The following is a 57,671-nucleotide window of genomic DNA, read 5'->3' on the forward strand; positions in this document are numbered from 1 at the left end:
GGCCCTGGTGCTGCTCCTCGGCTGCCTGGCCGGGACCGTCACGGGGGTCGTGATCGGCGCGGCCATGGCACTGCGGCCGACGCTGCGCGCCGCCTTCGAGCCGTACTTCGCGTTCTTCAACGCGGTTCCCCGCCTGGTCTTCTATCCGATGTTCGCGATCGTCCTCGGCTTCGGTCTGTCGGCGAAGGTCATCTACGTGGCGTTCGTCGTGGTGTTCCTGGTCGCGGCGAACACGGCGGCCGGGCTCGCCGCGCTCGACGGCGGCCTCGCCGACCACGTCCGGATGCTGGGCGCGGACGGACGGCAGCTCGCGATCCATCTGTACGGCCCCTCGCTGCTGGTCTGGCTGCTCGCGACGAGCCGCACCAGCGTGGGGCTGGCGCTCCAGGGCGTCATCGTCGCCGAACTGATCGGCACGGCCGCCGGACTCGGCCATCTCGCCGCCGAAGGACAGAGCCTCTTCGACATCGACGTCGTCTGGGCGTCGATCGTGGTCATGGTCGTCGTGGCGGTGACGCTGGACGGCCTGCTCGCGTTCGTGGAGCGCAGGACGGAGCACTGGCAGGCCGTCTGAGAACGCGGAAAACGGCGCGGGGCCCGGTGGCGATCCGGGCCCCGCGCCTTTCCATGTGTCCTCAGGCCGCGGTCTTGGCGACGAGGGTCAGCACGTCGTAGGTGGCGACGGGCTCGCCCTCGGCGTTCGCGACGACCGCGTCCCAGCGGACCTCGCCGTAGTCGGCGCTCCGGCGCGGGGTGATCTGCTTGACGGTCAGGGTCACCTCGATCGTGTCGCCCGCCTTGACGGGGGCGAGGAAACGCAGCCGGTCGACGCCGAAGTTCGCCAGGACGGGCCCGGGCGCCGGGTCCACGAACAGCCCGGCCGCGAGCGAGACCACCAGGTAGCCGTGGGCGACGATGCCGCCGAACAGCGGATTGGCGGCCGCGGCCTGCGGGTCGGTGTGGGCGTAGAACGTATCGCCGGTGAAGTCGGCGAAGTGCTCGATGTCGGCCAGCGTCACGGTGCGCTTGGCCGAGCGGATCGTGTCGCCGACACGCAGGTCGGCGAGGCTCTTGCGGAACGGGTGCACGTCGTCGACCGTCCGCGCCGAGCCTGTCGTCCACCGGCCGGTGATCGCGGTGAGCATGTCGGGCGAGCCCTGGATCGCGGTGCGCTGCATGTGGTGCAGCACGCCGCGGACGCCGCCCAGCTCCTCGCCGCCGCCCGCGCGTCCCGGCCCTCCGTGCACCAGCACCGGGAGGGGCGACCCGTGGCCGGTGGACTCGGGTGCGGCGACCCGGTCGAGTACGAGCAGCCGACCGTGCCAGGGCGCGAGACCGAGCGTCACCCGACGGGCCACGTCGGGGTCGTGGGTGACGAGCGAGCCCGCGAGACTGCCCTGACCCCGCGCGGCCAGGGCGACCGCCTCCTCCAGCGAACCGTAGGCGAGCACCGTGCCGACCGGTCCGAACGGTTCGATGTCGTGCGGCTCGGCGGCGCCGGGCCGGGCGCGCAGCAGCAGCGGCCCGAGAAACGCCCCCGAGCCGGCGTCGGCTCCGGCGACCTCGACGGTGTCCGGGGCTCCGAAGACGACGTCCGCCGACGCGCGCAGGGCTTGCACGGCCTTGCGCACTTCCTCGCGCTGGCCGAGACTCGCGAGGGGGCCCATCCGCACGCCCTCCTCGCGCGGGTCCCCGACCGTGATCGCGGCCAGCCGGGCGCCGATCGCTTCGATGACGGCGTCGGCCATGGCGTCCGGGACGATCACACGCCGGATCGCGGTGCACTTCTGCCCTGCCTTCACAGTCATCTCGGTCACGACGCCCTTGACGAAGAGGTCGAACTCGGGGTCGTCGCGGCCGACGTCCGGCCCGAGGACCGAGCAGTTGAGCGAGTCGGCCTCGACCCCGAGCCGCACGCCCCGGTGCAGGACGGCCGGGTGCTGCCGCAGGGCCGTCGCCGTGGCGGCCGAGCCGGTGAACGCGACCGAGTCCTGCGGCCCCAGCTCGTCGAGCAGCCCGCCGGGACCGCCGCACAGGAGCTGCAGCGCCCCCTCCGGCAGGAGTCCCGACCCGATGATGTGCCGGACGGCCCGCTCGGTGAGGTAGGCGGTCTGGCTCGCGGGCTTGACGATCGACGGCAGCCCGGCGAGGAAGGCGGGCGCGAGCTTCTCCAACATCCCCCACACGGGGAAGTTGAAGGCGTTGATCTGCACGGCGACGCCCAGCCGGGAGGTGTAGACGTGCTGACCGGCGAACACCCCGGACCGGCCCAGCCGTTCGGTGTCGCCGTCCAGGACCACCGTGTCGTTCGGCAGTTCGCGCGTCCCCCGGCTGGCATAGCTGAACAGCGTGCCGATGCCGCCGTCGATGTCGACCTGGGAGTCGCGCAGTGTCGCGCCGGTGCACGCGGACACGGCGTAAAGCTCGTCCTTCACACCCGAGAGGTGCTTGGCGAGAGCCTTCAGGATCGCGGCCCGCTCATGGAACGTCAGGCGGCGGACCGCGGGCCCGCCCACGTCGCGGGCGTGGCCGACCATCGCGGCGAGATCGAGACCAGTGGCGGAGATCCTGGCGACTTCCGCACCGGTCGCGGCGTCCAGGAGGGGGCGCCCCCCGTCGGATGCCTGGAACCACTGTCCGCTCGCGTAGCTCTCCAGAAGTGCGCTCATCCGGCCGGTGTCCTTCCGCTGATGGGTCATGGCCAGGTCACAGTATTACAAACCGATCGGTCAGTAAATGTCCGCACCCGTCTTGCGTGACGTCGGGTCCGCATGTCACCCTCTTTACAAACCGATCGGTCAGTAAATCGGTCGGCCTGTCTTCCGTGGAGGGACCATGACGATCCAGGACGTTGACGAGGATGAGCTGCGGGCGCGCTTCGACGCGACGATCGAGAACCACGACCGCGTCGAGGCGCGCGACTGGATGCCGCAGGGCTACCGCGCGACCCTGGTGCGCCAGATCGCCCAGCACGCCCACTCGGAGATCATCGGTATGCAGCCCGAGGGCAACTGGCTCACCCGCGCCCCGTCGCTGCGCCGCAAGGCGATCCTGCTCGCCAAGGTCCAGGACGAGGCCGGGCACGGCCTCTACCTCTACTCCGCGTGCGAGACGCTCGGCGTCACCCGCGACGAGTTGACCGCGCGGCTTCTCGCCGGCGCCCAGAAGTACTCATCGATCTTCAACTACCCGACGCTGACCTACGCCGACGTGGGGGCCATCGGCTGGCTCGTCGACGGCGCCGCGATCTGCAACCAGGTCCCACTGTGCCGGACGTCCTACGGACCGTACGGCCGGGCGATGATCCGCATCTGCAAGGAGGAGTCGTTCCATCAGCGCCAGGGTTATGAGCTGCTTGCCGCGATGATGCGCGGAACCGACGAGCAGCGGGCCATGGTGCAGGAGTCGGTCGACCGGTTCTGGTGGCCGGCCCTGATGATGTTCGGTCCTCCGGACGACGACTCCCCGAACACGGCCCAGTCGATGGCGTGGGGCATCAAGCGTCACACCAACGACGAGCTGCGCCAGCGCATGGTCGACATGACCGTCCCCCAGGCCGAGGCTCTCGGCGTGACGCTGCCCGACCCGGAGCTGAGGTGGAACGAGGAGCGCGGGTCCTACGACTTCGGCAGCCCTGACTGGGACGAGTTCTGGGCCGTGTTGAAGGGCGACGGTCCGTGCAACGCCCAGCGCCTCGCCCATCGCCGCAGGGCGTGGGAGGACGGCGCCTGGGTGCGCGAGGCCGCCATGGCGTTCGCGGCCGCCCAGTCCGAGGAGGCCCAGTACGAGGAGGCGTGGTGACCCGGCGGGTCGAACCCGAATGGCCGCTGTATGAGGTGTTCGTGCGCGGCAAACGCGGACTGAACCACGTGCATGTGGGGTCGCTGCACGCCGTCGACCACCAGATGGCCGTGCGGCACGCCCGCGACGTCTACACCCGGCGCAACGAGGGCGTGAGCATCTGGGTGGTGCGCTCGGACGCGGTCGTCGCGTCGAGCCCCGACGAAAAGGACCCGCTGTTCGCGCCGAGCGGCGACAAAGTCTACCGCCACCCCACCTTTTATGACATCCCCGACAACGTCCCCCACATGTGAGGCGGCCGCGATGACCGACCATGCGAATGCCTACGCGGGCCTCCAAGGCGACGACTCCCAGTGGGCCTTCGGCACCGACTTCGAGGACCCGCTCGCGGGCGTCGACACCACGCTGCCCAGCGGCGTCAACCGGTCCGACCTGGCGGCGTACTGCCTGATGCTCGCCGACGACGCCCTGGTGATGTCGCACCGGCTCGCGCAGTGGTGCAGCAACGCGCCCGACCTCGAAGACGACATCGCTCTGGCCAACATCGCGCTCGACCTGCTCGGGCAGGCCCGGCTGCTGCTGGCGCGCGGGGCGGCGGCGGACCCGGGCGTCGTCCCGGCGCTTCCGGTCGGCTCGCCGGTCCCGCCGGAGGACGCCCTCGCGTTCTTCCGCGGCGCCACCGAATACCGCTGTGTGCGGCTGGTCGAGGCCGAGAACGGCGACTTCGGCCGGACGATCGCCCGGTTGGCGCTGTTCGCCGCCTGGCGGTTGGAGATCGTCCGGCGGCTCGCCTCCAGCCGGGACCCGGTGCTCGCCGCGGTCGCGGCCAAGGGCATAAAGGAGCTGGCGTACCACCGCGACTACGCCGGGCGCTGGTTCCTGATCCTCGCCCGTGGCACTGCGGAATCGCGTCGCCGGGTCGTCGCTGGCCTGGCGGCGGTCTGGCCGCTGCACGCGGAACTCTTCACGGCCCATCCGGTCGAACGACGGCTCGCCCGCGCGGGCGTGGGCGTCGACCCCGGCGCGGTGGCCGGAGAGGTTGGTGCCCTGCTCGATCAGATGTTCTCGGCGAGCGGGGTGGAACGCCCCGACGCGCGCCCGCTCGCCGGACCGAGCGGCCGGACCGGGCGCGACGGCCTCCACACCGAGGCCTTGAGCCGCATGCTCGCCGAGATGCAGGTGGTGGCCAGGGAGCACCCGAGGGGGTCGTGGTGAGCACGCAGACGTGCGCCCGGCGGGTCGCGGCCTCGGTCGCCGATCCGGAGCTGCCGATGCTCACGCTCCACGACCTCGGCGTCCTGCGCGACGTGGAGGTGGCGGACGGGCGCGTGACCGTCACGATCACTCCGACCTACTCGGGCTGCCCGGCGATGGCCACCATGCGCGATGACCTCGTCCACCGCCTCACCGACGCCGGTTTCACGGACGTCGAGGTCCGCGTCAGGCTGCATCCGGCCTGGTCGAGCGACTGGATCACCGACCGGGGCCGGGCCGCCCTGGCCGACCACGGTCTGTCGCCCCCCGGCCCGGCCCCCGAACGGAGCGGGCCGGTTCCCCTGACGCTGCTGCCGCGGCGCCGCGCGCTCACCTGCCCCCGGTGCGGCTCGTCCGGCACCGAGCTGACCTCGGAGTTCGGGTCCACCGCCTGCAAGGCCCTGTACCGGTGCGCGGCGTGCCTGGAGCCGTTCGAGCACGTGAAGGAGATCTGATGACGACGGTCGACCACACCGTGGCCCCCGTCCGCGCGGCCTTCCACCGGCTGGCGGTCGCGGACGTCGAACGGCTCACCGACGACTCGGCGGCCATCACCTTCGATGTTCCGTCCGACCTGCGCGGCGCGTTCGACTTCACGGCCGGTCAGTCGCTCACCCTGCGCCGGACGGTCGACGGAGCGGAGCACCGCCGCTCGTACTCGATCTGCGCGCCCGCCGGGGCGCCGCCGCGGATCGGCGTCCGCGAGATCCCGGGCGGGCTGTTCTCCCCGTGGCTCGTCCACGAGGTGCGGCCCGGAGACATCATCGAGGCGCAGCGCCCGTCCGGCGGGTTCCGCGCCGACCCGGGCTCTGGCGGCCGCCACCTGTGCGTGGCCGCCGGCTCGGGGATCACGCCGATGCTGTCGATCGCCTCCACCGTGCTGGCCGATCCCGGCGCGGAGGTGACGCTGCTCTACGGCAACCGGACCAGCGGCACCGTCATGTTCGCCGAGGAACTCGCCGACCTCAAGGACCGCTATGGCCCCCGGTTCCAGCTCGTGCACGTCCTGTCGCGCGAGCCGCGTGGCGTGGCGCTGTTCTCCGGACGTCTGGACGCCGACCGGCTGCGCCGCCTCATCGCCGCCTTCGTGCCCGTCGCCGCTCTGGACCACGTCTGGCTGTGCGGACCGTTCGGCATGATCGCGGGCACCCGGGAGGTTCTCGCGGACGCCGGGGTCGACGCCTCCCGCGTCCACGTCGAGCTGTTCCACGTCGACGAGCCGCCCCCTGAGGTCCGGCGCGCCGACGACACCGTGAGCGGGGAGATGAGCGACGTCACCATCGTGCTCGACGGCCGTGCCGCGACCTCCGCCCTGCCCCGCGACCGCACCCTGCTTGACGGCGCCGCCGCTACCCGCAACGACCTGCCGTTCGCGTGCAAGGGCGGCGTGTGCGGCACCTGCCGGGCGAAGGTGCGCCTTGGCGAGGTCGACATGCGCCGCAACTACGCCCTCGAACCGGACGAGGTCGACGCCGGTTTCGTCCTCACCTGCCAGTCCTTCGCCCTCAGCGACGCCGTGACCGTCGACTTCGACGCCTGACCCCGGAGAGATCCATGATGGAAGCCTTCATCGTCGATGGCGCCCGCACGCCCATCGGCCGCTACGGCGGCGCGCTCGCCCAAGCGCGCCCCGATGATCTCGCGGCACTCGTGGTCGGCGAGGCCGTCCGGCGCGCCCGCGTCGACCTCGCCGAGGTGGACGAGGTCGTGCTGGGCGCCGCCAACCAGGCGGGGGAGGACAACCGCAACGTCGCCCGGATGGCCGCGCTGCTCGCCGGGTTCCCGGACAGCGTCCCGGGCTTCACCGTCAACCGGCTGTGCGCCTCCGGCCTGACCGCCGTCGCCACGGCCCGGCAGATGATCGCGGCCGGTGACGCGGACGTGGTCGTCGCGGGCGGCGTGGAGTCGATGACCCGGGCGCCGTGGGTGCAGGAGAAGCCCTCCAGGGCGTTCGCCAAGCCCGGCCCCGCGTTCGACACCTCGATCGGCTGGCGCTTCACCAACCCCCGCCACGGCGCTGACACCACGCTCTCCATGCCGCAGACCGCCGAGCGCGTCGCCGAGCAGTGGGGACTGACCCGCGAGGAACTGGACGCGTTCGCGGTGCGCTCGCACGAGCGCGCCCTCGACGCGATCAAGGACGGCCGGTTCGCGGACGAGATCGTCCCGGTCCCCGTCCGGGACGATCTGGTCGACACCGACGAGGGACCCCGTCCCGGCACGACGCTGGAGGTGTTGGCAAGATTGCGTCCCGTCAACGGTCCTGGCGGCCTCGTGACCGCGGGCAACGCCAGCTCCCTCAACGACGGCGCCGCCGCGGTCGTGGTGGTGAGCGAGAGGTACGCCGAACGACGAGGGCTCCAACCCCGCGCCCGCGTCGTCGCGGCGGCGAACGCGGGCGTCCCGCCCCAGATCATGGGAATCGGCCCGGTGCCCGCCACGCGCAAGGTCCTCGAACGCGGGGGGTGGACCCTGAACGACGTCGAAGCGGTCGAACTCAACGAGGCGTTCGCCTCCCAGTCCATCGCCTGCGTGCGCGACCTCGGGCTCGACCTCGACATCGTCAACGCCGACGGCGGCGCCATCGCCTTGGGCCACCCGCTCGGCTGCTCTGGCACCCGCCTGGTCGTGACGCTCCTCGGCCGCCTCGAACGCGCGGGCGCCCGGCGCGGCCTGGCCACCATGTGCGTGGGCGTCGGCCAGGGCGCCGCGCTTCTCCTGGAGCGGCCGTGACGGCGGTCCGGGTCGAGCAGTTCGACGACCGGGTCTTGCTCCGCCTCGACCGCCCCCACGTCCGCAACGCCATCGACCAGCGGATGGTCGACGAACTGCACACCGCCTGCGCCCTCCTCGAAAGCGACCCCCGCATCGCGCTGATCATAGGGAAGGGCGGCACCTTCGCCGCAGGAGCCGACATTGCCCAATTGCGGGAGCGCCGCCGCGACGACGCCCTGCGCGGGGTCAACTCCGGGATCTTCGACCGGATCCACCGCCTGCCGATGCCCACGATCGCCCTGATCGACGGCCACGCGCTGGGCGGCGGCGCCGAACTCGCCTACGCCTGCGACTTCCGCATCGGCACTCCCACGGCGCGCATCGGCAACCCCGAACCGGGTCTCGGCATCCTCGCCGCCGCAGGCGCCTGCTGGCGCCTGGCGGAACTCGTCGGTGAACCCGTCGCGAAGGAGATCCTGCTCGCGGGCCGCGTCCTCGACGCCGACGAGGCCCTCGCGCTGCACCTTCTCAACGAACGGGTGCCCGCCGACGAACTGGAGGCGGCCGGACACCGCTGGGCGGACCGCATCCTCGCCCAGGCCCCACTGGCGGTTCGCCTGACCAAGAAACTGTTCCACGCCCCCCGCGCCGCCCACCCACTCATCGACGACATCGCGCAGGCCGTCCTGTTCGAGACAGAGGACAAACACCACCGCATGACCGCGTTCCTCGAACGCAAGAAGAAGGGCAGCTCATGAGGGTTCCGCATCGCGTCGGCGTATTCGGCGGCGGGCGCATGGGGGCGGGTATCGCTCACCTGTTCGTCACGGCCGGATCCGCCGTGACCGTCGTCGAGTCGCACGATGCCGCGTCGTGCGCGGCCCGCGACCGCGTCGCGACCAGCTTGACCCGCGCCGCGGAACGCGACCTGCTCGACGAGGACCCGGCGTCCGTTCTCGCCCGCCTTACAACGACGACGGACCCCGCCGCCCTCGCCGGGTCCGAACTCGTCGTGGAGGCGGTCCCCGAGGACGCCGGCCTGAAATGCAGCGTGCTCGCCACTGCGGCCTCCCACGCTCCGCGGGCCGCATTGGCGACCAACACCAGCTCGCTGTCGATCGATCGTCTCGCCCTCGACCTGCCCGACCCGACGCGGCTGATCGGCCTGCACTTCTTCAACCCGGTGCCCGCCAGCGACCTCATCGAGGTGGTGGTCGGTGCCGCGACCTCGCCCGCGCTCGTCACCGACGCGCGGGCCTGGGCCGCGGCACTCGGCAAGACCGCGATCACCGTGACCGACTCGCCGGGCTTTGCCAGCAGCCGCCTCGGCGTGGCGCTCGCCCTGGAGGCGATGCGCATGCTCGACGAGGGCGTCGCGTCGGCCGAGGACATCGACACGGCCATGACCCTCGGCTACCGGCACCCGGTCGGACCGCTGCGCACGACCGACCTCGTCGGACTCGACGTGCGCCTCGCCATCGCCGAGCACCTCGAACGAGAACTGGGACCGCGCTTCGCGCCCCCGACCGTTCTGCGCGACAAGGTCGCGGCGGGTCATCTCGGCCGCAAGAGCGGCAAGGGCTTCTACACGTGGTGACGCCTGAGGAGATCGCGCGGCGCAGCGCCGAACGGATGTGGTCCGGCGACGCCGCGAGCCGTTCCCTCGGCATGGAGCTCGTGCGCGTCGGGCCGGGGACGGCGACAGTCGCCATGGTCGTCCGGGCAGACATGATCAACGGCTGGGACATCTGCCACGGCGGGTTCGTCACGAGCCTCGCCGACTCGGCCTTCGCCCTCGCCTGCAACTCCTACGGCGAGGTGACGGTGGCCGCGAGCCTCGACATCACGTTCCTGGAGCCCGCCCGCCTGGACGACGCCCTCCTCGCCGACGCGTCGGAGCGAGCACGCCGAGGCCGCAGCGGCGTCTACGACGTGACCGTCACCCGGGTCTCCGCCGGGACGCCCGTGGTCATCGCGGAACTGCGCGGTAGAAGCCGATCACTCCGCCGCCCCATCTGAGCCAGGTGCCGCACGGACGACGATCCCAGCGAACGCCGTCTCGGTGACGGCGTCGGCGAGGGTCTCGGCGTCCAGCGTGCCGTCCGGCCGGTACCACTCGACCAACGAGTTCACCATGCCGAACAAGAGACGACTGATGAGCTCGGGGGCGATGTCGTCCCGCACCACGCCCTCGGCGGCGGCCTCGGCCACCAGCCGGGCGAAGACCTCGTCGATGCGGCGCCGCCGTCGCAGGGCGTCGAGTTCGAGTTCGCTGTTGCCCCGGACCCGCAGCAGAAGGGTGACCGCGGGCAGATGCGCCACGAGGATCAGGACGCTCTCCCGCACCGTGGCGCGTAGCCGCGAGTAGGCGTCGCCGCCGGCCTCGGCGGCGCCCGCCCGCTCGACCGCACCGGTCAGCCCGTCCAGCGCCTCGTCGAGCGCGGCGGCGAGCAGATGCTCCTTGCTCGGCACATGATGGTAGATCGCCGACTTCGTCAGACCCAGCTCGCGGGCCAGGTCCCCCATGCTGGTGCCCTCATAGCCCTGCCGGTTGAACAGACCGATCGCCGCGCGGAGCACCGCTTCCTGATCATGGCCCGGACGCCCACGGCGCGGGCGTGAAGCTCTCGTCTCCGCCACCTCAGCCATGGACCCAGCGTTCCATACCCGAGACGTCGTCCTTCCAAAGCCCGGCGCCATCAGAATGCGGGCCCTCGCGGACCGCCGACTCAGGCCCGACGCGTCCCCAGAGTCTGCGCGCGCGGCGCCCGGCGCTGGGTGTCAGGGGCCAGGATACGGCGACGAGGTCACTCGTCCGGGGCCTTTGGGTGGCGCGGTTGCCGTGGGTCTCACCGCCGCCCGACCTGACTACTCAGTCTTGTTTGCCACCTCTGACCGTCCCGGCCAGTCGGCCGCTCCGTACGGAAAGGACACGCGGCCGAAAGCATGATTAGAGGCACGAACGGTGCGGGAGGAAGCGGTGGATGGAGCGCCCTGGCCAGGTGCGCTTCCAGTTGGTCGTGGTGTCTGAACCCGACTCTGAACGGGTCGCTAGGTCCAGGGTTGCTCGATGTCTCCGGCGGCGGTCAGGCCGAAGCGGCGGAGTTGTTGGGCGCCCTCGATGTCATCGACTCTCTCCCACAATTGGATCAGGTAGGGCACTGCATGGAAATTTCCGGCGTTGACGGCTTGGAGCGCGAGTTCTGCGGCGTCCCGACGTACGTGGTCCCGGGCGTTGTGTCGTTGCTGGTACTGGGTGTCGTGTCGTAGTTGATCCCAGGCCATCTCCTCCCGCAGTTTGGCCAGGTACAGCAGCGTGCCGGAACGTCCGGCGTCGGCGGCTTGGAGTGCGAGTCGTTCGGCAGCGTGCTGATGCCCGGCCAGCTCCCGCATTTCGACCAGGCTTGTCAGCGCGTGAGGGTGCCCGGCTTGGGCGGCTTGGAACGCGAGTTGTTCGGTGCCTTGCAGGTCCCACGCTGCTTCCTGCAGTCGGGCCAGTTGGACTAGCGCGTCGAGGTTGCCGACGTCGGCGGCCTGTTGGTAGAGGCGTATGGCGCGTTCCTGGTTCCCGGTCTGCTCCCGCAGCCGGGCCAGGTGTATCAGTGCATCGGAGCGCCCGGCGTCGGCGGCTTGCCGGTAGAGCCGTTCGGCGTCTTGGAGGTCTCCGTTCGCCTCTCGTAATTGGGCCAGGAGTGTCAGTGCGTCGGGGCACCCGGCGTCGGCGGCTTGAAGCGCGAGCCGTTCGGCGCCTTGCCGGTTCCCGATGGCCTCCCGCCATCTGACCAGGAACAAAAGTGTGATGAGGGGCTCGGCGTCGGTGAGGAGTGGGACGACAAGTCGTTCGGCGCCCCGCTGGTCGCCGGCATCCTCCCGCAGCAGGGCTAGATGATCCGGCGATCTGGGGGTCGCGGCGTCGGTGTCTCGCAGGTACCCGGCCTCCCCCCGTAGGTGGGCCAGGTACGGCAGCGCGTCGGGATTTCCGGCATCGGCGGCTTGGAGTGCGAGTCGTTCGGCGTCCTGTAAGTACCCGGCTCTCCGCCGCAGCCCGGCCAACTCCAACAGGGCTTTGGGATCTCCAGCGTCGGCGGCTTCTTGGTAAAGCACTTCGGAGTACAGCGGCTCCCCAGGCTCGCGCGGCATCCAATCCATGTGCTGCAGCACGTCGGGATCTCCGGTGGCGGCGGCCTGCCGGAAGAGCCGTCTGGAGCCCTCTCGGTCCCCGGCCATCTTCCGAAGCCTGCCCAAGCCCAGCAATGCGAAGGGGCCCCGGCGTCTGCGGCCTGCCGGTAGAGATGCGCGGCGTGGCGGTAGCGGCCTCTCTCCTCTGCCCGCCCGGCGAGGGCGGTGAGGTCGTCGAGGGTGTGGGCGTGGCGGGCGGCCGCCTCCCAAAAGGATGCCGGGGGGAAGATGCGGGCGCGTTCGGTGCGGGCGTGCTGCTCGAGGTAGTCGGCGAGCCGGTACAGCGGGTGGGCTGGTTGCGGCTCACCGGGGCGAGCCCGGTGTTCGATCAGCGGGCCGGGCAGCCGCCGGTGCAGCTTGGTGAGCTCGTCAAAGGCAGCGATGTCCCAATCGGTGCCGCCGACCTGGCTCCACTCGTGGTCGTCGAGGTAGCCGGGCGCGGCGTCGCGCAGCAGCGGTTCGGGCAGGTAAAGGCTGTGGCCGAGGCGGCGGGCATCCATCGCGGCCCATAGCACCGCGCGGGCCGCGGGGGTGGCCTGTTGGTAGCGGCGCAGCAGTTCGGGGGCGCCGGCGAGTTCCTGGGTGATCCGTCCGCCGCGCGCTTGCTCGGCTGCGGCGCGCAGCCGCGGGTCGGTGGTGATGGTGGTGGCCAGGCTGGTGAGCTGGGTGTTGGTGAACCCTGGTGGTGCGGTGATGTAGTCGGCCTGGTCGAGTAGCGTCCGCGCGGCGTGGTGCGGATCGGGTGCTGAAGGGTTCTTGGGAACGGCGGTCAGGGCAGCACGGAATCCGGGCCACATCGATCCCAGGACCAGCACCGGCCCGCGCGTCGGGTCGGCCAGCAGGGCCTGCAGTTCGGCCGCGACCGGTTCTCCGTCGGTGGGTTGGAGGTAGAACTGGGCCTCATTCAGCCAGATCACGGTCCGCGGGGCGATCCGCCCGGCGCGGACCGCTTCGGCCAGTGCGAGCGGCCGTTCGGGGGTGAGCGGGTGCCAGACCCGCCAGTGCGGTAGTACGGCGCGGATCGCCTCCCAGCACGCCCGCGTCTTGCCGGTCGAAGAGTCCCCGACCACCGTTACCGTGCGGCTGCCGAGTGTCGCGGCCGCGACGGCGGCGCGCAACCGGTCGTCGAATCCGGGGCGGTGCAGGTACACCGGCAGCACCGGTGCTCGTCCGGACGTGCCCGCCTCGAACGCCTGGTGAACCTCCAGCGCCAGCGCGTCCTGCTCGCCCAGCTCACCGATCACCCGACCCAGCGGCCCTGCGGAGGGCGTCTCGCTCTGCTCACCGAGGTTGATGATGAGGTCCCGGCCTGCGGTGTAGGCATCGCGGGCGGCGGTCACATGCTGGTGGACCCCAGCCTCAGCCTCGGCCCCGGACTCGGGTGGCTCACCAGTTCCCACATCCTGCACGTTACGGACGTCCCCCGCGCGGCACTGCTTCACCGCCCGCAGAGTCGGCCACTCGGCCAAGTCCGGCCACGGGGTGGACGCGTGTTCGTCGTTTTCCTCTGCTGCGCGGATCGCGTCGGCGTAGGTGCCGTCTCTCGGGACGTCCTCGGGACGATCGAGAGGCCATAAGACGTCCCCGCTGGACGCCTTAGGGCGTCCTAGCGTCCGGTGTGCTGGACGTCCTTGCGCTGCTATCTCCCTGAGCACGGTGCAGAAGTCGGCGGAGAGTTCTGCCGGTACCCTGACCTAGCATCGGGGTCGTGGGTGTGGGTAACGCCTGCGCTCCCGTGGCGGTGCTGTGGGAGCCGACCGCCTACCTGGCTGGTAGGGGCCGGTCCCAGCTCAACTCCGTCGGGTTTTAAGGGCCTTCAGGGCGGCTTCCCTGGGGGCCCTTCCGGCATCCGGGGGCCTAACGGCCACGGAACACCAAGACAGCCTGGAGGACCAGCCCCGCCGCCCCGATGATCGTGGAGGGCGAAGGCGGCCACCAGCGTCGCCACGCCGCAACGGTGCGCTCCTGCTCCGAGCTGTCGTCCCCGTCGGATTCCTCTCGCGGGCGTTCAGCCACGAGATCCTCCTCCGTGCGGGCTGGTTGGCGCTCGCCTCTGCGGCGGGACGTCGACCGGGCCCGCCTCCGATCGACCCGCGCGGGTAACCGACCGAAGAAGGCGCCTTGTACGAAGCACTTGCGCCTCTCAAGGGTAGAGGTCGTCACGGACGGCCCCCCGGTGGACTCCGCCGGTCCGGTCAGCCGGGGGGGGGTGGCGTGCTCGGCTCGAAACTGCAGGTCGATACGTCATCGGAGCCCTGCGCGTTGTGCGCTGCGCGGATCTGGGTTGCCCTCGAACTCGCTGAAGATCTGCCCGTTACACGTGCCGACGATGTCGGCGAGCACGGTCGTCACGCCGTGGGCCAGCGCAGTGCGCCGATGAGGTCGCGCAACTTGTGTCGGCTTGTCGCCGAACCCGCCCGCCGCGAACTCGCTCCAGGTCCCACAGGGTGAGGCCGTGCTTGAGGATGTCCAGCCCGGGGGACGGCGCTGCCTGTACTCCAGTGGGTCGGTGGGAGCGATCAGGTAACCACGCCCGCGGTGGCGGGATAAACCTTGACGATCGTGTAAGCGATCAGGCAGGCGAAGGAAACCTTGCCGCCCCGGCCACGCTTCAGATGGTTGTCGATCACGATGCGAGTTGTCGATCAGCGGCTGGCCGAGACAGTTCGCGACGGACGAGCGGTTCCAGACCCCGTCCGCCACCCGGACATCCGTCCGCCCCAACCCGTACATCGCCAATCGCTGCTGTTCCGACGGAAACCCGACGTTCACCTAGGACGTCGAAGCCCACCGGGCGCAGAGCGTCCCCGGACAGGCCTTGGCCCACGGGCTATGTTCATGTCCAGGGTTCCTCGACGTCCCCGGCGGCGGTCAGGCCAAAGCGTCGAAGCCGCTCGGCACCGTGGCGGTCGCCGGCCTGCTCTCGCAGCCGGGCCAGGCCCTCCAGCGCGCGGGTGTCCCCGGCGTCGGCGGCGTGCAGGTAAAGCTGCTCGGCACGCCGATGGTCACCCGCCTGCATCCGCAGCTCCGCCAAATACATCAACGGGTTAGCGCTTGCGGGGGTCGCCTGTCGTGCGAGCCGCTGGGCGCTTTGGTGGTCACTGCCCTCCTCCCGTAGGCGGGCCAGGTCCAGTAACGCGTCGGCGTGCCCGGCGTCGGTGGCCTGTTGGTAGAGCTGTGCGGCGCTTTCGTGGTCACCGGCCCCGTTTCGGCGCTCGGCCAGTAAGAACAGCGCGTAAGCGTCCCCGGCGGCGCTGGCCCGCTGGTAGCAGTGCACGGCGTGGCGGTAGCGGCCTCTGATCTCTGCCTGCTGTCCGAGGGCGGTGAGCTCGTCGGGAGTGTGGGCGTGACGGACGGCTGCGTCCCAGAAGGAGGCCGGGGGACAGACGAGGGTGCGTTCGGTGCGGGCGTGTTGTTCGAGGTAGTCGGCCAGCCGGTACAGCGGGTGGGCACCGGGAGGGGGCCGGTGTCGGACCAGGGGGCCGGGCAGCCGCCGGTGGGGCACCGTGAGCTCGTCCAGCGCGTCGGGGAACCAGGCGGTGCCGCCGATGCGGGCCCGTTCGTTGTTGTCGAGGTAGCCGGGTGCGGCGTCGCGCAGCAGCGGTTCGGGCAGAACAGGCTGTGGCCCAGGCGGCGGGCGTCCATCGCGGCCCACAGCACCGCCCGCGCGGCCGGGCTGGCTTCCTGGTAGCGGCGTAGCAGTTCGGGAGCGCCGGCCAGTTCTTGGGTGATCCGCCCGCCGCGCGCCTGCTCGGCTGCGGCGCGCAGGCGCGGGTCGCTGTCGATGGCGGCGGCTAGGCCGGTGATCTGCGCGGCGGTGAACGGGGGCGGTGTGGTGATGTACTCGGCCCGGTCGAGCAGCGCCCGCGCCGCCCGGTGCGGATCAGGTTTCGCGGGGTCGCCGCCAGCGGTCAGGGTGTGCCGGAATCCAGGCCACATCGACCCCGAAACCAGGACCGGTCCGCGGGCGGGGTCGGCCAGCAGCGCCTGCAGGTCGATCTTCGCCAGCGTGGCCGGCTCACCGAGATCATCAACAACCTCACCGACCGCATCGCGGAGGCGCAGAGCCGCCGATGGCTCGGCGGAAGCACCGGGTTCCGCTCGCCCGAAGACGTGGGGTGCCGGGGGTGAGAGCGGGCGGCGTCCACCTGGGGCGCCGCCCGCTCATGACCTGGCGTTTTCACGGCAGGTCCAGCGCGAGGCCTCAAGGTGATGTCTGAAGTCGCCAGATTCCTCGCGGAAGGAACATACTCGTGGACGCCACGGGATCTCACGCCCACGACCGGTCTGAAGCGGGCGCTGTCGTCGAGTCCGAGCCGGGGACCCCGGCGACGGCCGAGCGGGCCCTCGCACCCTCGACGGAGCCGGACACTCTCCCGGCCACTGTCGGCCGTCCGCGTCCGCAGCATGGCCGCGACGGCGGCAAGGATCCGCAGCAGGCATTCGTCGCCACGCTGCTGGCTGTCGTCACCGCCTACTCCACGACCGGTTCCATCGTGTTGACGGTGTTTGCTGCCGTGATCGCGCTGCTGGTCGTCGTGCTCATCGGCCGCATGTGAGCACGTCCCCGGGCAGGCCGCCCCGGGGCCCGTTTAAAAGATCTTGGTTTGGCCTTTCACGCCCCAGCCCCCTGGTGGCCTCTAGTACTCCAGAGGGCTGGGCGAAAGGTGTTGGTGCTGCTTGAACCGTTTCCGGGCTAAGGAGATGAACGTGACCGAGACCAGCGGACCGGGCGTCAAAGCCGACGCCGTGTCGCTGGAGGCGGCGAAGAAGGTCGACTTCAGTGACTTCTATCAAGAGAGCTATCACCGCCTTGTCAACCTGCTTGTGTTTGTTTTGAAGGCGCCGGTCCACGAGGTTGAGGAGGCCGTCCAGGTCGGCTTCATCGAGGCCTACCGGCGTTGGTCAAAGGTTGAGGCCCCTGAGCCCTACGTTCGCAAGGCCGCGACCAACGCCTTCTTCCGGGAACGCAAGCGCGACGCCCGCCAGGCAGACGCTGAGAAGCGTGCGGTGCTCGCCGGGTTGCTGAACCCCCGCGGCCGGTCCGGCCGAGAGCTTGACGATGCCGATGACTATGCATGGGTGCAGATGGTGATCAAGGACCTGCCGCCCCGTCAGCGGCAGGTGATGTTGGGAATTGCTAAAGGTTTGAGCAACGAAGTAATCGCCAGTTTGCTTGGAATCAACGAGCCGAACGTCCGCTCGAACGCCCGGCACGCCCGCCGCCGGTTGGAGAAGAGCCTGGACCTGAAGAAGATGATCTCCGGCCGGGCGCCGGAACCCGGGAAGGGAGGAAGCGCATGAGCGACCCGAGCGATTACACCAACCCCGACCACCAGCCGAATACCCAGGCGATCAAGCGCGAGATGACCGAGCGCCTGGAACGGATCCAGGGCGCCACCAGCCACATCACTCCGGATTACGTCCGTGCTCGACTGCAACGGATCCTCGACACCGAGGAGATCGACTCCGCGATCAGCGACGAGGACGACCTGAAACTGCCGCCTGCGGCGGAGATCATCTGCGACGAGATTTCATACTCGACGACCAAGGCCGACAAGGCCAGGATCACCTTCTCCGGGCCTGTCTCGCTGGCGGACCCATGGGGGTATGCCCACGACGTGGTGGTCGCAGCCCGCAGCGAAGCGCAAGCGATCATCTCTTCAGCCGAAACCAAAGCCGCCCAGATCCTGGCCGAAGCGGAAGCGCGGGCTGCAGAAACTGAGGACTCCGCCCTCGACCGTGCCAAGCAAATGATCACCGATGCCCAAGAACGCTTCGATGAAGACCGCCGCCTACTCCTTCGGGCTCGTGCGCAGGCGGAGGCAGCGCAGGAGTGGGAGAAGCAGGAGTGGGAGACGGCAGTAAGGGCGGCGGCAGAAAGTGAGAGGGCAGCACGGAACGTCTCCATGACCCTGATCCTCTGGCAGGATCACGGAGGGGTGAGCTGCGATGAAGGTGCTTCAGATCAGCCAGAGCGATCCGATCAGGACCGCGACAACACATGGAACGTCGCGCACTGGAAACTACTCAACGAGCTGGTCCCACGCGAATTCCTCGACCAGCTAGGAAGAAGCCTGAGGCTGGCGCTGCCATTGGGTTCCTTCGCACGATGCACCAAAGCCAACCCCAGCACGTTCCTCTACAAGACCAGCACCCTCTCGGCCACCGACCTGATCGCCATCCACGAGCGCTACAGCTCTCACCTGGCTCTGCTGGATGCCTGCCGCTCGTCCGAGCGGGATCCACAGCCGACTTCCGAACTTGATTTCAAGGAGCGCATGATCAAGTAAGACGCCCTCTAGCAGCCCCCGTCCCTCGAAGACGGGGGCTGCTGCCATGTCGTCACGGCTGCGAGGCTTGGAGCGGGCGGCGACCTCGACGCAGGCGTACGCGTTGCGGTGCCGGATCGTGCTGGCGTGCGCCCAGCCGGGGGCGTTCCATACGCATGTGGCCGCCGAGCTGGGCGTCTCGCCGCCGACGGTGGCCAAGTGGCGCCGCCTGTTCGTCGAGCACGGCCTGGCCGGACTGGCCGATGAGCCCCGCCCCGGACGTCCGCCCTCGATCCTGCTGGACAAGGTCCAGGAAGTGGTCACGCTCACCCTGGAGCAGACCCCGCCGGGCGCCACGCACTGGTCGAGGGCCTCGATGGCCGAACGCACCGGGCTGTCGCGTTCAACGATCGGGCGGATCTGGCGCCGGTTCGATCTCAAGCCGCACCGGGCCGACGCCTTCAAGATCTCCACCGATCCGCTGTTCGTGGAGAAGGTGGTGGACGTGGTAGGGCTGTATCACCATCCGCCCGAGCGGGCCGTGGTGCTGTGCGTGGACGAGAAATCGCAGATGCAGGCCCTGGATCGCTCCCAGCCGGTGCTGCCGATGATGCCGGGCACGCCCGAGCGACGCACCGACGACTACGCCCGGCACGGGACCACCAGCCTGTTCGCCGCGTTCGACATCGCTGACGGCACCGTCATCACCGAACTGCACCGCAAGCACCGTGCAGTGGAGTTCAAGAAGTTTCTCACCTTGATCGACAAGAGGGTGCCGGCCGACCTGCAGGTGCATCTGGTCTGCGACAACCTGGCAACTCACAAGACCCCGCTGGTCAACGCCTGGCTGGCCCGTCAGCCCCGCTTCCATGCGCACTTCACCCCGACCGGATCGTCCTGGCTCAACCAGGTCGAATGCTGGTTCGCCCACCTCACCACCCAGCTCACCAGCCGCGGCGTCCACAAGAGCGTCCAAGCCCTGGAAGCCGACGTGCGCGACTAGCCAGGGCGCCCACTGGAACACCAACCCACGTCCGTTCGTGCGGACCAAGACCGCCGAAGAGATCCTCAACTCCCTCGCCCGATATCTACAACGGATCTCAGGCGCAGAACACTAGTTCCCGCTCACGAACACCTCCGCCTGAAGGGCCACGGAATTCGTCGGCGAACCCATTTCCGACGCGCACGCCGCCCGGTTCGATGACCCACTATCGGCTCCGTCGAGGAGTAGGACTTCTCGCCGATCGTGTGCGCCCGTGAGGACGCGACCACTGTGGCGCAGGTCCATGCTCGCCCTGAGACGCTACTGAACCGGCTGGGAGCACTGCGATGACCGAGCACGTGGGCGAGCGGGAGCCGTCCCGCGGAGGCGCGCGCCGGCGGCGAGCGGTGGGCGAGCCCGGCGTACTGCGAGAGCAACCGTCATGACCTGTGGTGTCCCGTCTCACGGTCCCCGTACGCCAGGTATCGGTCACGTGAGCCATGGCCCTGGGAACAGGCCGTGTCGTTCCTGCTCGCAGAGCATCAGCGGCTCCGAGGCCAATGTCAGGTCCCCTCGGATGTGGAAGATCAGATCTGGGGCGGGTCCGCCAGGGGCCTGAGGCATGCGGTGTTGCCCCTCCGGTTTGTGGCCGTCGTGGTAGCTGACCACGAGCCCTTGGCCGGTATCGGCGAACTCGTACCGCGACGCGTACGCGTAGTTGTGGTTCAACCAGGCCTTCAGTACCACCGGGCGGCGCAGCATCCAGGCGAACCAGTCCGCGGTGAGCCGCGCCAACTCCTCCACGCTGCCGACCGAATCGAGCTCGATTCGGCCGTCGAGGAAGTACGTCTGGTTATGTAGGCGACTACCTCGGATCCGGCCGTTCAGATAGTGGACGCCAAAGTCCAGCAGGCTCAACGCCTCCCCAGACGCCGGAAGATCGTGCAATACCAGCGCGGCGACCAGCCAATCGGTCACGAGATCGTTGTCTGCGGCCGGGATCAGCAGATCCCAGACACCCGGACAGACCAGGTCGGCGGTCGCATCCGACAGGGCGTTGGCAAAGGCCCGCTCCTCACCGGTTATGTCCGACGGATCATCAGGGATAAACCAACGATTTTCAGACACCTTCAGATCTTATCCATTAACGGTGGCCCTCAAGGCCGCCAGGCGAATCGGACGGCCCGCCAGGTGCCTCTACGAACCCCGAGAAAGAAGCTTTGGGAGTCCTGGCCGTAGAAGCCGTCACCTGCCCATGATCTGAACCAACGTCCGCTTACGTGGGAGCGCGCGGAGATGTGCTGAGTGCCGATCGCCGCGGGCCTGACGCCGCCAGCGGCGCGCGCACGGCCTGCGGCACAGCCATCGGTGCACGCTACGGACATCGCCGCGGGTGGTGCTGCCTCGCCGCCCGTAGAGCCAGCCACTCGGCCGCGGTCGGCCATAGGCGGGACCGCGTACGTTGGAATCGGCTGTCAGCGGCGTGTCCGTTGTGCGCGGCGGGGTGGGGACGGGCCGAACCACTGCAGGATCGAGCGTGACCGGATGTCCCGGCCGTCGGCGGTGAAATTAGGTCCACGCTGGTGCTCTTACCAGAGTCTAAGGACCCTCTGAGGTGCGGCCGATGTTCTGGTCAGCAAGGGGTAAGGATGGCTTCTTTTGCGGCTTGCGCGAGTATTGCCTGTGTGGGGCCGGTGATGCCGATTCGGTTCCAGTGGAAGATCACGTGGAGGGTGGTCACAGCGCGGATGCCGCGGGTGAGCTGGCTGCTCTCTCGCAGGGCTTTCAGTTGCCCGCCCGCTCTTTCGAATGCGGTGAGCCAGTCGTTTCCTATGTCGTCTGGCCGGGGTCTGCCGAGAAGGAGCCGACGGACGTCGTCAGTGAAGGCGGCCCAGGTTGCGGGGTCGGGTAGTTCGCCGTGCAGGGCGGAGCGTTGTTCGGCGATGCGGGCCCAGACGTCGCCTTGCTCACCGAATTCCAGGCCTGCGGCCCGCATGAGAGTGGTGAGCAGGATCAGTGACCGTTCTCTGCGGTCGGTGGGGGTGCTGTTGAGGAATGTGAGCAGGTGGTGGCTGTCGGCGTGGAACAGTTCGTGTGCGGTGTCCATGCTGGGGTGGCCGCCGAAGGCGTGGACTTCGGGTTCGTAGATGTCGTTGGTCCAGTCGACGCCTCGGGTGAGCAGGGAACGGACGTAGCGGCCGTCGTCGGCGGTTTCGGTGGGAAGGTAGCGGACGCGCCAGCGGTCCTTACGGATGAAGAACCAGGAGGTGATGAGACCGCTGGCCTCGGCGGTGGGGAGAATCCGGGCCAGATGGGCGGCGGCTTGCCGTTCGCGCTCAGGAGGATCCTGGCCGGGGAAGGCGATGTTCACCTGCGTCCAAGAGCAAGTTTCGTTGGGGGGTCCGTCCATGATCTGGCCCTTCTCGTCAGCACAACAGGAGGCAGGCGTCCCAGGAGGTCGTGATCCCTGTGGCGGTCAGTTGGGCTCCGGCTGTCCCGTCGAGGAAGCCGGGGGGTTCGTCGGGTGCGGCGGCTTGCCGGTGGAGGTCCAGCAGGGGGGCGACGGGGATGGGGGTGAGGGCGTCGGCGGCGATGCGTCGTCCGGCCGCCAGGAGCCCGGCGGTTCCGTGGCAGAGGCCGCGGCAGGTGAGGCGGGCCAGTTGTCCGGGGTCGCTTACGCACGCTGCGAATGCAGTTTCGGCTTTTCGTTGGCGCGCGGTATCGCCGAGGGCGCGGGCGGTGAGCTGCTGGGCGCGGGCGATGCCGGGAGTCCCGTAGCACCACGAGGGCCGCAACGGGCTCTGCTGATCGGTGTCGCCACGGCGTAGCTCGTCCAGTGTGATGATCTGCGGCCACCACGCCTGGCCGCTGTCGGTGTGTCGTTCCCAGCGGTCGAGCCATTGGCAGATGCGGGCGAGTGCCGCTGGTTGCCCGTTGACGTGAATGCCGTCGTTCATCGTCAGCGCCATTAGGGCGAGCGGGCCGGTGATGCCGTGTGCCATCCCGTGGTTGCTGTGGCCTCCGGCGGGGCCGGGCTTGCTGCGGTTGGGGCCGGTTGGGCACCACCAGCCGGGGAGCCCGTCGAGCGGCTCGGTGAGCCGGACCAGGTAGGTCAGCACTTCGCGGAGAAGGTCGAGGGCACCGATGCGGCGTAGGGCGACGCCGAGCCCGGTCAGTCCGCGGATGAGGTCGAACTCGGCGTAGGCGGGGCGCCGACGGCGGTCGATGCGGCGGTGGGCGGCTTCCAAGCGACGGCGCGTCACTGTCGCGGTCCCGGTAGCGACGATGGCTTTGGCGCGGGTGAGATCTGCTCGGTTGGATGAGGCGAGGACGAACGCGAGGGCGGGCGCACCGTAGAAGAGGCTGGCCCCGGCGGCGGTGCTGACGCCGCTGGAGACGGCTTCTTGAAGCGCTGTGTAGGCGGCTTCCCAGGCGCCGGTTTCCAGGTGGAGGAGGGCGATGCCGACGGCTCCCTCGGCGAGGTTCTGCTCCGTGCTCATGACGGCCCGCTCATGGGATCTCGGCCACAGGTGTGTCGGTCGGGGCGTCCGGTGCGCAGGTCGGTGTGGGCGATGGTGCGGGCCAGCCGGAGGCAGTGCTGCTCGGAGCCGGTGTCTACGCCGATCATTCGGGCGTGGTGCAGGTGCAGCAGGTCGGCCAGTACCTGGTCGGTGTCGAGCCCGTCTCGGTCGGCGAGAGCCCGATAGCTGGCCAGCGCCCCCACCAATCCGGCATCGTCTGCGGAGGAGGCGCGGACGCGGGCGAGCTGGGCGGTGTTCAGGCGCGGGCCGCTGCGGTGCGGCACGTGATCGACGAGCCACCGCAGGCCGTCGCCGCCGGTGAACCCGTGAGCGATGGTGATGACCCCGGCGGCTGTGGCGGCCTGCGCGTCACCCTCCAGTCGTGCGAGGACGGCGCGGGAGTCGGCCGCGAAGACCGCTTCGGCCGCGGTCAGGGTCGGGCCGCTTCCGTGGCGGGTCTCTGGCCGGTAGGTTGCCAGGGCGTAGTCGGTGACCAAATCGTCCTCGTGCAGCCGCTCTGCCCACAGGGCGAGGTCATGGGCGGCATCGGCGAACTCGCCCTCACGCAGCGGGACGCGCAGCCGCAGGTGTGGGTTCGGGTCGGGGTAGCGCAGGAACCACCAGCCCGCGGGGAGATCGGGAAGGTGGGCCAGGACGTCGGTGAGGATGGTCTGGGATGGGCCGAATAGGCGGGCGTCCAGCCATCGGGACCGTCCGGGGCGGTGCTGGAGAGTGCTGGCGGGGCGGGCAGGCCGGGCCGGGCGCTGTGGGCGCGATGATGTCGAGGTGAGGGTGAGTAGGAGTTCGGCCGGTCTGCCACCGATCCAACCGGAAGGCTCGTCGGCTTCGGTCAGGGCGGCGCCGCCGTGCCGGTGAAGGTGGCTGCGCAGCACCGCCAGGTGGGCGGGCTCGTCCAGGTCCAGCCGCAGTCGGACATCGTCGAAGCTGCGATTCTGGCTGATCAGTACCTCACGCGGCACCCGGTGCCGTTCGCGGTGCTGCTGCCAGGCGGCCTGCCACTGCGGCCACGGCGCGCCGCGGCCCGGTAGCGCGGTCGCGGAGATGGTCCAGCGAGCCGGGTGCAGGACGGCGCGGCCCCGCTGGATCCTGGGTAGGAAAGGCAGGCCGCTGGCATGGCCCCAATCGAACCGGGCGCACGGGGCGGTCCACGCCGTCCAGATCTCGGTCAGGAACCGGACGAGAGGCTGCTGGGCGGTCGGTAACAGCACGCTGTTGAGCAGCAGCGGTTCGACCGGCCGTCCGGTGGTGGCCGACACCAGCCACAGCCGCTCGCCGTCCCCCGCCACCGCCAACTCTGCGAGCGTCCAGGGCGGGGCGGGGTGGAAGTCTCCGACGGGCAGGACGGGCAGCAGTTCGGGTGCGCGGGCGAGGGTGGCCAGGCGGGCGTGGAGCGGAGGCCCCGACAGCTGCACGATGTCCGCGCCGGGCGTCGCGGCCGGAAGATCGGTGTAGACGCCGCGGAAGTGCTCCAGTTCGCCGGGGGTGAGCAGGTGCAGGAACCGGGCGGCCGTGACGCCCGCGTGGCGGGCGCCGCTGACCACGGTCAGCGTGAACGCGCCCCGGTCCAGGTGCCGTGGTGTCGGGGCGGCGAGGGTGAAGCGCAGTTCGGTGTGCGGGATCGGGGGCCGGTCATCGTCGCCGTGCAGCGCAGCGACCAGATCGTCATCGAGCACGACGTCGGCGCAGCCGTCCAGGGCCGACCGCTGTGCGAGGTCGGCGAGCAGCGCGTCGCGGGAGGTGAATCCCGCCGGATCACGATGGGGTGAGCCCCGGTACCCGGCGGGGAACCCCAGGACGTTCACCACCTCGCGCAGCGGCACGGCGGCGCCCGGGCCCCACCGTTCGATGAACGAGCGATGGTAGGCAGCCCAGCCGGGCAGCCGCGGCGCGACGGCGGCGAGCGTCCCGGCCGCATCCTCAGCGGCGGCGACCACTGCGGGCGGCAACGTCACCGAGCAGCCGACCCGCAGGTCGACCGCGACCTGGTCGCCGGGGGCGGGCAGGTCGATGCGCCCGGTCAGATGGCGGGCCAGGTACGCGGATGGGTCGGTCACGGTCATCGGCGGCCGTACCGCCGACAGCAGCACCCTCGCGTTCACCAGCGCGGTCAGCAGTCGCTCGGCTTCGGCCGTGCCACCGGGAAGCTTGGCAGCCACCGTGGCGGCGAGATCGGCGAACGCGATTGCGGAGGCGGCCTGCTCAACCGCGTCCCGCACCGGATCGGTCAGGTCGATCTCGACATCCCACATCCGGTCGTGCTCGGCGCGGGCGCAGGGCAACACCCACCGCCCGCCACGCGCGTACCCGAGAGGGTTCGTCATCACCGCTACTGTGCGCATGAACGGCAGGTCCCGCTCGGCCCGCGCGGTCTGCTCGGCGGTGAAACGGTCGTCGGGACGGGCCACGGCACGGTTCCGCCCGCTCCAGTACACCGCCGCGTGCGAGCCGAACTCGACCGGCGCCACGCCCGCGAAGCGGCCGAACGGGGTCGCGCGGGTCGTCCACCTCAACAGATACCGGATCGTGGACTCCACCAAGCGCCGTAACCGGCGCGTCTGGACCGGCTGTCCGTCCAGGGCGCGGGTGATCTGGGCGGCCAGGTCGGGCGCGGCGGGCGTGACGGCGGCGGCGAACCCCGGCAGCGTCCACGCCTCTTGCAGCCACTCCAGCCACTGTCCGGGCCGGTCGGCGGTCAGGTCGGGCCAGGCGGGCAGGACCAGATCATCAGGGTAGGCGGCGGCTCTGAGCAGCGCCGCACTCGTCGCGTGGAACATGGGTCGCTCACCGCCCTGGCGGTCGCAGAAGGGGTTCAACGGGGCCGGGCCCAGCCCCTGTTGCGCATGGAGCCGCGCACGGGGCCGGGTCCGGCAGGGGTGAGGCGGGTGTTAGCGCACGCCGACGTCGGCGTTGGTGGTGCAGGCGTCCGAGCCGGTGTTGCCCGAGCCGCAGTCGTCGTCGGTGCTGGTGGCGTGGCCGCTCGCGGCGTCCCCGGAGTCGACCAGGCGGACGTTCAGCTCGTACTGCTCGTCGCGCTCCATCAGGGTTTCCCTTCTATCGAGAGGTGACGGTGGGGAAAGTCAGGACGAAGCGGCTGTGCCGCTTGTCCAGGACGGTCCCGTCCGGCAGGTCGCCGTCGGGAGTGCGCGCTGGCGCGACGTCCAGGGCCGGAGACGGACTACCGGCGTCCAGCCACGCGCGCATGTGCTCGACCATCCGCCCGGCCGCCGCGGCGGCGTCGGGCCCGTGGGCGGATGCGCCGAGATCAAACGTCCTGCCGGTCCAGTTCAGCGCCGACCGGTAGGAGAACGTGCCCTCGACGAGGGCGGCGGGAGCCCCGAACCGCCACGACGGCGCGACGATGCCAGATTTGACGGCCGCCTCCTGCGCCGTCAGCATCATGAACTCGTCCGCCTCCCCCGCGAACCGTGTGGCCAGCCACAGGTCCAGGTCGGCCAGCACGGTGCGGGGCGGCAGGCTCACCCCGGCCCACGCCACCTGGCGAGGCTGGTTGAGCAGGTCGGCAACTGTGCGGGCGATGACGTCGGGATCGGTCTGCGGGTCTTCATCGAGCCGCAGGTGGACACCGTCGGCGACGTCGACGTACCGCAGCGGCCGGCCACCCTCGCCCCGCATCGAGACGAACCCGCACTGGCGGTGGCTGACGCTGGCCAGCCGGTCCCCGGAGCGCCGCAGCGCCCACGATCGGGTCAACCCGAACGTGCGGAGCGGGACGACGAGGACACCGTCGCCGTGGAGCTGCTCGCGCCACGCGGGCGGGATGTCCCAGGCCCCTGCGGTGACGATGATCAGGTCGTAGTGGCGGTCCGGCTCGACCGGGTGCTCGGCGTCCGCGCACATCACGGTGACGTCGTTGTAGCCCGCCTGCTCCAGGCAGGACGCCGCCCGGTCGGTCACCTCGGGGTCGATGTCGATGGTCGTGACCGACCCTGTCGGACCGACGAGCTCGCGCAGCAGCGAGGCGTTGTAGCCGCCGCTTCCGACCTCCAGGACGGCGCGGCCCTTCAAACCGCCGAGCGCCTCGACCGCCTGGCCGAGCATCTCCGCGATCAGGTAAGGCGCCGACACCGAACTGACAGCCTCCTCACCACGCCGGGCAGTGATCACCGCGGTGTTCTCGTATGCCTTCTCCACCGAGACGCCCGGAGTGAACACTTCACGGGGCACCGTCCGCATCGCCCGCTCCACCTCGGCGGGCATCGCCAAGCCCTTGCCGGCGTGGTCACTGATGATCGTGTCGACCAATGCGTTGCGGAGTCTCTCGGCCCCCTCGGCGCGGCTCGCGGTGTCGACGCTCACGACACGCCTCCTGGGAACGGGACGAACCGGTCTGTGAACCGGCCACGGTGCGATGTCATTGCGGGAGAGCCTCCTTGAGGTGTCGGGTTCGTCGGATCAGCCGTCCGGCCGGGATGAGGCAGACGGGCCACGTCAGTCCGGGGATCTGCGCGGTCGCAGCGGTGACGCGATCAGCGACTCTCTCAGCGATCCCTGGTTCACCGCCCGCGACCCGCCGCTGCGCACGCACGGGTGACCCTGCGATGCCCGCTCACAGGTCACGATCGTCCCTCTCCGTTCAATCGTTCGGTCCTGGCGGTGTCAAGTGCCTCGGTGGCCAGAGTCACCGGGCCGGGATGCGATGTTCGCCCCTTGTCCTCACAGCCGATGGCGAGGACCAGTTCGCGGCGCCCCAGCGCGAGTAGGTGATGCACGGCCTCTAGCGAGTCGCGTCCGATGCCGAGGCTCACCAGTCCCGAGTCCACGTGCTTTGCTGCCTCTTCGCCGCCCTGGTCAATCAGTTCCCGATGGAGATGCGCCGCACGGTCGTTTACCGCCGAAACTGTCGGTACGAGCAGATCGATCGTGGCCGTCAGCGACTCCAGCGCCTCGGCGAGCCCGCTCAGGGGCGCGTCACTCGCAGCACCGTCGTCCAGGATCTTCATCGTGTGCTGGGCCTGGTTGGCTAGGGCGTCCAGGGCGCTCAGCATGGCGCGGGTCCGCTCCTTGGCAGCCTGGTCATTGGCGGCTTGTTTCCTGGCGGAGTGGTCTTCGTCGGCTTGTTTCCAGGCTGCCTGCTCTTGGGGCGTGGGCGTTCTTTTACGAACCAGTGCTGGGGGATGGGTGGACAGGTGCTGGATGGCCTGTTCGTCGATGGGGCCGGTGGCGAGGGTGGCGGGACGGGGCTGGAGCCTGTTGGGGAGGTTGCGGGCGGTGTCGCTCTGGTCGGGTTCGTGGGTGTGCAGGTGGGCGGCGCCGGGGGTGGTCAGCAGCGCCCACGAGGCCAGAACGGTCGCCGTCAACGCCAGCAGGTCGGGATCGAGGTCATCTGCGGGCGGGACGTCGGGCAGGGCGGCGGGCGGGACGGCGTCTGGGTGGGGGACCAGGATCGTGGCGATCCTGCTGAAGCCCAGCGGCCCCAGCCTTTCCAGGAGCCCCTCGTAATGGCGGGCGGAATAGGCCGACGTGGAGGGGATGGCGATGCGCTGGTCGCCCCACCAGTACAGCCACGTCCCTTCCGGAGCGGGGCCCCAGTGGCAGGCGATCAGCGGCACTCCCTTGCGGTCGTGACCGACCTCGCCAGCCCAGCGTAGGAGCCCGGCCTCGACGGGGGGCTCGACCGCCCAGGCCCACGCCCGGCTGCTCGGCGCGGCGGCGCCTGCGGGCGCGGTGGAGGTGTCGGCGGTCGCGGCAGCGTGGGCGTGGGCGAGCATGTCGGTGCCGAGGGTGACGGCGGCGGTGGTGGCCGCCTCGTCCAAGGCGTACAGGTGTGCGTCGGCGATGCGCGCGGCTTCGGCGTCGGTCAGCGCCCAGATCTGCTGACCGGGGGGCAGGGCGGTGATGCTCGGTGGCGCGGTGAGCCTTCCGGTGTGCTCCCGCTCCTGCGCATACAGCGTTTCGCCCCAGAAGGCGACGAGGTAGTGGGTGGCGTCGCGCATGCGGTGCAGACGCTCGATCTGCGCGGCGGGATCGGTGACTGCGAACGGGTCGAAGAAGGGATCGTGTGTCATCGAGCGGCTTTCGTGTGCGGCGGGCGAGACGGGCTGGTCGCGCAGTGGCGGGCTGTCCGGGCCGGGGTGGGGGAGCGGACCGGTGTGGGTCATCGGACGGGGTCCTTGACCTTGGTCGGGGGGTCGCCTGGGGCGGGCTGTTTGCTGAGCCAGTGCCGCATCCACGTGGGCGCGGCGGTGGGGGCGTAGGAGAGCAGCAGGCCCGCGAGCAGCGCCGCCACCCCCAGCACCACGCGTCGCCCGTCCGCGCCGATCTCGGCATGGTTGAGTACCACGGCCGTCGCGTTGAACGCCGTGTGGCCGACGATGATCGGCCCGATCCGCCCGGTCGCGCGGTGCATCGACCAGGCCGCCCCGGCGAACACGAGGGACGTGGGTGCCGTGGCGCCGAGGTAGGCGTGCGGGATCACCCGCAGGACGCACACCACGGTGAGGATCTGCCAGGGCGGGCGGTGCGCGGCCATCATCAGCGCGGCGGGCAGCGCGAGCAGGGGAATCTCCTCCCGCAGCCCGGCCACCAGCGCCTGGATGGTGAACAATGTCGGGTTGGAGAGGTCGACCGCGTCGGCCTGGGCGACCACGGTGCCTTGCAGGAGTTCGATCCGGTCGTCCAGGGCCATGGCGATCAGGTGCGCCGCGAACACGATGGCGCAGGCCGCGGCCGCGTCCATGTCCCAGCGCAGGGCGATCTCTCCGGCCAGGCGGCCACGCCACAGCGGCGTGCCGGTGTCGGTGGCGAGTCCGGCGCACAGCCACGCGCCCGCCCCGGCCAGCAGCACCGTTGCGGCGGTGTCGGTGGTCTGGCCGACCAGCGGCAGCAGCACCGCCCCGGTGAGCGCGAGCCCGGCCGCGCCGCACACCGCGGGCCAGACCGCGCGGCCGCGCTCCGAGCGGTGACGGGCGCGGACCAGCAGCCAGATTCCGGCGGCGGTGAGGCTGAGCGCCGAGACGTTGACCGGGACCGCAAGGCCGGGCTGGTCGGCTCCGGCCAGTTCCGCGGCGGCGTGCAGGGCTGTCGCGGCGTGCGGGCCGAACAGGACGGCTACCGCCGCGGCGCCGCGCCAGCGGGAGGATCGGGTCATTGATGACAAGGGCCTTCGTGTGAGGGAGGTGGTCAGGGGACGCGGCGGCGGGCTATCGGCCGAGTGAACTCGGCCCAGACGATCCGGTGGTCAGACAGCGCGTCGCCGCCGAGCTCGACGCCGTACCCGGTGATCGTCTCGGTGGGAAGCGTGGTGTAGATCCGGTCGCTGCGGAGCGCGAGCGCGTCCCGGTGCTGGTGCTGGTGCTGGTGCTGGTTCGGGGCGCGGTGCCCCGTGGTGGGGGTGCGGTCGCCCTTGATGTGGCCGACGTCGTGGAACCCGGCGGCGGCGAGCGTTTCGGCGGGGCGCTTGTCGAGCTTGCTCCTGGCCGTGGCGTTGTCGGTCCCGGTGGTGTCGGGATCGTCGTCCAATGCGGCGGCGGTGAAGTCGGCGAGGTAGATCAGGTCGTGGTGCCGGTGGGCCGTGGCCGTTTCGGCTTCGGCCAGGCGGATGGTGGCGCTGGAGGGGGCGCAGTCCCCGACCAGCAGATGCACGGGGCGGGGATGTCCGGCGATGGTGAGGGTGACGTCGGTCAGTCCGTTTACGAACGGCGGGCCGGTCAGGTGGGCGACGTCCCTGGCCCCGACGGTGATCTTGTCGCCGACGCGGATCAGCGTGGCGAGGTTGCGGCCGTAGAAGCTGGAGCGGCCCAGAAACCTCCAGGACATCCCGAGGTCGGCGGCCACGCCGTCCAGGCGTTCGTCGGCGAACATGCCCCAGGTGGCCTCTTGCAGCCCGATCAGGTCCAGGTCGAGGGAGGCGAGCAGGTCGACCTGCTGGCGCAGGCGGGAGTCGTCGCGGCTGAAGTGCTCGGGGTCGTCGCCGTCCAGGCCGCCGGTGTGCAAGTTGTAGGTGGCGACGCGGAGGGTGGTGGGCTCGTCAGGCATGAACGGTTCGCTTTCCGGTGAGCAGGTCGGGTAGGTCGCCGATGCGGGTGATCAAGGTCGTGTTCGGCGGCAGGCCGGGCCGGGCCGACTGGGGTCCGAGCAGGACGGCGCGGATGCCCAGCCCCGCGGGGACAGCCGCGTCGGTGCGCAGGTTGTTGCCGCAGACCAGCAACTCGCCGGGCTGGACGGCGAGGTCGTCCAGCACGTGCCGGTAGAACAGGCGGCTGGACTTGGTCAGGCCCAGCTCGTGCGAGAGATAGACCCGGTCCTCGAACAGGGCGCCGAGCCTGGCGGCGTGGAGAGCGGGGCGCCGGTCGTGGCCCGGGCCGGTCTCGGAGACCAGCGCCAGGGTGACGCCAAGGTCCTCCAGCGCCCGGACGGCGGCCTTGGCCTGGTCGGTGACCGGCCGCATGCCCGCCATCAGGTTGACGGGGTCCAGGCCGCTGGTCAGCGTGTGGCCGTAGTCCAGAGCGACGTGGGTGATGGGGCCGCCGTACCGGCGGGCACGCCACAGGGCCCGGTTCGCGGTCATCGTCCGCCTCCCGCGCGCGAGGAGATGACCTGGCGCAGAGCGGCCAGGTTGACGTCGAAGACCAGCCCGTCGTGGTCGCTGCCGATGGGCACCTGCCAGTAGCCGGTGGCGGCGGTGGCCAGCTCGGGCGAGGCGTAGGCCCGGTCGACGCGGGCCCCGCCGCGGCCGGTCGCCCGCAGCTCGGGCGGGTGGCGGAGCTCGGCGGGCAGGCTGTAGGCCAGGTCGAAGAGCCGGGCACGGGCGAACACGTCGTCGACGTCGTAGTTGGCTTCCAGGCGGCCGTCCGCGCCATCCCGGCATCTGGTCACGCGAAGGTGAGGCGGCAGCCGCTCCAGTTCGTCGGCGGTGACGGCCGGGCCGCCGCGCGGGTAGCCGTTGAAGTCGCCCCCGGCCAGCACGAGCCGCTCGGGGGCGGTGAGCAGCGCGGCGAGCGTCTGGGCTTGGGAGAGCTGCTCCACCGCCGAGCGCGCCGGAAGGTGCACGCTGTAGCAATCCAGGACCTGGTCGGGGTCCTCCAGGCCGGGGAGGCGGAGCCGAACGCCGCACCAGGATTCGTGCTGGGTGCCGCCGAACCGGCTATGGGTGTAGGGGACCTCGGTCTCGATTCTCAACCCGATGGTGCGCGTGTCGACCAGGATCGCGCTGTGCAGGGCTGAGCGGGCGCCCGGCGGCACCGGGCCCAGCACCGCCTCCATGCCCAGAGCATTGGCGGTGCGCCGCACGTGCCGGGACAGCTGGAGCGCCGGCTGCGGCACCCCGAACTCCTGGCAGAGCACCACGTGCGCGCCGACCTCGCCGAGCACGTCCACGGTCTGCCGCCAGCGTTCGTCGGTGCCGTCCGGGTCCAAGCCGCCGTACTGCCAGTTGACCGAGGCGATCCGGAGGGTGTCGTCGGCGGCCGCCGGGACGGTCGCGGGCAGGGGGGAGGGGGTCAGGTCCACTGGCGGGCCTCGACGTGGTGAAGGGCGGTGGTCTGGATCGTCGTAAGAATTGCGTCGTGGTCGCTGGCCCGTCCGGTGTCGATCCGTCGGTACTCCTGGATGGCCTGGGCCATGTTGGTGGTGACCCAGATCTGGTCGGTTCGCACGCCGCCGTGATGGCCCGTGGGCGCGAGCAGTTCCTCGGTCGCACCGGGGTCGGGCTGGCGGGTGGCGAGGAGCGCGGCGACGTCGAGCAGATCGGCGTCGGCCAGGGTGAAGCCGACCTCGCGATCAGCGCGCCACTCGTGGTCGGGCAGGTAGCGGCGTTGGCATCGGGAGCTGCGGTTGTAGGGCGGGACGCTCGCCCAGTCCGGCTCGGGATCGGCGGGCGGGACGTGGTTGATGTCGCCGCCGATCACCCCCATGCCGCCGTACCGGTAGAGGCGCGCCGCCAGCAGTTGCGCCTCCTGCGCGGCGGCCAGGACCGAGTAGGGGGCCAAATGCGCGGAGATCGCGGTGAGCGGCACCCTCACCTCCGGGTCGCCGAGCACGTCCAGGACGGCCACGCCGAACCCGTGGTGGGTGTCGGCCGCGTACTTGGTTTCCCATTGCCGCCACCGCAAGAGGTCGGTGCGGTGCATCACCACGGTGTGCGCCCCGGACCGGGACGGCGCGACGTGCGCGCGCAAACCCAGGGCCTCTTCGGCGTCGGCCTGCAGCCGCAGGTCGGCCACCCAGCCGTGCGCCTCCTGGCCCAGCAAGAGGTCGGGCGCGACCTCCCGGACGATCTCGACCAGGTCGGCCCACCGGTCGTCGGGACGGCCGTGGGCGTCGGTCCGGCCGCCGTAGCGAAAATTCAGGGTCATGACGGTGAGTAGCAAGAGGTGGTACTCCCAGCAGGGGGTTGGACGAGCAAGGGGGATGGAGGGTGCTCGCCCGACCGCAAGCCACGGGGCACCCGGACCACGCGACGGGGGGTCATCGGACTCAACGCGGCCCGAGCACGCGGCCCGAGCCTGCGACCGGGCGAGGATCAGGTGGGCGAGATGGGGGAGCGTCCGGGGACGTGGGCGGTCAGCGCCGCGCGCACGGCGATGGGCGGATGCGTCGAGATCAGCTCCAGTAGTCGGGAGGTCCTGGTGGGGGGCGGGCTGGCGGCCCGGACGCGTGCCCAGTAGTCGCGGGCGACCCTGGGGCCGGTCGTGCTGGCGGCCAGGATGTCGGCGCGCAGCTCAACCCCCCACCGCACCGCGGTGGTGACCAGCCACAGGGCGGGCGCCAGGACGGCCAGCAGGTGCGGCGGCCCGGTCACGCCCAGCACGAACCACGCGGCCAGCAGCGGCGCGCCGAGCAGCAGGTGCAGGGTCCGCGGCACCCGTCCGGCCTGCGCGACCTCGCCCGCCAGGACGTAGGCCAGCATGATTGGCTCGTCCAGCAGCCGGTGGCCGATCAGCAGCACCGGGTGGCGGCGGGAGGGCACCAGCGTTGCCGACAGCCGGGTCCGCGCGCAGTTGCAGTCGCCGCCGTCGATGGCGCAGGGCCAGTGCGCGGGCCGGACGACGTAGAGATGGACTCCGGCCGCGGTCGGCATCCGTCCGCCGATCTTGGTTTGCGCGTCGACCAGAACCTCGCCCACGTCCTCCGGGACCTCCGCGAGGAGGTCCCGCTCGTAGGCGTCCGCGCTGGCCCAGTCCACATCCCTGCCCGGGCCGGTGCGGTAGGTGACGACCGCGCCCCCCACGGCGGCGACGACGACCACCGCGCCCAGGACCAGCGGCGGTGCGGCCCCCAGGGGAGCGGGCAGCAGCCCGAGCAGCGCTCTGGCACCGGCCCCCAGGAGCAGCAGCGTCACCGCCGGCATCTGGGCGCCGGGCGCGGCCGCCCTGTCGACGTCGGCGCCCACGCCGCGCCCGACGTCCTCGAAATCACGCACGGAAATCCTTCCTGTGGATCGGTGGCCGGGGCGGGGTTACGTGGTGCGGGCGACACCGCAGAACTGCAGGACAGCGTGTGGAGGCGGCCACGGTTCGGGCCGCCACTGCGAGCAGGGCACCACGCCGGGGTCCAGCAGCTCCAAGCCCTCGAAGAAGCCCTCGATCCGCTGTGGGCTGCGGGCGACGACGGGGGCACCGCCCATATCCATCAGGACCTGCATGGCCTGGTGCACCCGGTCGCCGTCCAGCTCGGCGGTCGGGTGGGCGACGACGACGAAGCTGCCCGGCGCCAGCGCCGCGACCAGCTCCTTCACCATCGCCTGCGCTTCGTCGCCGACGACGATGTAGTTCAGGACGTTCAACATCGTCACCGCGACCGGCCGGGCGAAATCGAGCGTCCACGCGGCCTCACGCAGGATGGTCCCGACGTCGCGGGCGTCGGCGTCGACCACTCTGCAAGCCCCTTGGCGGGTGCAGGTGGCGGGGAGAAGGGCACGGGCGGTGCACAGCACGAGGGGGTCGTTGTCGACGTAGACGACGCAGGCGTCCGGCGCGGCGCGCTGCGCGACCTCGTGGAGGTTGTCATGGGCGGGCAGGCCGACGCCGATGTCCAGGAACTGCCGCACCCCGGCCTCACCCGCCAGGTACCGGACGGCTCGGGTGAGGAACGCCCGCTCGTGACGGGCGGCGTCAGCGTAGCCGGGCAGGATCTCGGTGACCCGCTCTGCGGCCTCGCGGTCGACCGGATAGTTCTCCTTGCCGCCGAGCAGGTAGTCCCAAAAACGGGCGGGGTGCGGCGCCTTGGTGTTGATCATGGTGGTGCTGCGGGGGGCGGGCGCCCTATCCCACGCCATGCGCCACCTCCACCGCCGCGGAGGCCTCGGGGAGGACGGCAGCCATGCCCAGGACACGGACCGTCTCGTAGGGCGTGTACCGGCGGGCGCCGTCGACCGACCAGTTCTGCACGTCGACCAAGCCGGGAGGGGTCACGATCCGCCAGCCGTCGGCCAACTCCCGGATCTCCGCCTCCGTCCGGAACCGGATCGGGCTGCTGGCCTCTTCGTACGCCTCGGTCATGTCGTCGACGCGGCCCTGCTCGGTGTCGGTCGAGGTCGCGTGCGACACCACGACGACGCTGCCGGGCGCCAGGTGCTCCCGCAGTCCCGCCATCACCGCCGCCGGGTCGGCTACGAAGTGCAGGATGGCGGCTAGAACGACCGCGGTCGGCGCGGTCAGATCGAGGAGGTCGCCCGCGTCGGGGTGGCGGAGGATGCTGTCGAGGTCTCGGATGTCGCCGCCGAGCACACCGCCGTAGCCGGGGCGCCAGGCCCGCGCGTGGGCGCGCACGACCGGGTCGTTGTCGTAGGCCAGCACCGTGGCCTGGGGGGCGACGGCACGGACGCACTTCTCGACAGAGTCGAGCGGGACGTCATGGACGATCCCCACGCCGATGTCGAGGACCTGGCCGATGCCGAACTCGGCAACGGCCCACGCTGCCGCGCGACCGGCGAACTTGAAGTTCTCCCGGGCGACGGCCGGGGCGTCAGGTGACGACCGGACGACCTCCATGGCGGCCTGCGCGTCGACCCCCGACCAGGACTTTCCGCCCAGGTAGTAGTTGTACATAAGCGCGGTGCGGGGCCGAGTGCCGAGCACGGGACCGGTCACGACTCGGCCTTGGTGAGCAAGTCGTGCAGTTCCTCGGGCGTGTCGGCGTTCACGTCGGTGATCCGGACCGGGACCGCGTAGGTTCCGCGCTGGTCCATGTCGAGAAAGGCCCACCAGCGGTGCTTGTCCGATTCGACGATGCTCCAGTGCGGATGAGCGCCCTTCAACCACGCCTTGGGGTCGGCTGTAGACAGTGCGATCATGATCGATTTCCCTGTTGGGCGGATGCGGGGTGTCATGCGGCGATGGGGAACTGGTGTGAGGACGGCAAGCTGTTCGGTCTCCCCGCCGTCGCGGTCATGGGACGGCGTCGCCGGTCGAGTCGTCTCGCCTGCCTAACCGGCAGCAATCCTGGCCAGGCACGGGCCTGGGCGGAGGCCAGCGAAATCCTGTTGCCCTGCATGAGTCCAAGTGCGCGGGCAGCCCAGTGTGATGAGCTTGAGTCGTGGGACCGCGCTATCGCTACGCCGGAGCCCGCTGCACCGCAGCCGCTTTCTGGGGGAGGGGCCACGTCAGAGGAGAGTCCAAGCTTCTGGACGCACTGCTGGGCGGACACCGGTACCTCGTTCGATGGGTCGTGGATTGGTGCTTTCAGCAGACCGCTTTCGCATCCCCTGCCTCTAGCCGACAATGTTCGACAACTTCCGACATCCGTCTGTCATGTCGTATCGTGACAAGGCCAGCTGCGAAGGTTCATCCTCATGGCATACGAGACGACTCCTGAGATCCGCGCAGGTCTGCGCCACGAACGCAGGGCTCGCGGGTGGGACATCCCGCGTATGGCGCACGAATTGCGGGAAGCCTCCGACTATCCGCACAAAATGCCGTCCGAGCGCAGCCTCACTCGGTATATCGAGCGCTGGGAGGACGGGCAGGTCCGGCGGATCACAGAGCGTTACCGAATCCTCTATGCACGGGCGTTGAGTATGAGTCAGGAAGAACTGTTCGAGGACGACCCGCAGGAGCCACCGATCTCGGTCCCCACCCAGGGTGACGTCGAGGCGATCCGCATGATGCTGAACGCCCTGATGGCCGCCGACCGCCGCTTCGGTGGGCGGCGCATTCGCCGACAGGCCGACGACTATCTCAGCGACGTGATCGAGCCGATGCTGCGCGGGCGCGCGCCGGAAGCTCTCAGACGGCAGATGTTCGGCCTGGCTACGGAGTTCACCCTGCGGGTGGCAGCGATGCACCTGGACACCGACCAGCTAGACCAGGCGCTCGGCCTGCTCGGCAGGGCGTCCAGCATGGCCGCCGAAAGCGCTGATATCACGCTGACCGCCTGGGTCCTGTCCCGCCGCGGTGAGCACGAGTTGCACCGGGCCGCACTCACCAGGAGACCAGAGCGACGCGCGACCTTCGTGCGCCAAGCCCTCGCCTATACCGAGGGCGCAGTCGGCGTCGCACGCGCGGCACCACCCCTCAGCCGCGCATTTCTGATGACCAAACACGCGCTGGCGTGGTCACTGACGGGTGATAGGGCCCGGACGCAACGAGTTCTCGGCAACGTGTGGACGGCCTACGAGCAGGCCGACGGCGACCAGGAGCCCGAGTGGATGGGTGCCTACGAGTACGGGCATCTGCGCCACGAGGAGGCCCGATGCTACGTCAACCTCGGCATGGGACGGCAGGCCGTCAAAGCCGCCGAGCAGGCCCTCGCCGCACGCACCGCCGCCCGGCCACGCGCGTTCACCCTCGGCGTCCTCGCCATCGGTCACGCCCAGACTCTGGAAGTCGAAGCTGCATGCGCTACAGCCCATCAAATGCTTGACCTGGCGTCCCACATCTCATCGCGACGGGTGTGCATTCGGCTCGGCGAAGTGCTCGACACTCTCAATCCCTACGAGAACAACCGGGCCGTCGGCGAACTGATGAAGGCCGCAGAGCCGGTGTTGCAAGGTTGCGGCATCTGACCGTGGAAAGTTGTTGCCCATGCCCGCGATGCCACCTGAAATCGAGGATGCCCTCGCCGAAGTGGGTGCCCGCTGCCGGGTTCCCGTTGACGATGCTCGATTGGTGCATCAGCACAGCAACAGCGCGATCGCGCTACCAACCGCTCAGCTCTTGGTCCGCCTCGCCGGCAATCCCGATGCGTTCACGAACGTCGCCTCCTCAGTAGCCATCACGCGATGGCTGGCCCGCCAGGGCTATCCCTGCGTGGTCCCTGCCGAGGTGGACCCATTCCTCGTCACTGGGCGAGTGGTCTCAGTCTGGCGACTGCTGGACGTAGCCCATCAACCCTTGGCAACCGCTGCCGAACTCGGTGAGTTGCTCCGCGATTTGCACCACCGACCTAGCCCGCCGGTCGCGCTGCAAAAACTTACCGACCCCTTCGGATCAGTAGCGGCCGCCATTGAACAGCACCCGGACGCCATGGCCGAGGACGATCGCACTTGGCTTAACGGACGAGTGGGCCGACTACGGCGTATCTGGACTGATCTGCGCCCCACTCTGCCGACCGGCTTGGTACATGGTGACGCTCACACCAACAACGTCATCCGACTCACTACCGGCCAGGTCGTCCTCGGCGATTGGGACCACGTCGCCCGAGGCCCTCGCGAGTGGGATCTCATCCAGGTGCACTACATGGCCCGCCGATTCGGCCGCCATACACTGGAGGACCTGGACCGGTTCACTGCGGCATACGGTTGGGATGTCCGCGACTGGCCCGGTATAGAATCCCTCATTCAGATTCGCGAGATCACCGGTCTGAGCCCCTACATCCGAAAAGCGTCGACCGACAAGTCGGCACACCGTGAAGTCGCGCACCGTGTTGCTTCGCTTCGTCTAGGGGATACGTCCGCTCGGTGGTGCTCGCCAACCCGCTAGCTATTGATCGAGCTGGAGGATTGCGAGCCCTCGATCGGCTTGGTCTTGGGTGAGGGAGGGCAGCTGCCGCCTGGTCAGATCTGCGTGCTGGTGGCGTGCGACGGACACGACACTGATGCCTAGATCAGTTGATCGCTGCCGCCCTTGGTTCGGCTGTCCCTGGCATTCCAACACAGTTCGAGGTACCCCGAGATGGCCAGCGACACAGGCGATCGAGCGACAGATTCACTCACTGATCGGTATGGACGAGCCGGCGCCGCACCCGCTACAAGGCCGTCACAGCAGGGGTGGTCACGGGTGTCGGCCGCGGTCGGTCGGTAGGCGGGAAGTGGGTCGCCGGTTCCAGGGCTGTGGGCCGGTGCTCGGTCGGCTTGGTGTCGGTCCGCCGGTGAGGTGGTCGATGCTCCAGGCGATGACTTTGGCGATCGAGTCGGCGTTCTTGAAGACTCGGCTGTTGGAGATGGCGCGCTGGAGTAGTTGCTCTGGCTGGTGGCCGGCGTCGCGGGCTTTGCGGAGTTTGGCGAGGACGGTTTTCCAGGCTGGGGCGGCGGCGACCTGGTCTGGTGATGCGATCCCCGGGCGTTGAGGGAGGTGGGCGCGCAGGATGGCGAGGTATGGAGTGTCGGTCCTGTGTAGGGCGTCGCTGAGTTGCCGGTGGATGGGGTGGGGTAGCGACTCTGCCGAGTCGATCGGTCCGACTGTGTTGGCGGATGCTTGGACAAGGGCGGTGATGTCGATTCCGTTGGTGTGAGCGCGGTGCAGGAGGTCTTCCAGCGCTGGCGAGTACAGCTGGTCGACCGTGTCGGCCAAGCCGTGGTTGCGTAGTGCGTTGATGAGCAGGGACTGTAGTTGCGCCCATTTTTCGGGGATCGGGTGGCTGAGGGCGGGAGGCCGGTCGGGGTGTTCGGCGTGTTGGTGGTCGGTGACGCGCTGGTTGATCTGGTCGGCCAGTTCTTTGGAGAGGGCGCGGTCGGCACCGGGTGCGGGGCGGCCCTGAGGATTGACCCAGGGCGGTGTCATTTTCGTCTCGCGGAGCAGGGTGTGCGGCTGTAGTCCGGCCTGTTCGGCGGCGTGTAGGGCCGCTGTGAGTTCGGGGGTGCGCAGGTCCGCGTGCATGTCGCCGAACCATTCTCGTGCCGCTTGGTGGATGAGATCGGCGTAGCGTTCCCCGGCCGGATGCTCCTCTTCGCCGCCCCGCGCGGGTTCGTTGTGCGCGGGTTCGTTGTGCGCGGGCCAGCCCGGGACGTCGTTCACAGTCCGTGGCCCGTCCGCCGCAGGGGCGGGGGTGTTGAGGCGCTGCTGGATATGGAAGGCCAAAAGATCAGCCAGCGGCAGGCCGGGAACGTGTGGAGCCTTGCCGATTTCGGCGTTGTCGGCGGCGGCGTGGAGGACGGGGGCGGGGTCGTATCCGGTGTGCTCGGCGCGGTGCAGCATGGTCGCCAGGATCGGGTAGGCGGGGTCGCTGGTGATCTGGGCGGGGTCGATCAGCCCGCCGAGCGTGGCGTGGACGGCGCGGCGGAGGTCGGGTCGCTGGGCGGCGTCGCGGTCGGGGAAGTGGTGCACTGGGTCCAGTTGCCAGGCGGCCAGCCGCAGGTGATGGATCGCCCGCTGGGTGGATGCGGCTTGGGCGGTGAGGCGGAGCTGCCGATGCCAGGCCAGCGCGGCATGCAACGTCTCTACGGAGGTGAGGATGAGCGCGTTGATCGCGGCGATTTCCTGGCGTCGGGTCATTGCTTGGCCGGCGGCGTGCATGGCTTGGGTGGCACGTCGCAGGCTGGAACTGACCTCGTTGTGGGTGCGTTGGATGGGGACGCGTGCGCCGCGTTCGAAGGCGTGGGCGGCGGCGGTGAGCTGGTCGCGGATCTGGCCGGGGGCTTGGTCGGCGGCGATGGTGAGCAGGTCGCCCACCGCTTGGGAGTTCGCGGCACGGTGGGCGTCGGTGGCAGCGTTGCGCAGGGCACTGGAGGGGGCGTCACCGACAGTGTCGCTACCGGTGTCGAATGCTCGCGCCGCTTGTGCCAGCGGACTGACGGCGGCGTTCCAGGCGCGTGTCCGGGTGTCGCTAGGGCTCGGGCTTGGTGCGCTCGCCGCCGCGTTGGCGTGGGTGTTGCGCGGGGGAGGGACGACTCCTTGCCATCGTTCACGGATACGCGGCAGCGACAGATCTGGGTCCAGGGTGGACCCGGCGTACCAGATCGGATCCCGGCTGGCGGTGAGATCACCAGGCAGGTGCACCTCGTACCCGGCGGGGACGCGCTCGCCGCCGGGCGTAGGAAGATCATGGGTGCGCACTCGTACGCCCGCGTCGGCCAACGCGCGGATGAACGCCGGTTCGTCGGCGGCTGCAGCGGCGGCGCTGCGGACCCGCCTCCTGAGCGTGTCGCGCGCCGACACCGCCCGCGCCCACCCGGCCGCCTGCGCCGTCGTCTTCCTCTCGAATGCACGGGTCGAACCGTCCACCGGAAGGCGACGCATCAGAGATCCGGTATTCAGGTTTCCGGCTACTGCGTCGCGGCCGAGCCGTTGTGCTTTGCCGAGTTCGGCGCGCGTGGCGCGGCGGGAGGCGGTCCAGTCCACCGGCGGAGTGGCCGTCAGGCCGTAGCGTTCCTCCAGGCTCCGGCAGGTCTGCCGGAGCCGCAGGTAGTCGTTGCTGCGGTTGGGCATTTTTCCGTCCATCCGCCGTAGCGTGGCCACGATGTGGATGTGGTCGTCGGCGTGCCGGACCGCGATCCACCGGCATCCCGCCGGGTCGCCCTTGGGCGCGATCCCGGCCGCGTCGACCAGCTCGCGGGCGGTCTGGTTCCATTCCTGGTCGGTCAGCAGCCGGTCGGTGGGCGCGGTGCGGACCGCGCAGTGCCACAGGTCCCGGCCGCGGCGGGGGTGGATGACGGTCAGCCGGTCCAGTTCGGCGGCCAACTTCGACAGCCGCACCTGGGCCTCCTCCGGTGAGGCGGCTGCGGCCGGGTCGTCGACCAGGCCGTCCCACGAGGCGATCAGGTGCGGGTCGTGGTGTTCTTGCGCCCGTCCCGGCCCGTACAAATAGCTCAGCACGTCGCGCGTCGTGGAACGGCTGTGCTCGGCTCCCGTCCTCGCCGTCCCCGCCTTCTTTTTGGTCTTCTTCTTTCCGATTACCTTGGCGACCACGAGGCGCTCCGTGCTCGGTGGGCGGGCAGAGCCTGGCTGATCGCGTCCGCGATGGCTCCCACGTTCACGGTGGATTTGCCGTCATTCACTCTTCGAGCATAAGAGCGCCCAGCCGCGTCGGCACGGTTATGTCTGACATAACCCATATCTTGCTCCGTCGCACCGGCAGAGAACGACCGAGAAAAATCTCCACCACCACCACCACCAAGTTTGTGCCCGCGCCGACCGGCCCACCGACAGCAGATAGCCGATCTGGTCGATCCATTGCCATGGAGTTGCGGCACCGGAGAGTTTCGGGCTCCCGGCTCGTCCCAGCATCAATCGAGCCGAACCGCCTCAGGGAAAGCCGCTGCCGAGACGCGCTCGACACCCGCCCAGATCTCCCACCGCCAGCGGTCTGATCCTCAAGAAATACATCGCCTCGTGATCACTCACAGTGGCGGGCAGGTGCGTAGTCTTCTTCGGATGCCCCGTGGCTCCCCCTCGCCAGATCATTTTCGGTGCGGGTGTAGCCGGGGCGGAGCGTGCTGGTCTGGGTGTTACCGGCGGTGGTGCTTGTCGGCCCAGCAACCGGCGCATTCACCGTCGCTACGGCGCGCTGCTCCGGGATGGTCGGGGCAGGTGCGAGGGGCGGCTGGAGTCTGGGTGAGGGGCTCTGGGAGCGGAGGGGGCGGCAGTCTGTGCAGTCGGCTGATGATCACCCCGGGGATGTTGCGGGCCCCGTGCAGGTCCCGGGTGAGTTCGGCGCGGAGCCGGTCGCCGGGCCAACCGTCCTCCAAGGCCCTTGCCACCCACGGAGCAGCGTGCTGGATCGCGCTCTCGCTCAGGTTGACCTGCTGCGGCAGCGTCCGAAGAAGATGCCGCGCCTCCTCCACCACCACTTGGCGGGCACGGTCGTCCCAGGTGCTCTCACCGCGTCCTGGCACGGCTTCGGCTGTGTTTACGCGTCCCTGGTGGTGGTGGTTTTTATGGTTAAGGTTCTTCTGGTTAGGGTGCGCACACGCGCTCTCCTGGGATGCGTGTTTACGCACTCGGGTTGTGCGCGTTTGCGCACTGCCGGGAGTTTGCTGGACCGGCCGGTGCGGGCGCGGGCCGCCCTCGTGGTCTGTGATCTCGTCGGGCTCCGGGGTGTGGTCCGGTTCAGCCCGCGGGGTGTCGGCCAGCGTACGCGGCCCCTGATAACCGGGCCGGGGTTGCAGATGCAGGACGTAGAAGTTGCGGGAACGCATGCCCGAGGTCCGGGTGGTGCGTTTGTCGATCGCGCCGACCTCGATAAGTTCGGTGAGGTAACGGTCGATGGTGCGGGCCTGGGAGAAGCCCATCCGGGCCGCCAGGTTCTGCCGTGAGGGGAACACGACGCGGTCGCCGCGCCGCCGGTTCAGATGCACAGCCAGTTGCCAATACAGCGCCTGGGCTCTGGCGGAGATGCCGCTGAGCGCCACCCAATCGGGCAGCATCGTCCACGCGCCGGGGCGGGCGATGCCCAAGGGGACGGAGGTCGCGGCATCGGTCGGGTCGCTGCCGTGTTCGCTGGTCTGGTCCTGCTGGTCTTGGCTCACCGTGTCCTCCTGAAGACCGGAAACCATCGTCGTCCGCCGCACGCGGGGCGCGGGCGATGGGGCAAGAGGTGCGCGCGGCGCACGCGCCGTGATGTCCGAACCTGGAGCTGCCGGGGAAGAGGGACCTCTGGAAGCCATCGGCTGCGCCTGCACATCGTCGGCTCCCGCCCGTCTCCCGCTGCTATGCGTTCTGGGAGACGGCGCTCTCTGTCTGCATGGTGCTCATCCGCAGGCCCTTCATGATGAAGATCTTTGGAGGAGTTCAGGCCGTGGCCCTTTCTCCTCGTCCGGCGGAAGCCGTCCGCCTCACCGAGCCGAGAGCGCGTTAACCCGCCCGTGAGCGAAGCGGCGGGCGGGTTGACGCGCGACGGCCGGTGAGGCAGGCTCCGCCGCCGGACGAGGAGAAGGCCCGGCTGCCGACCACCATCACCAGCTGGCTGCCGTGAATGGCGGCCGCCACCGCCGCGCGCAACCGGTCGTCAAACCCCGGCCGGTCCAGATATGGCGGCAGCACCGGCACCGCCGCCGAGGATGGACTTGTGGCTGCGAAGGCCTGGTGCACCTCCGGCGTCAGCGCGTCCTGTTCCTCCAACTCGCCGATCACCCGCCCCAGCGGCTTCCCTGCAGGTCGCGCATGATCGGGCAAAGGTCGTGTGCGTTCGACCCGCGCGGCGCTCACCAGCCGTTCCCGGGCCTTAGCCATGGCCCGAGATTCTGGCCGCACGCCCGGACGAGGTTCTCCAACGTTCTCACCCGCGGGAGCGCAGTACCACCAGTGATCAGCGCGTGCACGGTCCCCGCGCCCAACCCGGCGTCGGCGGCCAGGCGATGGATCCCGTGCGGGTACCGCGCGGCCAGCAGCGCCAGTTGCTCGGCCAGATCCTGACTGGTCGCGATTCGGTCTGGGGCGATCGCCGCCATCGGTACTCCCCGACCGTTCGGAAACGTTCGGATTCACCTTTACACCCGCCACCTCGATCTGGTCATCCGATCAGGATCGTCCGTTATCGCCCAATCGTCTCGAACCCACACAGCCTCCGGCGCGAGCGTGCTGTCACCAGCCCCGAACAGGAAGGCACACCACGGTGGACGGCATTGCCCGTAACCCTCACCCCAGCGAACCAGGCCAGCGCGGCGGGTGCGGTCCTGGCGACTTCGTGCCACGGCAAGTGATCATTGCGGTGGCCTGCGTCGCCGCGGGCGCGGTGGCCGCAGTCCTGGTGTGGCTCGCCCCCGGCATCGGGCCGCCAGTCGGGGCCGGTGTCGCGGTGACCGGACTGTCGCTGGCGCTCTGCGGACTGTGGCGCGAACGGCACCGGCCTTGAACTACAGGTCCGATGCGGCCCGGGTGATGATGACGATGATCGTGGCGGCGCCGCAGGCTCTCATCGCCGGTCTGGTGACCGGGTTCTTGGGCTGCAAAGGCCCGCCCAGCGTGAGAACCGCGGCGGCGGGTGAGTGGAGCCAGGTATGACCGGCGGTGTCGCTTCCGCGGCGGCAGACCAGTTGGGGTTGGTCTGGACGGTCGGGTGCCGTGTCGTCGAGCGGAAAGGCCGAGGTAGCGAAACGAGGCAGTGACATCCCCGGTGCGTTCGCCTCCCACCGGCGTCGCTAGCGGGTGCCGTGAGCGTTGAAAAAGTGGCGCCGGGTCCTTCTGTGCGTCAAGGGGGAGTAACGGCATCAGGCGGCAAGGCGAAGGCATGGGGGTTGGCCGCCGCAGAGGCGCACATCTACAGGAGAGCTTTCGGTCGCTCTACGCTGAGAGTGTGACACCCGTGACGCAGCTACCTGAGATCAACTGGCACCAGATCCGCGGCAAGGCACCGTCGGGATCACGTCGTGACGGGTTCGAGGAACTCTGTAACCAGTTGATGATCTACGGCGGCTTGGTCACGTGGCCGGAGGGCACTGCGTTCACCACGTTCGGGAATCCCGATGGGGGTCGAGAGGGGCGGGGTGAACTGCCGGGCGGGGCGACCTGGGCGTGGCAGGCGAAGTACTTGTTCACTCTTGACGCCGATGCGTTCACGCAGATCGACAAATCCATTCGCCGTGCTTTGATCACCGAGCCCAAGCTTGAGCGATACTACGTGCTCTTGCCTTACAACCGTCCTGGGGGTGATACCGCCAAGGCGAAGAGCGCATCGACCAAATGGAACGAGCACGTCACGAAATGGGAAAACGAGGCAGCGGCAGCCGGTAGGACCGTGACGTTCAAGTATATCGGCGAAACCCAATTGAACGAGTGCTTGCTCCAGCCATCGCAGGTCGGGCGACTGCGCTACTGGTTTGATCTGGACGTTTTCATGGGGGACCGGTTCCGCGAGATTGCGGCACGGGCGGAGGCCGACGCGGACGGCCGATACAGCCCTGACCTGAACGTCGAACTTCCGATCGCCGCCGTCTTCGACGGGCTCGCCCGTACTCCCGCCTTCGAATACGAAATCCGGGCCATGCTGGCCCCTCTCCGTGAGGCCAGAGGCACCTATGGCCTGTCGCTGCCCGAAACACGGCCGGAGCTGTTCAGGCCTGCTATCACGGCGCTGGACGAATGCCTCGACCGGCTCGACCAAGTGGTCACTAAAGCCGCCTCGCAGGCGCGCGAGCCGGATGGCGCGCTGCCTGACCTTGGTCCCGCCATTGAGGCCGTCTGGGACCCCGTGGAGAACGTCTCCGGCCTGCTCCGGCAGCACTGCCTTCACGACCGCCTCTACATCGGCAATGCTGGCAGCCTGTACGCCCAGCTTGCGGCGATCCGCTCGGCGGTCACCGGATTGGAGCGGCTCCGTACCAGCCGGGGGTGGCGCAGTTTCGCGGCCACCGCGGTCCTGGTGACCGGCACGGGCGGTGCGGGAAAGACCCACCTGCTGTGCGACCTCGCCAGGAACCGCGCGGCGAACGGCCTGCCCACTCTCATCGCGCTCGGTGAGCAATTCGAACGCGGGCCCGTCGACGTGGAACTCTGTAGGCTCATAAGGTTCCACAGCCCAGCCGACCAGCTGCTGGCCACCTTCGACGTCGCTTGCCAGGCGGCTGGTGAGATCGGTCTGATCATCATCGATGGGCTGAATGAGCCGACCAACCGGGGGCTGTGGAACAGGCACCTGAATAGCTTCCTCGACGACGTCGCCAAGTTCCGGCATATCCGGCTCGTCCTGTCCTGTCGCAGTGAGTTCCTCGCCGACACGTTGTCGCCGGCAATGCAGAGGCGACTTCTGGCTTTCCAGCACACCGGTTTCGAGGAAGTGCCGCGTGACGCGGTGCGGCAGTTCCTCGACTGGTACGGCATTGTGCGGCCCTCGTTCCCGATGTTGGACCCGGAGATCACAAACCCGCTGTTCCTCAAACTCCTGTGCACGGCTCTGCAGACTCGCGGCGAGCAGAGCTTTCCGCGTACCGGTATCGGAACGACGTGGATCTACGAAAGCTTCCTCGACGCGATGGACACCCGGCTCTCGGCCGAGGAGCGCTGTGACTATGACCCGAGCGGCGCACTCGTCCGAAAGGCGATAGAGCAGATCGCGGCTGCCATGCATGCCCGGGGACGCAGACTGCCCAAGGCTGAGGTGGAAAGGATTACCTCCGCCCTGCTCCCAGACCGCGGATGGAGCCGCAGCCTGCTCAACGGTCTGCTGAAGGAAGCGATCCTGGCGGATCTCTCGATTGATGGCACGGACTACGTCAGGTTCGGGTATGAGAGGCTCGGGGACATCGCACTGGCCAAGCTCATCGCAGCGCATGACCTTGATGAGGTGAGGACCGAAACGAGCCGGATGTCCGAGCAGTGGTGGGCACACGCCGGGGTCCTGCAAGCCATGGCCGCGGTCCTGCCCGAAACATACGGCGTCGAGTTGGTCGACGTGCTGCAGATCTCACCGGACGAATACCACCCCAGAGCCTTCACCGACTTCCTGCTCAGTGTCGCTTGGCGCAGACCCGACGCAGTCAGTGCTGGCACGGTGCAGATCCTTACGAAGCTCCAGCGCAACCCGGACTTCACCGACCAAGCCAACAACACGGTTCTGCAAGTCGCCACCGTCCCAGGCCACCCACTCAACGCCGAGTGGCTCCACCAGCAACTCGCTGGCTCCACCCTCCCCGAACGCGACGCGACCTGGTCCTACTTTTGTGATCGGCAGGACGAGATCGACGGTCACCTTCCCGGCCTGATCGACTGGGCATGGTCCGAAGCCAGCGCCGAGGCCAGCGACGAGACCCGCCATCTCGCGGCCCTCACACTCTGCTGGGCACTGTCCTGTTCACACCGGCCCACGCGCGACAACGCCACCAAAGCGATCATCGCGTTGCTGGAGCCGGCACCGCACCTCTACAAGCCGATCCTGCAGAGCTTCACCGACAGCGGCGACGACTACATCGAGGAACGGCTATTGGCAGTCGGCTGCGGCATCGCCCAACGCACCCTCACCCCGAACACTGCGACGCGCGCCGCTGAGGCGGTCCTGGACTTCACCCTAAGACGCAGCTATTGGCCACAGAATTACCTCAGCCGCGACTACGTGCGGCGTGCCTTCGATGCAGCTCTGGAACACGGCTGGCGGCCGGACATCGAGGACCTGGCCGCCCAAGTCCACCCGCCCTACAACTCAGACTGGATCGCCCCGCAGCTCTCCCAGGCCGAGATCGAGGAACTGGCCGGGCCGCCGAACCATCAGTACAGCGCCATCCACCACCCAGTGATGTCCGGCTTCGACGATTTCCGTAAATACGTGGTCGAATCTCTGATCCATCGCTTCAATCTGGACCGCGACCTCAACGCAGATCATCTCGGAGCGATCCTGTTCGAGGAGGCGCTCCGACTCGGCTGGACACCAGAACGCTTCGGCGTCATCGATCGAAACCTTCCACGCGCGACTTCGCCAGACCGCAAGAAGCATGAAGGCTACGCACAAAAGTACATCTGGATCGCATTCAAACAACTTGTCGGGCGCATGACCGACCGGTACGAACTCGACCCCCATCGCCGCGACGATCAGCGAACCCAATACGACACGCCACTCGACGTCTACGGTCACGACATCGACCCGACGATGCTGCAACGCCGAACCGAGAACCGGATCTATGACGACACGCCCGCCACCTGGTACGCACCGGTCGAGGCCAGGTTCCCCCACCATCTCGATCCCGACTGGGCGACCAACGATGAACACAGCCCACCGGTCGACCGTCTCCTCGCCTGCACGGACGAGGCGGGCGATAAGTGGCTTGTCCTGGAAGGCCACTTTCAATGGTCGCAGCCGCAACGCCCGGATGACGCGGCTGCGGAGATACCGCACCACACCGTTTGGGTCCAGATCCGTTCGTACCTTATCGACGCCGTTGATGCCGACGCATGGGCGCAATGGGCCGAAGGACAGGACTTCCACGGCCGCTGGATGCCCGAATCCGGGAGCCCTGCCGGTCTACTGCTCGCCGATCACCCACACAAGTCCGCCTGGCCTGGCCAGGACGAAAACGACGGCTCTCGCTTCGGGCAAGCACCCTTGCCTGGCCGCCTCGTCGTCACTACGACACGCTATGGCGGCGTCGCCAACGACTGGGACCAATCCGAAAGCAAACACCTGTACACCTTCCTGCCATCCACGACGTTCTGCTCGGCCTTGAGTCTCCGACGGGTCGGCGACTTCCAATGGGGAACAGGTGGAACGGTGGCCGTAGAGAGCTTCGCTGCCCGCGGGACGGGACCTGACAGCGTCCACGTCACCGCTCAAGCACTCACCCCAGCACTGGCCAGGAACCAGCAGTGCCTGCTCTGGACAGTGCTGGCGGCAAAGGAAACCACCGTCCCCGACCATCAAAGGCCAGCCGATGGAGCACCAGTTTTTCGTACCTACTCCGCCTCCTATCTCCTCAACGGAACCAACATCCGGCTGCTCGACGCCAACGCACAAACCATGTATGCCGGTGGAGGTAACGCGCGGCAGAGTCCCTGGATTCTGCCCAATGTCGTTTTGCTTTGAACGCGGCCCCGTGCTGACTCGGATCAGGCAGGACTCTGATAGCCATCCGGGCAGCGTAGGGTGCGTCCCATCCCGGATCCGCAGGTCTTGCGAAGTGGCGTGGGACGGACAGTGCGGGTCTCGAAGGTGCCCGGCCCAGGCTCCTGCAGGCCGTGGTCGCGCATCGCGTTGTGGCACCAGCGGTCCACAGCGCGGATGTAGCCCTGCAGCACCGGGGAGATCGGCGTCCACCGGGTGTGCTGGGCGATGACCGGGATCGGGACGCTGCGGGCGCGTACGAGTGCGCGGTGTAGGTGTCGGCGGCGGGCACTGGCGGGTGTTGCGCTGACCCGCTTCGGCGTGGCGGCGGCGGTGCTCGCGCAACGCGAGGTTGGCCGCGCGGGTCTCGGGTCGGCCGCGAGGCGGGGTACTGACGAAACACCCTGACCAGCAGCAGGACAGAGTCCCATCGACCTGTGATTTCACGCGAGCAAGAACATCTTGCACGAGCTGTGAGCGGCAGGGGTGGTTGGGCAAGCCCAAGCCGACGTCCTCATGAAGACCCGCCCTGGCCGGTCCGGCGTCCAAGCGGTACTGGCGCCAGGCCGCCGAGGTCGGCGCCGACGCCCCTCGACCGGTCCCGCCAGCGCCCCGCCGCGGCCATGCGACCGTTTCATCACCACCGCGCCATGATCGAACGCGACACGGCCGCATCACGGCCCAAGTCCCTCCCCCAAGCGTCCGGAAGCCCGAGGAGAATACGCACCGGGCCCGCGACGGCTGCTTGTGGCTGACAACATGGTCGATCATTCTTCGGTGATCAGCTGGTCGAAGAACGGCACGCCGGCCGCCGCAGCGCCACAGCCGGTCATGATGCTTTCTGCCGCACCATGGTCGGCCGCCAGGGCGAGCAGTCCGGCCCCGATCCCGCTCAGCACCGCGAGGAGCAGTACCAGTGCCGTGCGGGGGGTGAGCAGGGGCTTGTGCCGGGGATCGGGGCGAGTCATGTGCATTTTCTCCTGGATCGTAGGCCGCTGGCCGTGTGAGCTGTTACCGAAGGCATAGGCCGTGGGCTCCGGTGGAGCCCACGGCGGCGGCCGGGTCGGGCCGGTTTCGGTTGCGGGCGTGGGGTGGTGACGACACGGCGGCTTATGACTCAAGGGAATGGGACTCGGCGGCGCCGGGGGACGGCGTGCGCGACCGGCGGATGCAGCGGAACGGGTGTCGATGCGGGACGAGGAGCATGACGATGGGAGGCTCAAGGCCGACCAGCAGCTTGTGGAGTTCCTGGCCGAGCACGGCTTCGCCGGGCCGGTCTACCGAGAGTTCGCCGAAGAGTTGGCTGGGCAAGGGATGGCCGTGATCTCCGCGTGGCTGGGCTCGGAGCTGATCTTCGTCAAGTGCGCCGAGAAGGGGATCAGGCTGCCGCGGCCGCCGACGGGCTGGTCGCAAGACGATCGGCTGGAGCTGACCTTGGAGACCGTCGCCCGCGCGCTCAGGGCCTTCCGGACCGGCCTGGTCGAGGACCGGTGGGACGTCGAGCGCGGTGCGAGCCTGCGGACCTACTTCATCGGCGCCTGTATCTACCAGTTCTCCCGCACCTATCGGGTCTGGTTACGGTCGCTGGCCCCTGAGTGCGAACAGCCCGGGGACATCGATGAATGGCGGCTGGAGGGAGTGCCCGGCCCGGAGGACGTCGTCGCCGATCGCGATGCGATCAGACGCGGCCTGCAGGACATCGATAGCGTCACGGTGCGGGCCGCGGTGGTGCTGGCCGCGGAGGGATACAGCCGCGCCGAGATCGCCGAACTGATCGGGGGCGGCCTCACCGCCCGGGCGGTCGAGGGATTGCTGTACCGCCACCGGCGACGCACGCAGGGAGGTGACCGGTGATGAGCGCTCACGAAGAGTTGGACGACGCCCTGGAACGCCTCAGGAACCTGATCAGGGAAAGCTCGTTCGGTGAGGCCGCCGCGCAACTGCTGAGCCGCCGCACCCCCGCGCGGGACGCCGCCGAAGCGGTCCGCCGGGCCGACAACATCCGCCCATCACCAGCACCCAGACCCATCCCCCCACTGCGTCAGGGCTTCTGGGAGTACCTCACCGAGGGTGAGCAGAACGCGCTCCTGGCTATCGTCCAGGAGGTCCGCTATCCGGTCGGCACCACGCTGTGGTCGGAGGGGCAGGCCGCCGACCACACAGTCGTGATCAAGTCCGGCACGGTCAGGGTCTCGGTGAACCGGGGCGGACACGAGCGCGTCATCGCGTTCCGCGGCCCGGGCGACATCGTCGGCGAGCGCGCGGCGCTGCTGCTGCGCCGGCGGTCGGCCACCATCGTCGCGATGGACACCGTGCGCGGGCTGCGCGTGACCACGCAGCAGTTCGCGGCCTATCTGAGTGAGCATCCGCGTGTGGTCGCCGTCCTCGAACGGGTGGTGTACGACCGGCTGACCGAGCAGGCGGACGACACGCCGCCGGGGCCGTACGGTTCCGCGACGCCGTACGCGCCGGGCGTACAGACTGGGGTCCGGGGGCAGGACGCGTCCGGTGCCCAGTCCGGACGCGCGGCGCAGCAGGTGCGCGCGCTGCGCGACGAGTCCGCACTGCGCGACGAGTCCGCACTGTTGGAGGACGAGCCCACGCAACCCATGCGGATCAGCCCGCCGAACCATACCGGCTCGCCCCCGACAGGGAACTGCACCATCGTCTTCACCGACATCGCCGGGTTCAGCGCGTCCCGCCGCAACGACCGCGACCGCCTCGAAATGCGCCGCGCCATGTACGCCGTGCTGCTCGTCGCGTTCGAGGAGGCGGCGGTGCCCTGGGACGCCTGCCACATCGAGGACCGCGGCGACGGCGCGCTGATCGTCGTCCCGCCCGAGGTGCCGACCGCGGCCGTCGTCCAGCCAATGATCGCGTCGCTGGCGGTGCGGCTGCGCCGGCACAACGAGCGGTCGACCGGCGCCGTCCGCATCCAGTTGCGGGTCGCGGTGCACGTCGGCCTGGTGATGCCCGACCCGCCCGGCGTGTCCGGCTGGGCGCTGATCCGCACCGCCCGGCTGCTGGACGCCCGCCCGCTGAAGGACCGGCTCGCTGCGACCGGGGCCGACCTCGGCCTCATCGTCTCGAACTTCGTCTACGAGTCCGTCATCGCCCACGGCCCCGGTTACGCGAACGCCGCCGAGTACGAGCCCATCAGCGTCAGGGTGAAGAGGCTCAAGACCGAAGGCTGGATCCACCTACCCGGTGCGTCCGGCACAGGCAGTCACTCACTCCAGGGGGGCGGCCCACAGCATGCAGAACCAAAGCAGCACTGACCAGGCCGAGCCCCAAGGAACTCAGCCCGGTATGTACGTGCCTGGTGGTGGTGTGCGCGGCGCGGACCGCCACGATGGCCTGGCTGACCGAGGCCGGGGGACAGTTCGCGGTCGCACAGGTGCTCAGCGTACCCGGCCAGTGTCCCTCGGTCACCGCAGCGTCGCGTGGCCCGCGGCAGCGCACCAGGCAACGAAGTCGGCCGCGTCGTGCAACGTGGCGGCTGCCCCCGGTATGCGTGTTGACGGGTTCGGGGGCGGGGTTCGGGGAGCGGGGACGGTTGAGGGGTCTTGGGACGGTCGACGGGGCGAAGCTGGTTCACGTACGGGCGAGGAGCCGTCCCATGACATAGACCGGCGAGGCGTCCAGAGTCCGGCGCTTGTCGATGTAGCCCTGGGTGGTGCGCGGGTCGGCGTGGCCGAGGAGCCGCTGGATCTCCTGCACGGGCACGTCTTCCTCGTCTAGAAGCGTTGCCACGGTGTGGCGCAGGACGTGCGGGTGCATCACCTAGCACACCTCGTGCGGCAGTCCGGCTTCGACGGCCAGGCGGCGTAGGAGGTGGCGGAGGTAGCCGCGGTCGACCGGCGGGGGACGCCGTCGCTTTTGGCGCCGGAGGTGCGTAGCAGCGGCCCGTCGGTGCGGCCGTTGAGGTAGCGGTCGATGAGGTGGGCGGTCGCCGGCGTGATGGGCAGGGTGGCGGTCTTGCCGCCTTTGCGGACGATGTCCAGCGTGCGGTGCCCCGAGGTGGAGCCCAGGTCGTCGGCGCCCGCGCCGCACAGCTCCGAGACGCGCATCCCGGTTTCCAGCAGCAGCCGGGTGATGATCGCAGAGCGAAGCCCATCGGCGTCGGCCGCCGCGATCAGGTCGGCGGCCTGGGGGCGGGTGAGGGCGATGCTGCTGGGCTGGTCGGGTTGGCGGGGGCGGCGGACGTGTGCGGCGGGGTTGCGGGGCAGGGCGTCTTCGATGAGCCAGTAGGTGTAGAAGGAGGAGATGACGGCCAGGCGCCGCCGCCGGGTGCGCGGCGCGAGTGGTGGGTCGTGGTCGTCGAGTTCGGCGCGGTAGGCGTCGACGTCGCCGCGGCGGGCGTCGGCGACCTCGATGCCGTAATCGTGGCACCAGGCGAACCAGCGTTGGACGTCGCGGCGGTAGGCGTCGCGGGTGTTGGGACTGGTGTAGGCGCGCAACCAGATCTGCATCGCGGCTTCGAGGCCGCCAGGCCAGGCGATCGTCAGGGCCCCGCCGCCCGGACCGCCGGGCAAGATGATCTTGCCGGGGGTGGTGTTGTCGGTGTTCTGCGGGTCCCACATAACTGGGGTTATGGGGGGTTGGGAATGATCTTGATCTGGTGTTGTGGGCGGGGTGTCGGGTGGCTCGGGGTCGGGTCGGTCGGTGACCGCGAGCGGCGTGGGTTCGTCGGTCATCAGGGCCCCCGGTTCGCGGTGGGGTGAGAACGGCGGTCATGGATCAGCCCCGGAGAACGGGTGTTCTCCGGGGCTGGACGGAAGGCGAGGAGGGCGGTCGGGGTTTGGTCAGGTCCGCTCTCCCCGGCGGGGTGAGCGGTGCTCGCGCTGTTCGAGGCGGTTGTGGACACCGCCGGTCAGGATCCACCACAGCGCCAGCACGGCCAGGGCCGCGCCTGCGCCGACCTCGATCCGGCCGGACAGCGCGGTGAGCGCGATGGCGGCGGATGCCGCCACGATCAGGCGGTTCACCACTGGTGGTTTCGGCGGGTGATGGAGCGGGGGCGGCGGCCGGTGCCGTCGCAGGTGGGGCATTCGCCCCAGGCGTCGGCGCGGAAGATCGAAGGGTGGCGGGCGCGGCCGTGGCAGGTGCGGCAGGGCAGCCAGGGCCGGGTGCGGACGTCGAACCGCCACCAGATCAGCAGCCCGACGACGATCAGCAGGAACAGCAGCCCGCCGGTGACGGGAGACCCTTCACTGGCGTCGGCGAGTACGGGGGCGCAGGTCAGGGAGTTCATCTGCTGCGCCTCCGGCTGGTCGAGCGGCCGGAGGAGCGGCTGGTGGAGCGGCGTTTGGTGTGCCGTCCGCTGCCCCCACGGGGTCGGCGGTGGGCGGGTTGGCCGAGGTCTTGGGCGGTGAGCAGGTAGACCAGCACCTTCACTATGACGGCCAGGATGATCGCGGCGGCCGCGACCAGGGTGAAGGAGAGTTGAAGGACCAGGCCGAGGGCGAGCACTCCGGCGGCCGCCGCTCCGCCCCAAGTGTTCCCTGCGGTGGCCCATTGGGCTCGGCGGGAGCTTCGGTCGTGGGCGCCGACGTGCACGGTGCCGTGCTTGGTGCGCCGGGTGTGGGCCTTGACGTGGCCGCCCCGGTCGGGCGGTTTGCGGGCCTGCGAGCGTTTCGTGGTCGCGGGCTTGCCCTTGGCGGGAGTGCGGGCCGGACGTTGGCGGGTCGGGGTGGTGCCGGGTGCTGGTTTTCTGGGTGCCATGGTGCCCTCCTGAGGGGCTTGGACGGGGGTGTGTGAGTTAGGTGGCCCGACCTAACTGAGTTAGTGATCTCACTCGGCCGTGGCGGGGACCTAACTTGGGGTCTGGCCTGCGGAAAGTTAGGTGAGTTAGGTGGGTTAGGTGCCGCTTGGCGGACCCCTGGGAGCCCCTGGAAACGGGGTGCGGCGGGAGGCGGTCACCTAACTCACTCGCCCTGGGCGGTGCCGCTGGGGGTGCGGTCGGGGGTGCGGTCGGTGGTGGGGCGTTGGGCGCGGGCGCGGCGGACCTCGGCCGGGTCCAGGCGTAGGACGTTGCCGGTGTTGGTGACCCGGATCCCGTAGGCCTCCAGCCGCTTGCGGAGCTGGGAGCCGATCAGGGTGCGGTAGGGGCCCCACTCGGGGGCGAGTTCGCGGAGCAGGACCGGCACGTCGGCCAGCCGGACCCGCTCGCTGCCGAGCACCTGGTCCAGGTCGTCGAGCAGATCCCGCGGCCCGCTGCTGGTGCGGGGCAGGTCGGAGCCGGGCACCGCGAGTCCGCGCCGGTCCAGTTCGGTCAGTGCGCGGTTGATGAGGGGGGTGACCTGGTCGTTGTGTTCGGAGACGTCCAGGAAGTAGGCCTGGATGATGTCGGAGCGTTCGCCGGTGATGCCTTTGGCGACGCAGGTGCCGCGGTCGACGCCGGGGATGAGTTCGGTGGCGCGGTGTCCGCCGGCGTAGGCGCCTTGGCCGAGTAGGGCGTCGTTGGCGTGGTGGTCGCCGACGGCGAAGGCGAACCCGTTGGTGCAGTTGCGGGTCACATCGCGGGGGATGGAGTTCTTGGTGGGGGCTTGGGTGGAGACGATCAGGTGGATGCCGCGTTTGCGGCCCAGCCGGGTGATCTCGACCAGCAGCCAGGCGATCTCGGCACCGAACTCGGGGTGGTTGATCGCCACATGCGCCTCCTCCAGCAGGCACACCAGCGGATGCAAACCGACTCCGCGGGAGGCGATGGTGCGGGTGACCTCGGGGGTGCGGTACTGGACCAGCAGGTCCCCGCGCCGCTGCACTTCCTCGTGCAGTTCGCGCAGGTCGTCGCGGATCTGCTCGATGTCGGCCCGGTCGGCGCCCATCACATACCGGGAGCAGCGCCGCTGGAAAACTTGAAAGTCGTAGTTGGCGTCGGGCACCCAGATCCGCAGCTCAGCGGTCGGATCCAGGGCGGCGCCGGCCATCAGCGCGCGGGCCAGGGCGCTTTTGCCCTGGCCGGGCATCCCTCCGACGATGGAGTTGCGCTCCATCATGGGCGCGGGGATGGGGTCGCCGCGCAGCGTCCGGCCGATCGGCACGCCCCGGAACAGGTCGGCCAGCCCCTCCTCCAGCAGCGGGTAGGGGCCGGCGCCTTCGGCCAGGACGCCTTTGTCGGCGATCCACAGGTCGAGGATCCCGGCTTCGGAGCCGGTGGTGGGCCACACCTCTTTGGCCAGGCGGTGCAGACCGGCGGCCAGGTCGGCGCGGCGCCGCGCGATCCGTTCGGCGGTCACCCCTGCGGGCAGGCGGACGACGGTGTGGGTGCCGCGGCCGTCGCGGCGGACCGGGACCAGGTACTGCAACAGCAGTCCCTGCTTGAAGTAGGCGGTGATCTGCTGAATCCGCAACGCTTCCAGGGCGCGGGCGATGGTGGTCTCATCGATCACCAGATCCACATCGGTGTCATCAGCCGTGGCGATCCACCCGATCGACGCGGCCTGAGAGCGGCCCAGCCGCCACAGCAGGGCCACCGCCACCCACGGCGCGGCCAGCAGCAGCGGCCCCCACGCCACCCCCACGGCGACCACCAGGAGCTGCACGGCGTTCGCCACGGCCAGGGTCGGGGCGGCGATCTGGTGGGGGTCGTCGGCGGCGAGCGCGAGCAGGGCTCCGAGGCCGACCAGCAGCGCGACCACCCCGGCCGCGACCCTGGGGAGTGCGGCCAGCGCGCGGATGGGTAGTTCCAGCAGGTCCATGCGGCGGGCGTGCCGGTCCTTGCGGAACGCGGCGGCGCGGGCCTCCCACTCCAGCGCGGCCTCCAGATCACCGGCCGCCTCGGCCGCGCGGAGCATCCGCTCGTACCGGGCGGTGGTGCGCGCGTCCCACAACCGCCGCGCCACCACCACCGCACCCGCCGCCACATACAGCACCTGACGGCCGACGGTGCGGGAACCGGGGTGGGTGACGACCTCGGTCACGGCGTCGCGGACCGCAGCGACCGGCCGCGGGCGGACGTCAAGCACGGTCCCTTCGAGAACCTCCTCACCAGTGGTGTCCAGATCGGTGCTGTCGGCGCGGGTGGACTTGACGAGACTGACCGGCGGCTGATCGTCCTCATGCGGATCGGTCACGGGAACTCCCGTTCCTGACGAGCGCGTACGCGCAAGCGGGCAAAGGCGTACGGGGGAGTGGTCTGGGGGAGTCAGGTGCCGCTGGCGTCCGTCCGTACGAGCGGCTCGCCCGTACGGGGCGCGGCGGCAGTTTGAGCGGCCTTCTTGGCGGCGCGTACGGTCTTCTCGCACCACGACCGCTCATAGCCCGTACGGGCCTTCAACCCGTTCGGACCCTCGTAGACCGGCTCCCACGTACCGCCCGCGGCTTCGGCCCTGCGGATCTCCTCGG

General features: G+C 69.7%; 51 protein-coding genes and 1 pseudogene (2 of these 52 cut by a window edge). 19 read left to right on the forward strand and 33 right to left on the reverse strand.

The genetic code is table 11. The annotated features are described in order from the left end of the window. Positions 1-574, forward strand: the 3' portion of a protein-coding gene (locus ACH01S_RS18495) for an ABC transporter permease (RefSeq protein WP_067892811.1). The gene continues 185 nt to the left of window position 1, outside the view; the window shows 574 of its 759 coding nt (coding positions 186-759); its start codon lies beyond the left edge, outside the window; it ends in the stop codon at positions 572-574. Positions 575-635: 61 nt separating this feature from the next. Here ACH01S_RS18495 and paaZ read toward each other — a convergent pair whose 3' ends face one another. After that, positions 636-2,669: a phenylacetic acid degradation bifunctional protein PaaZ gene (paaZ, locus tag ACH01S_RS18500; RefSeq protein WP_067892813.1), complete on the reverse strand. Its 2,034-nt coding sequence runs from the start codon at positions 2,667-2,669 to the stop codon at positions 636-638. 166 nt (positions 2,670-2,835) lie between these two features. Here paaZ and paaA point away from each other — a divergent pair, with 166 nt between their 5' ends. From paaA to paaI, 9 genes are read left to right on the forward strand one after another with little or no spacing between them, the layout of a single operon-like run. Continuing rightward, positions 2,836-3,801, forward strand: coding sequence for a 1,2-phenylacetyl-CoA epoxidase subunit PaaA (gene paaA / locus ACH01S_RS18505; protein WP_067892815.1), 966 nt, complete (start codon positions 2,836-2,838; stop codon positions 3,799-3,801). Then, entirely contained in the window at positions 3,798-4,094 is a 297-nt protein-coding gene (gene paaB, locus ACH01S_RS18510) for a 1,2-phenylacetyl-CoA epoxidase subunit PaaB (protein WP_067892949.1), read from the forward strand. Before paaA ends, paaB begins: the two co-directional genes overlap by 4 nt. Before the next feature lie 10 nt (positions 4,095-4,104). Then, positions 4,105-5,016: a 1,2-phenylacetyl-CoA epoxidase subunit PaaC gene (paaC, locus tag ACH01S_RS18515; protein WP_067892817.1), complete on the forward strand. Its 912-nt coding sequence runs from the start codon at positions 4,105-4,107 to the stop codon at positions 5,014-5,016. Continuing rightward, a complete protein-coding gene (gene paaD, locus ACH01S_RS18520) occupies positions 5,010-5,510 on the forward strand; it encodes a 1,2-phenylacetyl-CoA epoxidase subunit PaaD (protein WP_067892819.1) in 501 nt (166 codons plus the stop codon). Before paaC ends, paaD begins: the two co-directional genes overlap by 7 nt. After that, positions 5,510-6,595, forward strand: a complete 1,086-nt coding sequence (paaE, locus tag ACH01S_RS18525; RefSeq protein WP_067892821.1) for a 1,2-phenylacetyl-CoA epoxidase subunit PaaE — start codon at positions 5,510-5,512, stop codon at positions 6,593-6,595. Before paaD ends, paaE begins: the two co-directional genes overlap by 1 nt. Before the next feature lie 14 nt (positions 6,596-6,609). Then, positions 6,610-7,788 carry a thiolase family protein gene (locus tag ACH01S_RS18530; protein WP_067892823.1) on the forward strand — a complete coding sequence of 393 codons (1,179 nt, stop codon included), beginning with the start codon at positions 6,610-6,612 and terminating at the stop codon, positions 7,786-7,788. After that, positions 7,785-8,528: an enoyl-CoA hydratase/isomerase family protein gene (locus ACH01S_RS18535; RefSeq protein WP_067892825.1), complete on the forward strand. Its 744-nt coding sequence runs from the start codon at positions 7,785-7,787 to the stop codon at positions 8,526-8,528. The genes ACH01S_RS18530 and ACH01S_RS18535 overlap by 4 nt, the downstream gene beginning before the upstream one ends. Continuing rightward, complete coding sequence (locus ACH01S_RS43630) at positions 8,525-9,367, forward strand: 3-hydroxyacyl-CoA dehydrogenase family protein (protein ID WP_067892827.1); 843 nt, start codon at positions 8,525-8,527, stop codon at positions 9,365-9,367. Before ACH01S_RS18535 ends, ACH01S_RS43630 begins: the two co-directional genes overlap by 4 nt. Further along, positions 9,361-9,789: a hydroxyphenylacetyl-CoA thioesterase PaaI gene (paaI, locus tag ACH01S_RS43635; protein ID WP_306303250.1), complete on the forward strand. Its 429-nt coding sequence runs from the start codon at positions 9,361-9,363 to the stop codon at positions 9,787-9,789. The genes ACH01S_RS43630 and paaI overlap by 7 nt, the downstream gene beginning before the upstream one ends. On the opposite strand, the gene ACH01S_RS18550 is transcribed toward paaI, so the two are convergent. From ACH01S_RS18550 to ACH01S_RS18575, 4 genes are all read right to left on the reverse strand, one after another. Next, the gene (locus tag ACH01S_RS18550; protein WP_067892829.1) at positions 9,769-10,419 is read right to left on the reverse strand and encodes a TetR/AcrR family transcriptional regulator; all 651 of its coding nucleotides are present in this window, start codon (positions 10,417-10,419) and stop codon (positions 9,769-9,771) included. The two genes, paaI and ACH01S_RS18550, sit on opposite strands and share 21 nt — an antisense overlap. 402 nt (positions 10,420-10,821) lie before the next feature. Further along, positions 10,822-11,562: an SEL1-like repeat protein gene (locus tag ACH01S_RS44460; protein ID WP_169809298.1), complete on the reverse strand. Its 741-nt coding sequence runs from the start codon at positions 11,560-11,562 to the stop codon at positions 10,822-10,824. Positions 11,563-11,651: 89 nt separating this feature from the next. Next, complete coding sequence (locus ACH01S_RS44465; protein WP_169809299.1) at positions 11,652-13,289, reverse strand: hypothetical protein; 1,638 nt, start codon at positions 13,287-13,289, stop codon at positions 11,652-11,654. Between the two features lie 1,496 nt (positions 13,290-14,785). Beyond that, positions 14,786-15,604: a tetratricopeptide repeat protein gene (locus ACH01S_RS18575; RefSeq protein WP_148344016.1), complete on the reverse strand. Its 819-nt coding sequence runs from the start codon at positions 15,602-15,604 to the stop codon at positions 14,786-14,788. Between the two features lie 598 nt (positions 15,605-16,202). Between ACH01S_RS18575 and ACH01S_RS18590 the strand changes: the two genes are divergently transcribed. The 4 genes and pseudogenes from ACH01S_RS18590 to ACH01S_RS18605 all read left to right on the forward strand — a co-directional run bounded on the left by ACH01S_RS18590 (position 16,203) and on the right by ACH01S_RS18605 (position 19,339). Beyond that, positions 16,203-16,508: a hypothetical protein gene (locus ACH01S_RS18590; RefSeq protein WP_067892847.1), complete on the forward strand. Its 306-nt coding sequence runs from the start codon at positions 16,203-16,205 to the stop codon at positions 16,506-16,508. Positions 16,509-16,659: 151 nt separating this feature from the next. Beyond that, complete coding sequence (locus ACH01S_RS18595) at positions 16,660-17,253, forward strand: RNA polymerase sigma factor (protein WP_169809300.1); 594 nt, start codon at positions 16,660-16,662, stop codon at positions 17,251-17,253. Further along, entirely contained in the window at positions 17,250-18,242 is a 993-nt protein-coding gene (locus ACH01S_RS18600) for a hypothetical protein (protein ID WP_067892852.1), read from the forward strand. Before ACH01S_RS18595 ends, ACH01S_RS18600 begins: the two co-directional genes overlap by 4 nt. 46 nt (positions 18,243-18,288) lie before the next feature. Further along, positions 18,289-19,339, forward strand: a pseudogene (locus ACH01S_RS18605) (IS630 family transposase). Between the two features lie 353 nt (positions 19,340-19,692). On the opposite strand, the gene ACH01S_RS18610 reads toward ACH01S_RS18605, so the two are convergent. From ACH01S_RS18610 to ACH01S_RS43645, 16 genes are all read right to left on the reverse strand, one after another. Further along, positions 19,693-20,331 carry a hypothetical protein gene (locus tag ACH01S_RS18610; protein WP_067892854.1) on the reverse strand — a complete coding sequence of 213 codons (639 nt, stop codon included), beginning with the start codon at positions 20,329-20,331 and terminating at the stop codon, positions 19,693-19,695. A 505-nt stretch (positions 20,332-20,836) separates the two neighbouring features. Then, positions 20,837-21,574: a thiopeptide-type bacteriocin biosynthesis protein gene (locus ACH01S_RS18615; RefSeq protein ID WP_246236389.1), complete on the reverse strand. Its 738-nt coding sequence runs from the start codon at positions 21,572-21,574 to the stop codon at positions 20,837-20,839. 55 nt (positions 21,575-21,629) lie between these two features. Continuing rightward, the gene (locus ACH01S_RS18620) at positions 21,630-22,703 is read right to left on the reverse strand and encodes a lanthionine synthetase C family protein (protein WP_067892856.1); all 1,074 of its coding nucleotides are present in this window, start codon (positions 22,701-22,703) and stop codon (positions 21,630-21,632) included. After that, positions 22,700-25,519: a lantibiotic dehydratase gene (locus ACH01S_RS18625; RefSeq protein WP_067892857.1), complete on the reverse strand. Its 2,820-nt coding sequence runs from the start codon at positions 25,517-25,519 to the stop codon at positions 22,700-22,702. The genes ACH01S_RS18620 and ACH01S_RS18625 overlap by 4 nt, the downstream gene beginning before the upstream one ends. 111 nt (positions 25,520-25,630) lie before the next feature. Then, entirely contained in the window at positions 25,631-25,783 is a 153-nt protein-coding gene (locus ACH01S_RS42355; protein ID WP_083980848.1) for an FxLD family lanthipeptide, read from the reverse strand. 13 nt (positions 25,784-25,796) lie between these two features. Continuing rightward, positions 25,797-27,062 carry a methyltransferase, FxLD system gene (fxlM, locus tag ACH01S_RS18630; RefSeq protein WP_067892858.1) on the reverse strand — a complete coding sequence of 422 codons (1,266 nt, stop codon included), beginning with the start codon at positions 27,060-27,062 and terminating at the stop codon, positions 25,797-25,799. A 257-nt stretch (positions 27,063-27,319) separates the two neighbouring features. After that, entirely contained in the window at positions 27,320-28,864 is a 1,545-nt protein-coding gene (locus ACH01S_RS18635) for a hypothetical protein (protein WP_067892861.1), read from the reverse strand. Next, positions 28,861-29,853 carry a hypothetical protein gene (locus ACH01S_RS18640; protein WP_067892863.1) on the reverse strand — a complete coding sequence of 331 codons (993 nt, stop codon included), beginning with the start codon at positions 29,851-29,853 and terminating at the stop codon, positions 28,861-28,863. The genes ACH01S_RS18635 and ACH01S_RS18640 overlap by 4 nt, the downstream gene beginning before the upstream one ends. Before the next feature lie 32 nt (positions 29,854-29,885). Beyond that, positions 29,886-30,740 carry a hypothetical protein gene (locus ACH01S_RS18645; protein WP_067892865.1) on the reverse strand — a complete coding sequence of 285 codons (855 nt, stop codon included), beginning with the start codon at positions 30,738-30,740 and terminating at the stop codon, positions 29,886-29,888. Further along, entirely contained in the window at positions 30,733-31,272 is a 540-nt protein-coding gene (locus ACH01S_RS18650; RefSeq protein WP_067892867.1) for an HAD family hydrolase, read from the reverse strand. The genes ACH01S_RS18645 and ACH01S_RS18650 overlap by 8 nt, the downstream gene beginning before the upstream one ends. Then, positions 31,269-32,213, reverse strand: coding sequence for an endonuclease/exonuclease/phosphatase family protein (locus ACH01S_RS18655; protein WP_067892868.1), 945 nt, complete (start codon positions 32,211-32,213; stop codon positions 31,269-31,271). Before ACH01S_RS18655 ends, ACH01S_RS18650 begins: the two co-directional genes overlap by 4 nt. Beyond that, entirely contained in the window at positions 32,204-33,058 is an 855-nt protein-coding gene (locus tag ACH01S_RS18660) for an endonuclease/exonuclease/phosphatase family protein (protein WP_067892871.1), read from the reverse strand. The genes ACH01S_RS18655 and ACH01S_RS18660 overlap by 10 nt, the downstream gene beginning before the upstream one ends. 167 nt (positions 33,059-33,225) lie before the next feature. Next, positions 33,226-34,125 carry a hypothetical protein gene (locus tag ACH01S_RS18665; RefSeq protein ID WP_067892873.1) on the reverse strand — a complete coding sequence of 300 codons (900 nt, stop codon included), beginning with the start codon at positions 34,123-34,125 and terminating at the stop codon, positions 33,226-33,228. A 36-nt stretch (positions 34,126-34,161) separates the two neighbouring features. Then, complete coding sequence (locus ACH01S_RS18670) at positions 34,162-34,980, reverse strand: SAM-dependent methyltransferase (protein ID WP_067892875.1); 819 nt, start codon at positions 34,978-34,980, stop codon at positions 34,162-34,164. Next, entirely contained in the window at positions 34,967-35,794 is an 828-nt protein-coding gene (locus ACH01S_RS18675) for an SAM-dependent methyltransferase (protein WP_148344015.1), read from the reverse strand. The genes ACH01S_RS18670 and ACH01S_RS18675 overlap by 14 nt, the downstream gene beginning before the upstream one ends. Next, positions 35,791-35,997, reverse strand: coding sequence for a hypothetical protein (locus tag ACH01S_RS43645; RefSeq protein ID WP_148344014.1), 207 nt, complete (start codon positions 35,995-35,997; stop codon positions 35,791-35,793). Before ACH01S_RS43645 ends, ACH01S_RS18675 begins: the two co-directional genes overlap by 4 nt. 498 nt (positions 35,998-36,495) lie before the next feature. Between ACH01S_RS43645 and ACH01S_RS18680 the strand changes: the two genes are divergently transcribed. Beyond that, complete coding sequence (locus tag ACH01S_RS18680; protein ID WP_067892883.1) at positions 36,496-37,707, forward strand: NsdA family TPR-like regulatory protein; 1,212 nt, start codon at positions 36,496-36,498, stop codon at positions 37,705-37,707. 19 nt (positions 37,708-37,726) lie between these two features. Next, positions 37,727-38,623, forward strand: a complete 897-nt coding sequence (locus ACH01S_RS42360) for a phosphotransferase family protein (protein ID WP_083980849.1) — start codon at positions 37,727-37,729, stop codon at positions 38,621-38,623. A 291-nt stretch (positions 38,624-38,914) separates the two neighbouring features. Here the strand turns inward: ACH01S_RS42360 and ACH01S_RS18690 are convergent, their stop codons facing one another. The 4 genes from ACH01S_RS18690 to ACH01S_RS18705 all read right to left on the reverse strand — a co-directional run bounded on the left by ACH01S_RS18690 (position 38,915) and on the right by ACH01S_RS18705 (position 44,247). Further along, positions 38,915-41,767 (reverse strand): relaxase/mobilization nuclease domain-containing protein, encoded by a 2,853-nt coding sequence (locus tag ACH01S_RS18690; RefSeq protein ID WP_067892886.1) that lies wholly within the window; start codon positions 41,765-41,767, stop codon positions 38,915-38,917. Between the two features lie 539 nt (positions 41,768-42,306). Beyond that, complete coding sequence (locus ACH01S_RS18695; RefSeq protein WP_148344013.1) at positions 42,307-43,326, reverse strand: helix-turn-helix domain-containing protein; 1,020 nt, start codon at positions 43,324-43,326, stop codon at positions 42,307-42,309. Between the two features lie 325 nt (positions 43,327-43,651). Then, complete coding sequence (locus tag ACH01S_RS18700; RefSeq protein WP_148344012.1) at positions 43,652-44,029, reverse strand: hypothetical protein; 378 nt, start codon at positions 44,027-44,029, stop codon at positions 43,652-43,654. Next, positions 44,002-44,247 (reverse strand): hypothetical protein, encoded by a 246-nt coding sequence (locus ACH01S_RS18705; protein WP_067892892.1) that lies wholly within the window; start codon positions 44,245-44,247, stop codon positions 44,002-44,004. Before ACH01S_RS18705 ends, ACH01S_RS18700 begins: the two co-directional genes overlap by 28 nt. A gap of 845 nt (positions 44,248-45,092) precedes the next feature. Between ACH01S_RS18705 and ACH01S_RS18710 the strand changes: the two genes are divergently transcribed. Then, a complete protein-coding gene (locus ACH01S_RS18710; RefSeq protein WP_148344011.1) occupies positions 45,093-49,304 on the forward strand; it encodes an NACHT domain-containing protein in 4,212 nt (1,403 codons plus the stop codon). Between the two features lie 785 nt (positions 49,305-50,089). Here ACH01S_RS18710 and ACH01S_RS18715 read toward each other — a convergent pair. Continuing rightward, positions 50,090-50,290, reverse strand: a complete 201-nt coding sequence (locus ACH01S_RS18715; RefSeq protein ID WP_067892954.1) for a hypothetical protein — start codon at positions 50,288-50,290, stop codon at positions 50,090-50,092. A gap of 220 nt (positions 50,291-50,510) precedes the next feature. On the opposite strand from ACH01S_RS18715, the gene ACH01S_RS18720 reads away from it, so the two are divergent. Continuing rightward, the gene (locus ACH01S_RS18720; protein ID WP_067892896.1) at positions 50,511-51,176 is read left to right on the forward strand and encodes an RNA polymerase sigma factor; all 666 of its coding nucleotides are present in this window, start codon (positions 50,511-50,513) and stop codon (positions 51,174-51,176) included. Then, positions 51,176-52,600: a cyclic nucleotide-binding domain-containing protein gene (locus ACH01S_RS18725; protein WP_083980851.1), complete on the forward strand. Its 1,425-nt coding sequence runs from the start codon at positions 51,176-51,178 to the stop codon at positions 52,598-52,600. The genes ACH01S_RS18720 and ACH01S_RS18725 overlap by 1 nt, the downstream gene beginning before the upstream one ends. Before the next feature lie 316 nt (positions 52,601-52,916). Here the strand turns inward: ACH01S_RS18725 and ACH01S_RS18730 are convergent, their stop codons facing one another. From ACH01S_RS18730 to ACH01S_RS43655, 7 genes are all read right to left on the reverse strand, one after another. Next, complete coding sequence (locus ACH01S_RS18730) at positions 52,917-53,102, reverse strand: tyrosine-type recombinase/integrase (protein WP_255220255.1); 186 nt, start codon at positions 53,100-53,102, stop codon at positions 52,917-52,919. Beyond that, the gene (locus ACH01S_RS18735; protein WP_148344010.1) at positions 53,102-54,019 is read right to left on the reverse strand and encodes a tyrosine-type recombinase/integrase; all 918 of its coding nucleotides are present in this window, start codon (positions 54,017-54,019) and stop codon (positions 53,102-53,104) included. The genes ACH01S_RS18730 and ACH01S_RS18735 overlap by 1 nt, the downstream gene beginning before the upstream one ends. Before the next feature lie 108 nt (positions 54,020-54,127). Next, entirely contained in the window at positions 54,128-54,310 is a 183-nt protein-coding gene (locus tag ACH01S_RS18740) for a hypothetical protein (RefSeq protein WP_148344009.1), read from the reverse strand. Continuing rightward, positions 54,307-54,576, reverse strand: a complete 270-nt coding sequence (locus ACH01S_RS18745) for a hypothetical protein (protein WP_067892905.1) — start codon at positions 54,574-54,576, stop codon at positions 54,307-54,309. The genes ACH01S_RS18740 and ACH01S_RS18745 overlap by 4 nt, the downstream gene beginning before the upstream one ends. Next, on the reverse strand, positions 54,573-55,046 hold the full coding sequence (locus ACH01S_RS43650; protein WP_148344008.1) for a hypothetical protein: 474 nt from the start codon (positions 55,044-55,046) through the stop codon (positions 54,573-54,575). The genes ACH01S_RS18745 and ACH01S_RS43650 overlap by 4 nt, the downstream gene beginning before the upstream one ends. 203 nt (positions 55,047-55,249) lie before the next feature. After that, a complete protein-coding gene (locus tag ACH01S_RS18755) occupies positions 55,250-57,400 on the reverse strand; it encodes an ATP-binding protein (protein ID WP_067892908.1) in 2,151 nt (716 codons plus the stop codon). 71 nt (positions 57,401-57,471) lie between these two features. Then, a protein-coding gene (locus ACH01S_RS43655; protein WP_148344007.1) for a hypothetical protein crosses the window boundary here: on the reverse strand, positions 57,472-57,671 show its 3' portion. The gene runs 1,213 nt beyond the window's last position; the window shows 200 of its 1,413 coding nt (coding positions 1,214-1,413); the start codon falls outside the window, past its right edge — the gene reads right to left on this strand; the stop codon is at positions 57,472-57,474.

This window comes from Actinomadura chibensis NBRC 106107 (assembly GCF_001552135.1).
GTDB classification, from domain to species: domain Bacteria; phylum Actinomycetota; class Actinomycetes; order Streptosporangiales; family Streptosporangiaceae; genus Spirillospora; species Spirillospora chibensis.

Excerpts from the sequence above, each read along its gene's own strand:
- paaZ (WP_067892813.1), bottom strand. The coding sequence starts at position 2,669 with ATGAGCGCACTTCTGGAGAGCTACGCGAGCGGACAGTGGTTCCAGGCA.
- paaA (WP_067892815.1), top strand. The coding sequence starts at position 2,836 with ATGACGATCCAGGACGTTGACGAGGATGAGCTGCGGGCGCGCTTCGAC.
- paaC (WP_067892817.1), top strand. The coding sequence starts at position 4,105 with ATGACCGACCATGCGAATGCCTACGCGGGCCTCCAAGGCGACGACTCC.
- paaE (WP_067892821.1), top strand. The coding sequence starts at position 5,510 with ATGACGACGGTCGACCACACCGTGGCCCCCGTCCGCGCGGCCTTCCAC.
- ACH01S_RS18530 (WP_067892823.1), top strand. The coding sequence starts at position 6,610 with ATGATGGAAGCCTTCATCGTCGATGGCGCCCGCACGCCCATCGGCCGC.
- ACH01S_RS43630 (WP_067892827.1), top strand. The coding sequence starts at position 8,525 with ATGAGGGTTCCGCATCGCGTCGGCGTATTCGGCGGCGGGCGCATGGGG.
- ACH01S_RS18550 (WP_067892829.1), bottom strand. The coding sequence starts at position 10,419 with ATGGCTGAGGTGGCGGAGACGAGAGCTTCACGCCCGCGCCGTGGGCGT.
- ACH01S_RS18600 (WP_067892852.1), top strand. The coding sequence starts at position 17,250 with ATGAGCGACCCGAGCGATTACACCAACCCCGACCACCAGCCGAATACC.
- ACH01S_RS18620 (WP_067892856.1), bottom strand. The coding sequence starts at position 22,703 with ATGAGCACGGAGCAGAACCTCGCCGAGGGAGCCGTCGGCATCGCCCTC.
- ACH01S_RS18625 (WP_067892857.1), bottom strand. The coding sequence starts at position 25,519 with ATGTTCCACGCGACGAGTGCGGCGCTGCTCAGAGCCGCCGCCTACCCT.
- ACH01S_RS42355 (WP_083980848.1), bottom strand. The coding sequence starts at position 25,783 with ATGGAGCGCGACGAGCAGTACGAGCTGAACGTCCGCCTGGTCGACTCC.
- ACH01S_RS18635 (WP_067892861.1), bottom strand. The coding sequence starts at position 28,864 with ATGACCCACACCGGTCCGCTCCCCCACCCCGGCCCGGACAGCCCGCCA.
- ACH01S_RS18640 (WP_067892863.1), bottom strand. The coding sequence starts at position 29,853 with ATGACCCGATCCTCCCGCTGGCGCGGCGCCGCGGCGGTAGCCGTCCTG.
- ACH01S_RS18645 (WP_067892865.1), bottom strand. The coding sequence starts at position 30,740 with ATGCCTGACGAGCCCACCACCCTCCGCGTCGCCACCTACAACTTGCAC.
- ACH01S_RS18650 (WP_067892867.1), bottom strand. The coding sequence starts at position 31,272 with ATGACCGCGAACCGGGCCCTGTGGCGTGCCCGCCGGTACGGCGGCCCC.
- ACH01S_RS18660 (WP_067892871.1), bottom strand. The coding sequence starts at position 33,058 with ATGACCCTGAATTTTCGCTACGGCGGCCGGACCGACGCCCACGGCCGT.
- ACH01S_RS18670 (WP_067892875.1), bottom strand. The coding sequence starts at position 34,980 with ATGGCGTGGGATAGGGCGCCCGCCCCCCGCAGCACCACCATGATCAAC.
- ACH01S_RS43645 (WP_148344014.1), bottom strand. The coding sequence starts at position 35,997 with ATGATCGCACTGTCTACAGCCGACCCCAAGGCGTGGTTGAAGGGCGCT.
- ACH01S_RS18680 (WP_067892883.1), top strand. The coding sequence starts at position 36,496 with ATGGCATACGAGACGACTCCTGAGATCCGCGCAGGTCTGCGCCACGAA.
- ACH01S_RS42360 (WP_083980849.1), top strand. The coding sequence starts at position 37,727 with ATGCCCGCGATGCCACCTGAAATCGAGGATGCCCTCGCCGAAGTGGGT.
- ACH01S_RS18700 (WP_148344012.1), bottom strand. The coding sequence starts at position 44,029 with ATGGCTAAGGCCCGGGAACGGCTGGTGAGCGCCGCGCGGGTCGAACGC.
- ACH01S_RS18705 (WP_067892892.1), bottom strand. The coding sequence starts at position 44,247 with ATGGCGGCGATCGCCCCAGACCGAATCGCGACCAGTCAGGATCTGGCC.
- ACH01S_RS18715 (WP_067892954.1), bottom strand. The coding sequence starts at position 50,290 with ATGACTCGCCCCGATCCCCGGCACAAGCCCCTGCTCACCCCCCGCACG.
- ACH01S_RS18720 (WP_067892896.1), top strand. The coding sequence starts at position 50,511 with ATGCGGGACGAGGAGCATGACGATGGGAGGCTCAAGGCCGACCAGCAG.
- ACH01S_RS18725 (WP_083980851.1), top strand. The coding sequence starts at position 51,176 with ATGAGCGCTCACGAAGAGTTGGACGACGCCCTGGAACGCCTCAGGAAC.
- ACH01S_RS18730 (WP_255220255.1), bottom strand. The coding sequence starts at position 53,102 with ATGCACCCGCACGTCCTGCGCCACACCGTGGCAACGCTTCTAGACGAG.
- ACH01S_RS18735 (WP_148344010.1), bottom strand. The coding sequence starts at position 54,019 with ATGACCGACGAACCCACGCCGCTCGCGGTCACCGACCGACCCGACCCC.
- ACH01S_RS18745 (WP_067892905.1), bottom strand. The coding sequence starts at position 54,576 with ATGAACTCCCTGACCTGCGCCCCCGTACTCGCCGACGCCAGTGAAGGG.
- ACH01S_RS43650 (WP_148344008.1), bottom strand. The coding sequence starts at position 55,046 with ATGGCACCCAGAAAACCAGCACCCGGCACCACCCCGACCCGCCAACGT.